The following is a 57,671-nucleotide window of genomic DNA, read 5'->3' as shown; positions in this document are numbered from 1 at the left end:
GATGAATTGCCATGATTGATAGTTTGCAAGAAATTCTCTACACGCTGCGCATGAATAAATTGCGCACTGGCCTTACCGCCTTTGGCGTGTTTTGGGGAATATTTATGTTGATGCTGCTGCTCGGTGCCGGGCGCGGTATGCAAAATGGTGTGTATGAAGATTTTGGTTCGGATGTATTGGATTTTATTGTTGCTTACACCGGCACTACATCCGTTGCTTACAAAGGGATGGGGTTGGGGCGGCAAATCCAGTTGACGCTGGATGATGTTGAGGCGATCAAACAACAGGTTCCGGGCGTGCGTTTTATCGCTGCCGAAAGCACCCGTGAAGGTGTGTCGCTTGTATACGGGCGTAAAAGTGCGAGCTTTTCAGTGTTGGGTGTGCCTGATGAATATTTTGATGTGAAAGAAAGTATTCCGTTTAACATCGGGCGCAAAATTAATCCGCTGGATGAACAAGAGCTGCGCAAAATTGCGGTGATTGGCACCGTTGTTGCCGAACGTTTATTCGGCAAAGACGTTGATCCGATCAATAAAGATATCCGTGTAAACGGCGTGATGATGAAAGTGGTCGGTGTATTTTACGACAAGGGAAGCCGCGGCCGCGATTCTGAACGCATTTATATTCCACAGCCGACTTTTCAAAAAATATTTGGTGAAAGTAACCGCATAGGCGCGATTTGGTTGCGCCCGGAATTAGGCATGGATGGTTTTGAGCTGGAGAAAAAAGTCATCGAATTATTGCAGCGTCGCCATTCGGTTTCGCCGGATGATAAACGCGCTATCCGCTCCTTCAACATGGCGGAGCCAGCGAAGATGGTAAATGGATTATTTTTTGGGATTAACGCGATTATCTGGTTTGTCGGTTTGGGAACGCTCATGGCCGGTATTGTGGGTGTGAGCAATATCATGATTATCACTGTGAAAGAACGCACGCGCGAAATTGGCATCCGTAAAGCGTTGGGCGCTACGCCATTCAGCATTGTGGGAACATTATTATTTGAATCGATTTTAGTCACCAGTATCGCCGGTTATGCGGGATTGGTGATGGGTGTCGGGTTGATCGAATTAATATCGTTTGCACTAAATTCGGTGGGTGCACAATTGCCGTTTTTCAAAAACCCGGAAATCAATTTTCAAGTAGCGGTAACGGCAATTATTTTACTGGTTGCGATTGGTGCCCTTGCAGGGCTAATGCCTGCGGTGCGCGCGGCGAAAATTATGCCCATCGAAGCGATGCGCGCGGAATAACAGGAGCCACTGATGATTATCGATACCGAAAAGTGGCACGAGATTTTTAAAACACTCGGCCAACATAAGCTGCGTACCGGCCTTACCGCCTTCGGTGTTTTCTGGGGCATTTTTATGCTCACCCTATTGCTCGGTGCGGGCAAGGGTTTGGAGAACGGAGTTAATGAAGGTTTTCCGCGTGTACCCAATATTGTGTGGGTGTGGGTGCAAGGCAATACGCAGCTGCCTTATCAAGGTATGCCGATTGGCAGGCAAATCCAGTTCAAACCGGAAGATGTTGCCGCCATCGAAAAAAATGTGCCCAGCGTTGGTTTTATCCGCGGACAAAACTCCGTGGGTATCTGGAGCGGAACGCCACCCTACACCGTACACAAAGATAAAAACGGAACCTTTTTTGTGGAAGGCATTCACGCAAAAATGGAAAACATCAATTCATTGCGCATGATCCTCGGGCGCAGCATTAATGAGTTTGATGATCGTGAAAAACGTAAAACGGTGATCATCGGAACCCGCGTACGCACGCAATTATTTGCAGAGGGTGAAGATCCGATTGGGGCAGACATCACCATTAACGGCATCAGTTTTAAAGTAGTTGGTGTGTTTGAATCTCTTGCCAATGGCAACCAGCAACAAGAAGAGGAAAAGATTTACATCCCTAACGACACGCTGCGTTATGCGTTTAATCAGGTGGGTTGGATTGGTAGTTTTGTTATCCAACCAAAACCCGGATTGCATGCGCGTGTTGCAGAAGAAGATGTAAAAAAATATCTCGCGGAACTTAAAAAAGTCGATCCAAATGATGTAGGTGTATTCGGTAGTTTCAATTTACAAAATGAATTCGACAAGATTGAAGGTTTGTTTACCGGCATCACCGTTTTCAGTTGGGTAGTTGCAATAGGCACCATCATGGCGGGCGCGATAGGTGTGGGCAATATTATGTTGATCGTAGTGAAGGAGCGCACACGTGAAATCGGTTTGCGTAAAGCGCTGGGCGCAACACCTAATTCGATCATCGGCATGATTGTGCAGGAATCTATTTTTATTACCACGGTTGCAGGGTATATGGGCTTGGTAGTAGGCGTGCTGATTTTAGAAGGTGTAGGGCAGTTATTAGAAGCGGGAGGCGGTAAAGCAGGATTTTTTGGCAAGCCGGAAGTGGATTTTGCAACCGCGTTTAGTGCATTGGTGGTGCTGGTTATTTCCGGACTGCTCGCATCAATGTTGCCTGCTGCAAAAGCCGCAAGTGTTAACCCGATAGTGGCATTACAAGATGAATAATTTTTACAAAACTAATTAAACGATCTAAATATTTTTTAGCAATAGTAAAGAAGGACACCATGAAAAAATTTATTGGCTATGCAGTTTTAGTATTGATCGCAGTTGTGTTTATTGGCACGGCGGTGTTCTTGTACAACAAATCCCAAGAGAAGCCGGTCACCTATACATCGGATGCGGTATTCAAAACCACCATTATCAAAAAGACCGTAGCGGTAGGTAAAGTAATTCCTCGCCGCGAAGTGGAAATTAAATCACAAGTCTCCGGTGTAGTAGAAAAACTCTATGTCATTGCCGGCCAGAACGTGAACAAAGGCGATATTATTGCCAAGATCACACTGGCACCCAACATGGTTATGCTCAACCAGGCCGAGTCGCAACTGGAAACCGCCAAAATCAATTTGCAAAATGCGACGATTGAATTTGATCGCCAGAAAAAACTGTTTGCCGATAAATTAATTTCTGCATCGGAATACAATAAATTTTTATTGAATTACGATCTGCAAAAAGAAGCCGTTACCTCAGCAGAAAATAATTTGTTGTTGATGAAATCCGGTGCCACCAAAAAATCGGACAAAGTCTCCAACATGATTCCGGCAACCGTCACCGGCATGATTCTGGATTTGCCCTACAAAGAAGGAGCATTCATTGTTGAAACCAGCTCGTTCGGTGCAGGTACTACTATTGCGACCCTGGCCGATATGAACGACATGATTTTTGAAGGCATGGTAGATGAATCCGAAGTTGGAAAAATCCGCGAAGGCATGGAGCTGGTTCTGGATGTAGGCGCACTGGAAGGCGAACCCTTTACCGCCACACTGGAATATATATCCCCTAAAGGTGTAACCGATCAAGGCACTATTAAATTCCAGATCCGCGCGGCAGTAAAACTGAGCGAAAAATTATTCCTGCGCTCCAACTACAGCGCTAATGCGGACATTGTATTGGACAAAAAAGAAAACGTAGTAGCGATCAATGAAGGTAACTTGATCGTAGAAGAAAAAGCACAATTTGTGGAAGTAGAAACCGGCCCACAAAAATACGAAAAACGCGAAGTCAAAACCGGCATTTCTGATGGCATCAATATCGAAATTTTGGAAGGCTTGAAAGAGGGCGATAAGATCAAACATCGTTAATATAGACAGTTGAAAATGGTTTGAAATAAAAAGAGCGGCTTGCGCCGCTCTTTTTTATGGACAAAAATTCTTGATAAGCAAAGATTATTTTTTGGTTGCAGAAATTTCCAGTGCCATCCAATAAATAGTGGTGGGTCCTTCAAAGCCGGAATCGGTTCCTAATAAAACCCACAGGTTTCCTTTGTCGTCGGTTACGGTGGTATAAGCACCTCGTTCAGTTGTCAGCGTTTTCTTTTGGTAAGTGTCTACAACATCAGTCGCGCTACATTCCTGGTGGTTGGCAAAATCGCCCGCGATAATCGCATCGCTGCCGCCAGCGGCTTGATTGCCTTTATCCCAATTCAATAATAGAAATCCGGCACCGTCATTGGCAGCTTTAGGTTCATTTTTGGTGGCACCGACTTTGATGTAAACACTATTGCCAGGAGAGCCGCCTATGCCAACGCAATTGTTTTGTGCGTTGGTGCCAAAGGTTACTTTAAAGCGCATGTCGTAACGGGTGTTAGGTTCAAGCCCTTCCACTTTCTTGGTGGCAAACATAAACAAATCATCGCTGTGATTATTGCCGGTAATTTTTAGCCCTTTACGCTTGGTATCCAGTGCCGCAGGTAAATTGCTGAAGCTGTGCCCTAATTCATAAAAGGTTTCTTCACCCGATGGGTAATCTGCAAAACCGACCTTCCAACCGGTAATCCCTTCATTAAAATCAATCTGCAACATTTTGGTATTGGGATCAGATTTTAAATCATCGCTGTCACTGCCACAGGCGCTGAGCAAACCAACAAGTGGCAGGATGAGCAGGGATTTTTTCAGTAAACCGGTATTGATAAATGCAGGTATTTGCATGTCGTACTCCAGATAGCATCGTCAGGGTTTGATGGATTGCACTGGATGGATTGTGTGCGTAAGCGCAACAGTAATCTGTGGGGGATATGTAGTGAGTCGTAAAAAAGTGTAACTGGTAAAGCACTATGGATATTTTTAACAATAATAATCTGGCAATTTCTATCAGTTTGGTAAAATAAAAACCCCCAGCTATTAAAAAATAGCTGGGGGTTTTTATTTATAGTGAACTATTTGTTATCTGCTTTTTTCCACGGACTGGCGATGACATTCGGGCCGTGTACATAGAACAATGCGTCGTCGTGCATGATGCCGCGGTCGTTGCCGTTCCACAGTGGATATTCATTAACACCAAAACTTTCACTAACCAGAGTGCCGACATAATCGAGCGATACTTTGCCATTAGCGAGGCCATTGATTTCAAATTGGTAAAGGCCTGTATCTACCCAGCGGCTGTAAGCATATTCGGGGCCTTTGACTTCTTCGTATTGGGTAATCGGTAAAGTGATGCGGGTTTGGTCAGCGCTTGCAGAGAGGAACGAGAGTGCGCGGTGATCGTAAAGTGCATCACTCCAACTGTAGCTGCTACCGAAAATATGTTTGCTGATTTCAGTCGGTGCTGCAGGGTTGCGGATATCGTAGAGCGATACTTTTACGCCGGTTGCAAAACCGTCATCGTTGGTTTCATTGCCGAGTGCGAAAACATAGTTGTCACCAATCGGATGCAAGTAGGTAGAGAAACCGGGAATTTCCAATTGCCCTGCGATTTTTGGATCAAGTGGATTGGCAAGATCCAATATGTAAAGTGGATCTTTGCGTTCAAAGGTTACAACAAACGCTTTGTCGCCATTAAAACGCACACCAAAAATATCTTCGCGTGGTTTACCGATAGTTTCAGGGTGGTTTTTATTGGGCAACTGCGCAACCACTTCCAATTCACTGCGACCGGATACTTTTTTCAATACGCTCAAGCGATGGTCAGGCTCACCGGTTTCGCCGTAATTGGTGGTGAGGATGCGCAAGTGATTGTTGTGTTCATCCATGCGGAACGAGGGTGCACTCCAACTCAACACACCTTCAACCGAACCGGTTGCGGAATAATCGACACCGCCATTGGTGAGTGCAAATTGATGGACTACCGTGAAGCTCTGCCAATTTTCCCATTTGCTGTAATCAGAGCCACCGAGATACAAGTTGTTGGTGGAACTGTAAATGCCTTCGGCGTTGCCGTTGACACACACAGATTCAACCAATTGTTGCGTTGCTAAATTAATCGCGGTGATGTTGATCAGTGTAAGGCTGCCATCAGTCTTTTCTGTAGTAGCTGGGATCATGCAGCCATTGGCGGTATTCAAGGGTTGCGGCGTGCCGTTGTTGATGGAATATTCCGGCAGTAATTTTTCAACACTGGTTTGCGCAATTAATTTTTCGTTGGCAATTTTTGCTTCTGCTGTGTCGGCAGCGTAATCAAGCGTTGCAATATGGGGTACAAAACTGCTGATCACATAGAGCGTGTTGCCAATTTTGCGCGTGCCAAGCAAATCACCATCAATTGCCAATGACCAGGTTTTTGTCGGTGTAGTCGGTGTGCGTACATCGTAAAGGGTGATGTCGATACCGTTGTCCATTTGGTAAGGCCAAATGGATGCAGTGCGCGCTTTGTCGGCATCATCAACTACTAAAGGTTTGCCGTCGGTGGAGACATCGTTGACGACTTTGTCGGTGAAAGCGATGAAATCCCAGGAGCGGCGAATAGTGGCAAGGCCGGTAGTGTATGGAGTAGTGCCCTGTGTGTTATCCACCAAATACATTTCAGAAACATTGCCCCAGTGTTCGGTATCGAGCGGGGTAACGCTGACTTCAGTTGCGCTTGCGCTCGCGGGGTTGGTAGCGATGATTTTTAAATTCGTGATTGGATCACCACTGGAGTAATCTACCGGTGTGGCGAGGTAAATATATTTGCCGTCGTATTTCACGCTGTCGGTTTCATCCACACCATCGACTTGCACATTGGTGCCGGAAAAATTGCCGCCGGATTTGCTATCGGCAGTGGTATTCACTACCGCGGTTTCGCGGATCATCATGCCGTAGCTTTGGTTATCGCGCAGGGAAACGCGCAAACCATTTTTAATCAGCTCTGCCAATTCACCGGAAGATGCCTGGCGCAACGTTCCCGGCTCAATGCTGCTGGCATTGAGTTTGGAGTAGTCGGTATTAGTAGGTTGTTCTTTCTGGATATTCGACTGCGAATTGTTGCCACCGCCACAGGCTGCCAGTGGCAGGCTGAGCAATAACAATTTGATCATGGGTTTCATACAGCAACTCCTTTAACTAACTTATTAGACTTATGATTTGTATGGGTAGGCTTGCGATTTTGTACGTGCTTAGCGCTTGCTGTTATCCTAAACACAGTCCTGTGGCAGAATCTGTAATGGATGCGCACCAAATTGTAATAATTTGTAACCTATCCAATAGTGAGTGGAGACATCTACAATTCATTACAACACTTGGGTGCGCGGTTGTTTATAAATAAGCTGTGTGTTCTCTTTGATGTTTTACTCTCCTTTTAGATAAATCTATTGTTGGCAACTCGTTGATATGACCCTGATCCGCCGCTTGCTTGCGCTGCTCGTGCCCGTAGTTTTCTCGCCCTTGCTGGCGAGCGCTACCTGTATGTCCGGCGAAGGCGATTGTGTTGAGGTAGGTAAGTGGGATCTCAGTCTGGGTATAGGCGCAGGTGTGCGTACCAATCCTGTGGAAGATGCAGCGGATATTCCGCTGGTGTTGATCCCGCAAGTGAATTACAACGGCGAACGGTTTTTTATCCAGAATCTGGATTTTGGGGTGATGCTATGGGAGAACGAGCATCAGCAACTGAATCTTTTGGCCACGCCCGGTTATGACCAGGTGTTTTTCCATCGCTGGAGCCCGAGCAATTTTTTTCTGGATTCCAATGCGCTGATTTCCTCAGGCAATAAAGGCGGCGACAGTGAAGAGCTGCCCACGATAAATCCTGGCGATAAAGAATTTGTCGGCCCGAATTTTAATGATTTACGCCAGCGTCAGTTGCGCAACCGTCGTATGGCTGGCTTGGCGGGATTTGAATACAGCATCAATCTCGGTGAGTTTGATATCCAGGCGCAGTACCTGAGTGATTTCACAGACATCCACGATGGTGATGAAGCGCGTATTTCGCTCGCCAAACATTGGGCGAGCGGCCGTCACCATGTGATTACCTCGGTGGGTGCCATCTGGCAAAGCGACGAGGTGATGAATTACTACTACGGCGTTACCTCTGCAGAGGCAGATGAGCGCGGTGTATATGAAGCCGATGCGGCCATCTCGACGATTGCACGGCTGGATTGGAATTACCAACTGACTGAACGCTGGGATTTGCGTTTATTGGCGAGTTATCGCCGTTTACCCAATGAAATCTCGGACAGTCCACTTATAAACGATAATAAAGTGATCACGGTTTTTGTTGGGGGGGTGTACCATTTCTGATGGGTACCTGCTGAACGCACGCGCGTCATTACCATTGGCTCCGCGTATTTCTCTGGTGACTTTATTTCTGATGGCCATGCCATTGGGAAGCCATGCGCTCGCCGACAATATTCCCGCCCATTATCCCCAAAGTGCCAGCAACTCATCATTACCGCTTATCCAATTTTCCATCAAGCCGCGCTTGTGCGTATTAAACGCAGGTGAAGAAGTTTGCCGCGATGAATTGGAAGTGAAGTGGCTATCGGAAGAAGCGCGTTCGCTCTGCTTATACCAATCCGATAAAACCGATGCCCTGCGCTGTTGGGAAAATGAAACCCATGGCGAATATCAATTTGAATTAGCGGCAAGTGCCAGTACCGATTTCCAGTTACGTGAAATCAACACCGGCACAGCCGTAAGCGATCAGCGTTTCCAAGTTGTCTACAATGACAAAAAATACCGCCGCGCGCGGCGTAATCCCTGGAGCTTTTTTTAACATGTCGCAAAACAATTTAATTTTATTGGTCGAGGATGACCGCCGTTTGGCGCAGTTGGTAAAAGATTTTTTGGAAGCCAACGATTTTCAAGTCGCGCTGGAAGAAAATGGCAGCCGGGTTATCCGCCAGGCACAAAATTTAAACCCGGCCTTGATTGTGTTGGATTTAATGTTGCCCGGTAAAGATGGTTTGACGCTGTGCAAAGAATTGCGCCCCAATTTTAAAGGGCCGATTTTAATGCTCACCGCGCGCGATTCGGATTTGGATCAGGTGCTGGGCTTGGAATACGGCGCAGATGATTACGTTATTAAACCGGCTGAGCCGCGCGTACTGCTTGCCCGTATCCGCGCGCTGATGCGCCGTTACTATCAAAACGATCCGCGTGAACAAGAAGCGCTGGTGTTTGGTGAGTTGTGCATCCAACCCGGCGCGCGCAAAGTATTGCTGGCCAATGAAGAAGTGATTTTATCCAGCCACGAATACGATTTGTTGTTGGCACTTGCAGCGCAAGCCGGGCAAATCCTCAGCCGCGAATTTTTGTTCAACCATATTTACAACCGCGAGTACGATGGTCTTGACCGTACCATCGATGTCCGTATTTCACAATTGCGCAAAAAATTAAACGATAATCCTGAAAATCCCACGCGCATTAAAACGATTTGGGGCAAGGGTTATTTGTTTATCGCCGATGCCTGGTAATTTTTTCTAGCCATGAACAAACCAGAATGCGGTTCAAGACACGCCGTAAACCCGTCCTTGGGGGCTTGTTATCGACATCCTGTCTCTGACAGTCATGAACCGCATTCTGGTTTATTCCTCCGGGCTTGTAGCGGTTTTTCATAATATGAACCGGGCATTTATCACGCTCTATTTTTTTATCGTAGCCTCGGTGTTATTGATCGGTTGGGGCTTGAACCAATTTTGGGAGAGCATTGCGCCCGAGCAGGAGCCCAGCGCGGAAATTTATGCGCTCTTCCAATTAATTGAACATGAATTAATAGAAGAGGCTTTACCGCAGCAACAATTACAACAACAGCCGCAACAAGAAAACTTTTTGTCAGCTAAAGCACAACAGCTCAGTGCGCAATTGCACATTGGGCTGGAAATATTAGCACTGGATGATTTGGCACAATCCGCTGCCATGCAAGAATTGCAAGCGGGAAAAATAATTGCTGCCACCAGCGACCAACAGATTATCTGGTACAAACGCCTCGCACAAACCGATCAGGTCATTATGCTCAGCACAGCGCAAACCAATGATCAGGAATCGCCTTTATATAATTTTTTATTGATCGGCTTTTATCTCGCCATCGCCTTGGTGATTTATTTATGGGTGTGGCCGCTTTCACGCGATAGCAAAAAGCTGGAAGTACAAACCCGTGCACTCGGCAAAGATGGTGTGCCGGACACCCTGAAAATTTCTCCCACTTCAACACTCTATCCACTCGCGCAAGCGTTCAACCATATGGCGCAGCGGCTGCGTGAATTAATTGCATCGCACCGCGAAATGACCAATGCGGTCTCTCACGAATTGCGCACGCCCTTGGCGCGCATGAAGTTTGCGCTGGCGATGGTCAATGAAGAACAACTCAGCGATAAAGACCGCCGCCAGTTGCGCAGTATTGAACAGGATATTGCCGAGATGGAAGCATTGATTAGTGCGTTGCTCAACTACGCGGGCTTTGAACAGAAATCCCAACAGTTGCAACAAACACGCGGCCATATGCGTGATTTGCTCGATGAACTCCAGCAGCGTTTTATCCGGCAATCATCCGGCCAACATTTACAATTGGAAGTGTGCGATCTCACTAATAACGCCGAATTTATCTGTGAATGGAAACTCATGGAAACGGTGCTGCAAAATTTTATCAACAACGCCGCACGCTACGCTAAATCGCGCATCCGTATCGAGCTGATGCAGACTGCAAGTGAATATATTATTGCGGTAGAAGATGACGGCTCCGGCATTCCGGCCGACAAACGCGAGCGCGTGTTTGATTCGTTTGTTCGCCTTTATCACGAACATGACGGCAGCGAAGAAGCCGCTAATCCTACAGGTTCCGCAACCGGCGGTTTTGGCTTGGGTCTCGCCATCGTCAAACGCATCATGCAATGGCACAACGGCCGCGCCGAATTTGTCGAACCGGAAATCTTGGGCGGCGCAAGGGCGCAGGTGCGTTGGCCGAAGTCTCCTTCTATGTAATTCCAACATTAGATCCTGGAATTACATAACAACAGTTTTTCAAAATCTATTAGTATGGAACAACAGAACCAATGCCATTCGTTTTGGCAATTTGGCTGCGAATTGAATTTAATAAATTAACAACACGGAGTCACCATGAAAAACTGCCCGCACTGCAACCAGCGCCCCATTTCGTTTGGCGCTTGGTGCAATGGTATTAATTCGCTGAGCTGCAATTGCGCATACTGTGGCGCAAAATTAAAAGCCAATGCTGTTACCTGGATTTGTATTGCGTTGACTGTGATCGCTATGGTTGCGGTTGTTGTAGCAGGCATAGTGATTTTTGGATTAAGTATTCGCACGGATCAATTGAAACTAATTCTGTTGGTGTCATTACCGGTTATCGCTGGTTGTTTTATCGGATATCACTTTGGCGGCTACAGCGCGACCGCTGCGCTGTTAACAAGAGCAGAGTTTGCGCGTTTATATGTTCAGTCATTACTTGCACGCTATCCGCAAGCAAAAATTCAAGTGAACGATGAGTTAGGCCTTGCCATTAATCTGGATGGATTTGAGGTCAATACGCATTTAGGTAATGCTTACAGCGCCTATAGTTCCGGCACGCGTTTGCTGGATGTTGTCGTGAATGAACAGCTCAATAGCTTTGAGGCAATTGTGCAGCCCGAAAAAAATAAAACCAAAGAACATATTTTTCCGGTGGTGCGCTCGGCTGAATTTATGGCAGCGAGTAAACAACAATTAATAGATGCCGGTTTTGCCCAGGGCGATTTGCCGTTTTGTTATGAACCTATCAACGATGATTTGTTTTTGCTGTACGTATTGGATAGCGAAACCGGCATGCAGTACTTAAATCACGATGGACTGAAAGAATTCGGTATCCAACGCGAGCAATTGGCGCAGATGGGATCTGAATATCTCAAAATGCATTTTGCGCATCACAATGCACACCTGCAGTCGATTGATACCCAACAGGGAAAATTATATCGCTTCCGTGTCGATGGAAATTACGATGCATCGGTGTTGGTTTTTCCAGAAAAAATTGCCGAGATTACCAACAGCATTGGTGACACACCGGTCTTTTTTATCCCCGCGCGTGACATGGTATTGATTGCCGGTAAACAGGATTCTGCTGCATTGGAAATAGCTGCGCATTTGGCGCAGAGTGGTTACAACGAGCTGGCGTATTCAATTAGTCCACATGGGTATGTGTTTGAAGACGGTGTATGCAAGCGTTATTGCTGATCGTAATTTCACGCGCTAAATACTTTGGTGGAGATGCCTTCACTTGCGCGTTCCAATTCGCGGGGGCGTTGTAACAAGCCTCGCAGGCGAGCTTTACCGGCTTGCTTGCTGCGGATTGTCGTTTTATTCCATTTTTGTTTAATAATTAATCGCATTCAGGGCTGGCGCTTTGCAAAACCTTGGGTATAGAATGCGATCACCTTCACAGAAAGGTAATAAGAGACGTCAAAAACCTGCTTTATCGTCATGCATCAATAAGTTTAATCACGCATGTTAGTCAGGTTGGCGGACTCAACAATAAGAGGCACAGCCTCACATTCCCCGGCAGTTGGTATTCCTCAGTAAGTATCAGTTTTAGTAAGTAATTGATAAGCGATTCAAGGCTTAGTAAGTCCCGTCAGGGGGTTATTCGGTATTGTTTTCGCTCGTGTTTTTTACAGCCTTGAGCTGTGGCCGTCAGTTGCGCATGACGCAGCGATGGACCTGATAATAAAACCTGACTTGGCAGTGATTTTCAGTAAACGGTTGATACCAGAGGCTATCGTCAGCCCCGCTGGTGGTAGTTATTGGCCCGAATTTGGCGTACGCCAGATCAAAAATAACAACAACTGTGAGTGCATCATGAAAATCCATCTGCTAGCCGCTGTTTTACTTTCTGCACTGCTGGGCGCCTGTGGAGGCGATTCCAAAAACGGAACCTCACCTGCCAGCTCAGCACCGGTGGGTACGCAAAAATCCAGTGCGCCGGTGCAAACCAGCTCTATCCAAACCGCCAGTAGCCAGGCGGCAACACCCGATCCGGTTCCCTCAGTCGGGGTGTTGGTCGATGCCTTTGTGGCAGGTATTGGCTACCGCACTGAATCGCGCACCGGGGTGACCAATGAGCGCGGCGAGTTTGATTACTTGCCCGGTGAGACGGTGACATTTTTTATTGGCGATCTGGTGTTCCCCAGTGCTCCGGCCAAAGGCATAGTGACCCCGCTGGATATGGCGCAGACACTGAATCCGGCAGCGCCCGTGGTGCTGAATATTGCGCGCCTGTTGCAATCGCTGGATACCGATGGCAATCCCAATAACGGTATTACTATCAGCCCGATTGCCAGCCAGTCAGCGGCACCGGTGGATTTCAATTTAAGCATCGCCCAGTTTGCTGCCCTGCCTGCGGTGACCAATTTGGTCGCCAATTCCGGCTCGGTGAATACCACGGTGGTATCGGTGCAGCAGGCACTTGCGCACCTGCGCGATACTCTGGAGTTTAATGGTGTTCCGGTCGATGAAAGTTCCAGTTCCAGCCTGAGCTCAGCGCCCCAGGTGCCAGCCAGCTCGGCGGTCGCGGAGTCCTCGGCGCAATCCAGTGAGCTTGTTGTACCTGTGCCGTCCAGTTCTTCCCTTGCCAGTGTTGTTCCTTCCAGTGTTGCGGCTTCCAGCATAGCGCCAGTGCCCAGTTCAGTGCCTGCTTCCAGCGTTGCGCCGTCGAGCACACCGGCTGTGCCTGCAAGCGCTTCATCAACCAGTTCGACTGCTTTATCGAGCAGTTCCAGCTCATCTGCGATTGGCGCTGCGCCGGATTTCAACACCGTTTACGGTTTTGCCTCACTCAATGGCGGCACCACCGGTGGTAGCGGCGCAGGTATGGTGGAGGTGGCGGTGTGTAACGGGGCGGATTTAACGGCGGCACTGACTAACCCTGCTTATGCTGATAAACCCCTGACCATCTATGTGGACGGGGTAATTACCTGGCACAACTCGGGCAATAAAGACATCAAACTCAACCGCCCCAATGTGTCGATTATCGGCCGTGGCGATAACGCCGAATTCTGGGGCACTGGTATCCATATCACCGCCAGCAACGTGATTGTGCGCAACTTGAAAATGTACAAGGTGCCGCAAACCCGCGGTCAGGGCGACATCATCACCATTGATGGCCGCAATGGCCCTGTGCGCAATGTGTGGATTGACCACAACGAGCTGTTCAATGATTTGAATGTTGCCGTACCCGACAGCATCACCGACCCGGTGTTGCGCGATGAGTACAAAAAAGACTATTACGATGAGCTGGTCAGCGGCCGCAGCGATGTGGCGGATATCACCATCTCTTACAACTACCTGCACGACAGCTGGAAAACCTCGCTCTGGGGTTCATCCGACGAGGACAATTTTGACCGCCGTATCACCTGGCACCACAACTATTGGTACCACGTGAACTCGCGCCTGCCGCTGTTCCGCTTCGGCAAGGGCCATATCTACAACAACTACTACCACAACGTGGACACCTCGGCGATCAACTCGCGTATGGGGGCGATTATCCGCGTTGAGCGCAACGTGTTTGAAAACACCAAAAACCCGGTGATGTCGCAAGACAGTATTGCGATCGGCTACTGGGAATTGATCGAAAACCAATTGCGCCAGCCGATTATCTGGGTCGATAAAGAGGGCGAGACCAATATCATCGCCGACGAACTGCTGGCCGATAACAGCTCCACCGGGACTCTGACGTTGCCCGAAGGTTACCTCTACGCGCCCAGCCTGATTCCGGTGGAAGATGTGCCTGCCCATGTGCAGCAATACGCGGGCGTGGGCAAGATCACCACGGCACCGGCTGAACTGGCCTGTACCCGCCCCGAGTGGGATATAGAACCGCCGCCACCACCAACCGATGAACCGCAAACGGCCGATCCTTCATCAGTCAGTTGGAATCTGTATGACGGCAGTAACAGCCCCTTTGATGCCAATGCCATCACCCTTGCCGACAGCAGCCAGGTACCTTTTGTGATTCAGGGCAGCGCGAGTGATTTCACCGCCACCGGCACCGGTGCGGTGTTGTTTGATTCCACCTCGCTCGGCACCAAAAACAACCGCGCCCGTATCAGTAATGTGGGCCGCAACGATGGCGTCTACCCCAAATATTTCACCCTGATTGCCGGTATCAAAGGCTTTAATCCACCCGCCAATGCGCGCGTGTTGGAGCTGGAAACCACCTTTGGTGGTACCGCAGACACCACCGCCAGCCGTTTGAAAGTGGTGTTGCGCGCCGATGGTGCCAGTAACTACGGCGTACAGTTTGAGGGTTCACCGGCACCGAATACTGCCTATGGTCTGGCGATGGACCAGTACCGCGTGTACCACTTCACTGTCGCGCTCTCCAGCCCGACCACCGGCTGGGCGCGCGCGTATTTGGATGGCTCCAGCACACCGGTGCTGAATCAGGAAGAGGTGCAGTTTGCCACCACCACAGCGACCAACAACTACCTGCAAATTGGCGATGGCGGCAGCAACAGCTACAAAGCCCTGATCGATTGGGTGGTCTGGACCGACAGCGGTGCTTACACTCCTGCGCAGTTGCAAGGCTTGTTGCCCGCCAATATCGGCTGTGTGAAAGGTTATGGCGCATCGGAAAACCTGGGCAATTGCGACTTCACCGGCATCGGCGTGAGCAGCAGCTCGTCCGATGCCAGCTCGGCAGCCAGTTCATCGGCGGGCAATTCATCGGTGGGAAGTGCAACATCCAATGCCGGTTCAGCGGGCAGCGCTTCATCGACCGATGTTGTGGTTGGCAGCTCAGCGGCCAGCACCAGCTCTGCCGCTACTTCTTCCAGCGCGGCAAGCAGCTCGGTCGCACCGGCGTTTGCCTGCGCATCCGAACCGGGTTTGTATTTCTGCGATGACTTTGCCAGCGGTTCCGGCAATTGGGATTTGCTGAACGACCCGGCATCTGCCGTGACCACGGTGCCTACCGGTGTGTTTGATGTGCTGAATGATGTGGGCGATAACAATGTGCTGCGCTATACCGCAGCCAGCCGCGGCGGTGTGCTTGCGCTGGTGAAACCGGCGGCGTTTACCGGTGTGAGCAGTGGCGACTATTACGTGGAGGCGCGTATCCGCCCGCGCAACAACGGTTCTACCGGCAACAAGCAGCTGTACATCATCGCCCGCGCGCAAGATGCCAGTAACTGGTACGGCGCTGGGTTTAACGTACAAAACGCCAATACCAGTACCCGCGTAGCCATCGGCAAAATGGTTGCCGGTGCATTCACCGACAATATCTTCGCCCGCTACAACACCCCGATTGACCAAGGCACGACTGGTGGTACCGACGGCACCTGGTACAAGGTTCGTCTGGAAATGAAAGGTTCAGACATCAAGGTGTATTACAACGACCTGTTGGTGATCAGCGGTACAGACGCGAGTTTTGCCAACGCCGGTATGATCGGTTTTTACACCACCAACAAATCCTTTGAGATCGACGATATCAAAGTCGGCAACGCCGATGACAAACCGCCGGTGCCATCGCAGCTGACCATTTCGCCTACCGCCAACTACAGCGCTGAAGTGGGCGATGCCGCGCGCGTGATCACCGTGACTGCCAAAAACCAGCAGAGCGCGGACGACACCTTTACCGTGGAATCCAGCAATCCGGCGGTGGTGAGCGTGAGTACCAACGGTTACGAGGTGAGTCTGAATCCGGTGGGTGAGGGCAGTGCCACTATCACTTTCACCAGCGGTTCCGACCCAACCCTGAGCCGCAGCCTGACGGCCACCATCGCACCGCAATTTGTGATGCCAACCGCCACCTACAACCTGACTGGCTTGGTGTCGCCCGTGGTAAATGAAACCAATGTCTACGCCGATACCAGCCTGAGCCTGACCTTTGATTCGCCACCCACCTTGGGTACGGCAGGTGCGATCCGCATCTTCAGAAGCAGCGATGATTCGGTGGTGGATACCATCAAGCTGGTCGATCACAAAGACAGCATTGGCTATGGCAGTTTCCGCACCCTGAATACCCGCCCGATCAGCATCTCGGGCAATACCGTGACCATCGCCCTGCAGAGCAAAAAGTTGGAGTACAACACCAGTTACTACGTGGCGGTGAGCGCTTCAGCCTTTACCGGCGCGACCTTGGCGAGTTTGCCGTTTGAGGGGATTGGCAAAAATGCTGGCTGGAGTTTTACCACCAAACCAGCTCCAGCCAGCAACCTGACCGCGTTGACGGTGGACGATACCGGCACTACGGCAGATTTCCGCACGGTGCAAGGCGCGCTCAATTATGTAATGCAGAACCTGAGCAAATCCGAGCCAGCGACGATTACCGTCAACAACGGCACCTACAACGAGCTGTTGTATCTGCGCAACAAAGACAACCTGACCATTGTGGGCGAGAGCCGCGAAGGCACGCTGATCCAGTACCAGAACTCGGAAGCGTTGAATACCGGTTCGTCTGGTCGCCCGGTATTTTTGGTGGAGTTGGCGGATATGCTGACGCTGGAAAACCTGACCTTGAAAAACACCACCATCAAGACCGCCAGCAACGGTCAGGCGGAGACGATTTACTTCAACTCCACGGGTCGCCTGGTGGCCAAAAATGCCAACTTCATCAGCGAGCAGGACACCTTGCAGCTCAAAGGCTACAGCTGGTTCTACCGCAGTCTGGTCGCCGGTAACGTGGATTTCATCTGGGGCAACAACAACGTGTCGCTATTCGAGGAAAGTGAAATTCGCTCGCTCGGCGACAGCAGCAACGCCAGCAATGGTGGCTATGTGGTACAGGCGCGCACCCTGACAGCGGCGGATAAAGGCTTTGTGTTCCTCAACTCCAACCTGACCCAGGGCATCGGCCAGACCGGTAACTCAATTCCTGCTGGTGCGACCTATCTGGCACGCACCGGTGGCGCAGGGGTGTTGGATAACGTGGTGTTTATCAACAGCCGCATGGACACCCACATCAACGCTGCGGGTTGGTACGGCACCAGCAACGTGACCGCGACCGCCAATACTGGCTGGCGCGAATTCGCGACTATGGACAGCAATGGCAACAGCATCAGCCTGGCAAGCCGTGTCGGCGGATACGAGTTGTCACTGGGCGAGGTGCAAAACAGCTACTGCAACCGCGCGCAGATTTTTGCGGCCTATAACTCCAGCGCCGGTTGGAACCCATTGCCGGAGGATACAACCGACTGTATCAATTTTGGCCATTCGAGCAGCTCGTCCAGCAGTTCTTCCAGCGCGGCATCAAGCGATGCATCCAGCAGCAGTTCAGCGGCAGCGAGCGAAAGCTCCGCCGCATCCAGTGATGAGTCAAGTAGCAGCTCGACTGCTTCAAGCGACGCTTCCAGTTCGTCATCGTCCAGTAGTTCAGCGAATGTGGGTACTGATGCAAACGCTACCTGGGCGAGCTTTGACTCGGCGGACTACATGAGCATTTTGAGTTTGGCTGCAGGAACAGCTAATAACCCTATTATACAATCTGCTACTCCTTACACTATTAATGGTCTGCGGTTCTTCCACAATGCGACAGGCACTTTGCGCCATCGCGGTGGCGCGAATCTGGAATGGAATTTTAATGGGACAGGCTTTGCTTCTGGTGATCCTGTAGCCGTAGTTGGAGCATCAGCAGATGCTATGCGAGCTTACATCGGTGTGCCTGTTGATGCCGGACGGGATGTAACACTGACAGTTGTACACCGCAATTCAACAACGGCAGGAAACCCACTCGGGTCAATTGTGTTTGTCGGTAGCGATGGAAATGTTCTTGCTAAATATGATGCCAAAGTAGGCACTGCTACCACTACCGTGTTTAACCTTCCGGCAGGACATACGCAAACAGAAGTGAAGATCCTTTTCTCGCGCGAGGGTGGTAATGCAGGCGGTATGCACCTGACCTCAATTACCAAGACCTATAACTGAGTAACGCCAGAACAAACGACCGGCACTGCCGGTCGTTTAATTGTTAGATTTTTAAAACCTGTTAGTGCAATTCCATAACAATAAAATTTCCAATCGACAATGCAATTCAGTTCATACCCCGATTGCCCTTACTTAAACGGCAAATAAACTTAATAAAATGGGGAATAACATGAGAACTTATTACTTTAATAAAAATAATCTTTTTAAAAAAATCAGCCTGACGTTTGCGCTTTTGTTGTGCCTGATCAATCCCGCTAAAGCCGCACTGATCAATACGGAATTTTCCGAATTAGTGGGCAATCAGGTCACTGTGGATATTACTCTCTCGCTGTCTGCGAGCGAGGTAATGAACGGATTATCGCTCTATTTTTCTGAATCGCTTTTTGCTGACCTGGCCATTATTACCAGCCCGGCAGAGTGGGACAGCATTGTTATCCAACCAGATGCGCTACTCGGCGCTGGCTTCTTCGACAGTTTTAATATTGACGGTTTAACGTCTGGTTTTGCGCGAATTTCTTTTACCTGGCTTGCAGCAGTTCCATTTGAATCGGCGTTACAGGTTTTGGATTACGAATTCTATAACGCGGATTATGAAATTATCGACTCAGGCGTTTCTAGCGCAGTAGTCTCATCTGTTTCTGAGCCTTCGTTATGGATGTTGATAGCAATTGGTTTGCTTGCAGTGGGCATGCGCAGACGCGCATGTAACACCCGTGCGGCTGTTCAATTTCGTCAATCGCATATTCACTAATAGGTGGCACTATGAAAAATCAATTTTTCTCACAGGCCACAAAACAACTTGCGGCCCTATGCGCGCTGGCATTTGCAGGCAACAGCCTGGCGCTGGATTTGAATGTGGTAGCGTTAAATAAATTAAGTGAAACCCGCATCGACCGCACTACATACGATTACGTGTTTTCCGTCACCGTTAAAAATGGTGAGCAGGCAATTACTAACGCCGCGCAAACTTTAACAGCGAGCGGTGCTGGCACCACGATTCTGGATGGCAATGTTGTTGTTGGCGATCTTGCCAGCGGTGAACAAATCACGCCGGCGGATACCATTAAAATTCGCCACAATCGCGCCACTGCATTTAATACCTCGGCATTGGTGTGGTCGGCGACTGGCACACCAGTTGTTGTTGCTGCTGCGAATCGTGAATTATTTAGCGAAACCTTTGATGTCGATAAAGCGACTTTATTCAGTGCGGCGTATAAATCTATTTCCAGCGATGCTTCCGCGCCCTTATTTTTTGTCACTGGCGGCAATAGCGGAATTACCATCGCCAACAATCAATTAACCCTGGCGGCGGCGCGTTTTACCATTGGTCATAAACCACCGCGTGCCAACACTACATCGGGCGATACTAGTGCCAATGGCGATTTTGATTTAAGCAAACCCTACCGCATTTCATTTCGTGTGGTTGCTGCCTCCGGTTCCGGTGCTGTGCAAGTGATGGTGGATAACAACACCACTAGCGCGGGCAATTCATTGCACGGCAGTGCGTCGCGTATTTTTAATGCGAGCGCAAATAGTTTAGTGGCGGGGCAAGTTATTGAATTGCAACCAACGCTAGGCACGGCGAATTCTTTTATTTCACTGCGCACCGAAAGTTCGGCCAGCGTTACTATCGATGACTTGGTCATTGAATATCTGGATGATGTTGTAGGTGGTTCGTCTTCATCAGTTGCATCGTCAGTCGCACCATCTTCTGTCGCTGCATCATCAGTTGCGCCTTCATCTGTCGCCGCTTCATCGACACCAGCATCCAGCAGTCAAGCAAGTGTTGTTATTTCCCCGAGCAGTTCCTCTGCTGCAGTTCAATCGTCCAGTAGTCTTGCTTCGTATAACGGCGCATTGCGCCCGGCAAAAATGGAAGGCTTTGCCGCATATGCCGGTGTGACCGGTGGCGCGGGCGGTGCACTGGTCACAGTGACAAGCGGCACTGAATTAAATGCTGCACTTTGCAGCCGCGCGACCATGAGTACACCGATTACGATTTTGGTAAACGGCACTATCAGCCACGCCAATACCACGGTGCAGGGTTGTAATACCCAGGCCGATGTCATCGAAATAAAACAGATGAGCAATGTGTCGATTATTGGTGTGGGCACCAATGCGTTGTTTGAAGAAATCGGCATTCATGTGCGCGATGCCTCCAATATCATTTTGCAAAACCTGCATATTCGCAATGTGAAAAAAAGTGGTTCACCGGTTTCTAACGGCGGTGATGCGATTGGTATGGAAACCAATGTGAACCGTGTGTGGATCGACCACAATTGGCTGGAAGCTTCCGGCGGTGAAAAAGACGGTTACGATTCGCTGCTGGATATGAAAGCCGGTGTTACCAACGTGACGGTTTCCTACAATTTATTTAACGATTCCAGCCGCGCCGGTTTGATCGGCTCCAGCGACAGCGACAATAAAAATACCAATATCACTTTCCATCACAACTGGTATAAAAATATTGAACAGCGCACGCCGCTGATTCGCCATGCACTGGTGCATATGTATAACAACTACTGGTCCAATGACCGTATGGATTATATGTTCCATGCAATTAACTCGCGCATGAATGCCCAGGCATTGGTGGAGAGCAATTATTTTTACAACGTGAATAATCCGCTAATTGCATCGGACGATTCCTCTGTGCCCGGTTGCTGGCAAACCAATAATGGCAACACAGTGCTGCCAGAAATTTATTACAGCCGCACAGTGGGCAATGGTGCACTGGTAATTCCGCAAGTGGTGGATGGCCAGTTGCAATCCACTTGCGCCGTCACTGTGCCTTACGTTGTAGAAATGGATGCAGCGAACGATGTCCCTGCGATTGTGATGGCGAATGTAGGCGTGGGTAAAATTTCTGGCGGCGGTGTTGTAGTTGCCAGTTCAGCGGCCAGTTCCAGTGTTGCATCTTCCGCAGCGCTCTCAAGTACGGGGCTCTCAAGTACGGCACCATCAAGTACAGCACCATCTAGTGTGGCTGCATCAAGCATTGCACCATCCAGCGTTGCAGCAAGCAGTGAAGCGGCGAGTTCAGAAGCAAGCAGCACATCAATAAGCAGCGATGCAAGTTCATCGGTTGCGCCGGTTGTAAGTGCATTGATTAATGAAGGCTTTGCGGTAGATAAAAACACGTTGTTTAGCGCGGCTTATCAATCCATTTCTACCGATGCTTCCGCGCCGCTGTATTTTATTACCGGTGGCGGCAGCGCAATCACCATCGCTAATAATCAACTCACCCTCGCGGGTGCGCGTTTTACTATCGGCAATCGTCCACCGCGCGCATCCACCACCGCGAGTGATACTAATGCGAATGGCGATTTTGATTTAACGCGCCCTTATCGCATTAGCTTCACGGTGATTGCTGCATCGGGTTCCGGAAAAATGCAGGTGTATGTGGATAACAACACCACCAGCCAAGGCAATTCTATTCACGGTGCTAATTCCAAAGTGTATGAGGTGGTGGCGAATAGTTTGACTGCAGGCCAGCAAGTGACCATCACTCCAGCAGTGGGCACGGGTAATTCATTTATTGCGCTGCGCACCGAAAGTTCAGCAAGTGTGACGATTGATAATTTAGTGCTGGAATATACCGATGGTGCAGGCGTTTCTTCTTCTGCGTCGTCATCCAGTGTTGCTGTTTCTTCAACACCATCGAGTGCAGTGGCATCGAGTGTTATTGCTTCCAGTGCTTCATCGATTGTCAGCACCTCAAGTGCAATTGCATCGAGTATCAGCAGCGCATCGTCCAGTGCGCCTTATATTCCTGACAATATAAACCTGAGCGCAGATTGTATTAGCATCGCCACTAACCCCAACGTAAATTGGCGCGATACTTCATTGCAAACCGATCAGGAAATTGTGGAGTGTTTGTCGCAGTCGCTCGGTAAAGCGGTGGGTTATGGTGAAAATGCCAAAGGTGGTTTTGATCCCAACGGCAACAGCAAACTGACTATCATCACCAAAAATTCAAGCGTGACTGTTGAGCAGCAATTAATAAATGCACTGACAGACAACGCGCACAACTGGATTGTGTTCGATAAAGTGGAATTTGCGCAGCCCAGTGAAATTGGTATGTACCGCCAGTATTGCAGCAACGCCACGGTGCAATCCCTGTTGGATGCGAGCGAAGCAGAATGTATTGATTACCATGCATGGTGTGCACGCAAAGGTTTCAATGATTTGGCAACCTGTCGCACCGAATTTTTCAACAAGGCGATGAACAAAAGCAGTATTCCAATCCGCATTCCGGCGATTGGTTCTAACAAAACCCTCGATGGTCGCGGCACTGAAGCCTATTTTATTTTCAGCGGTTTTGCGATTGGAAAAGATGCCGATGGTGTGCCCACCCAGACATCAGAAAATGTGATTCTCACCCATTTGAAATTCCAGGGCGCAGGCCACACCGAAGACCACTACGTTGATCCGGATATGATTCGCTCCACCGGCGCATCGCAGGATATTTGGATTCACAAAAATACGTTTGATACCACCGGCGATTCAGCATTCGATGTAAAAATCGGTGCAAATCACATCACCATGTCGTTCAACCGTTTGGTGAATGTGAAGCGCGCGGTGCTGCATGGTTCAAGCGACAGCCGCACCATCAATGCCAACATCACCACCACTATGCACCACAACGCATTTGTGACAACTGACGATAGCTACATGCTGCTCGGCAATACCTTGCGCCGTGTGCCTTTATTGCGCCGCGGTAAAACGCATATGTTCAATAATGTATTTGTGAATTATCGCAAAGAGATTTTGAGCTTGCGCGTGGGTGCCAGCGCCTTTCTGGAAGACAACGCTTTTGTAGTGAATTCCAGCTTGCAAGAAAAGAGTTCGGTGGAGGCATCACTGAGTGAAATTGCTAACAACTATTTCAAAGACATCAGCGGCGGTTTCTTCCGCAACGACCGCAACTTCCTCTGGTTTGGCAGCGGCAGTTGTGTGGTGAATGAAGCCACCAAAACCGCACTCACCGCCAGCAACGGCACAGTGGCGGATTTGTCGCAAAACTATAACGCGGCTTCACTCAATGCCATCAACGGCTGGCGCTTTGCCGCCGGTCAGGATCTGGTGGACTACGTGACCCTCACCGCCGGTAAACACGGTGATGCCCCGTTTAACTCGCCGCTGTCGCCAGACAGAACTTACATGGAGGCGCTAACGCCGGTGAGTTGCCAGTAACTCTGGTCTCTGTGAAACCCCCGGTCATACCAGTGATCGGGGGTTTTTGTTTCAGGATCAATCCGCCCGGGTAATTAACCTGATAGTTGACTCCGGTTAAGCAGGCGTAATGAAACGTGAAAAATTGGTCATTAACTGGCATCGCCCCGCCAAAATAGGTATAACAGACGCATGTTGACCTATTGTCTTGCCAACACATCGGGTAGTGATTACCTGAATCCTGATACCTTTTGGCTGCGCAGCCGTTCGCCGCTGTGCCAGCGCCATCCTTTTTTTACTGATCCTCCTGCATCGATTTAATTCCTGTCTGCGTTTATACCTATAGTCAGTGTTACTGCTGGCTGTTGCCTTGTGTCTGGCTCTGGTTAAGGAGCCGTTCGCGCACTACGAGGATGTTCGATGGAATTATTACTGATCATTTTACTGCCGCTGTTGGGCGCGTGTTTGCCGCCCCTGTGCGAGCGTTTTGGGCGCAATTTCTGTGCGGTATCGGCGCTGCTGGGGCCGCTGCTCGCCTTGGGGTTGCTGTTGGCTTATGTGCCAGCGCTGTTTGGCGGACAGCAATTTTTTGTGCAACTCAGCTGGATTCCGCAGTTGGGTTTGAGCCTCAGCTTGCGGTTGGATGGTCTGGGGCTGATGTTTGCGCTGCTGATTTTGGGCATTGGCCTGCTGGTGATTGTGTACGCCCGCTACTATCTGGCCGATAAGGATTCCCTCGGCCGCCTGTACGCTTTATTGCAGCTGTTTATGATGGCGATGCTGGGGATTGTGCTGTCCGATAACCTGCTGCTGTTGATTATCTTTTGGGAGTTGACCAGCCTCAGTTCGTTCCTGCTGATTGGCTATTGGTCGCACCGCAGCGATGCGCGCAAAGGGGCGCGTATGGCGCTGGCGATCACCGGGGCAGGGGGCTTGGCTTTACTGGCGGGTGCACTGGTACTTGGCGAAATTACTGGCTCCTACAGTCTGCAAGTGATCACTAACTCGGCGGAGCAGATCCAGGCTCATGCGCTTTATCCGGTCGCCTTGATCCTGATTTTGATTGGCGCGTTTACCAAATCGGCACAGTTTCCATTCCATTTCTGGCTGCCCCACGCCATGGCCGCGCCCACGCCGGTGTCGGCCTATTTGCACTCGGCGACTATGGTGAAGGCGGGGGTGTTTTTGCTGGCGCGTTTGTATCCGGCGCTGTCCGGATCGGACTTGTGGTTTTATCTGGTGACCTTCATTGGTCTGGCGACGCTGGTGTTCGGTGCCTATACCGCGCTGTTTAAACACGATCTCAAAGGCTTGCTGGCCTATTCCACCATCAGCCATTTGGGGCTGATCACCATGCTGTTCGGCTTCAGTTCTGAGCTGGCGACCATGGCCGCTCTGTTTCACATCATCAACCACGCGACCTTCAAGGCCTCGCTGTTTATGGCGGCGGGGATCATCGACCACGAAACCGGCACGCGCGATATGCGCAAAATCAACGGTATGTGGCAGTTCATGCCGATCACAGCAACGGTCGCCATGGTGTCCGCCTCGGCCATGGCCGGGGTGCCGCTGCTCAATGGTTTTTTGAGCAAAGAGATGTTCTTTGCCGAGACTCTGCAAGTGGAGTTGCTCGGCGGTTTTAGCTGGATCATCCCGCTGTTTGCGACCTTGGCCGGGATTTTTGCGGTGGCTTATTCCTACCGGTTTATCCACGATGTGTTTTTTAACGGTCACCCCATCGACCTGCCGATTTACCCGCCGCACGAGCCGCCGCGCTACATGATTTTGCCCATGGCGTTGCTCTGCGCCCTGTGTTTGCTGGTGGGCGTTTTGCCCAATGTCACCGTCGCGCCCTTTTTGGATGCGGCTAGCCTGGCGGTGTTGGGCGATTCGCTACCCGAGCATCACATCGCCCTGTGGCATGGATTAAACCTGCCGCTCCTGATGAGTCTTGTCGCGCTCTTGGGCGGCCTGTTGCTCTACAGCCAGCGCGGCGGCCTGTTTGCGTTTTACGAGCGCAAGTACCGGCTGGATGAAAAAGTCGAATTTGAAAAACGCATTCAGGCCATAGTGCGCTTTGCCCAACGGGTGACCGATGCCGCCGAAAACGGCTCGCTGCAGCGCTCGGTTGCGCTTTTGTTTGGCACTTTATTGGTAATGGGAGCGGTGGAGCTTTGGCCGCTGCTGTCCGGATCTGGTCAGGTGATGGGCGAGGTGGCACTCACACCCATCGACGGCGTCAGTCTGCTGCTGGCCGTGGTGATGATGATTGCCGCGCTGGTGACGGTGTTTATCCACCACAACCGTTTTGCAGCGCTGTTGGTGTTGGGCGTGGTGGGGCTGATGGTATCGCTCGCGTTTGTGCGTTTTTCCGCACCGGATCTGGCGCTCACCCAAATCTCGGTGGAAGTTGTCACCATCATTTTGTTGATGCTCGCGCTCTATTTCCTGCCGCAACTCACGCCGTTTGAATCCAGCGCGGGTAAGGTGGTGCGCGATATCGCCATTGCCGGTGGTGCGGGTGCGGGTGTTGGTCTGCTGACGCTGGCGATACTGACGCGCCCTTACGATACCGCCTTGGCCGAGTTCTTCCTCGCCAACAGTGTTAGCGGCGGCGGTGGCACCAATGTGGTCAATGTGATTCTGGTTGACTTCCGCGGCTTTGATACGCTCGGTGAAATCAGCGTATTGGCGATTGCCGGATTGGGCGTTTACCTGATGCTCGATGGCTTGCGCCTGCCGCTGCCCACTACCGATCTGGACGGGCGCGGCTGGGCGCGCGACCCCTATCCACCCATCCTCACGGTGCTCTCGCGGATTTTGCTGCCGCTCGCGCTCATGGTCTCGGTGTACATTTTCCTGCGCGGCCACAACCAGCCGGGCGGCGGGTTTATCGCCGGTTTGATCACCAGCGTCGCGCTGATTTTGCAGTATGTGTGCAGCGGCTCGGATTGGGTACGGCAGCGGCTGCCGGTGGATTACGGCCGGGTGAGTGTGGCGGGGGTGTTGATCGCCACCCTGACCGGCCTTGCCAGTTGGGCGTTTGGCTACCCCTTCCTGACGACGACTTTCAGCCATATCCACTGGCCCATCGTAGGTGAGTTCGAGCTCGCCTCCGCGATGATTTTTGATACCGGCGTGTTCCTCACGGTTGTCGGTGCCACCTTGTTGATGCTGGCGCAATTAGGGCGTTTGGCGCAGACCACCCACGGCGCTATGGCGTTGCACCCTAATCCTGATTCACCTGCACGGGAGGAGTTGAACTGATGGAAGCCTTGATTGCATTGGTGATTGCCGTATTGGTCGGCTGTGGTGTTTACCTGCTGCTGCGCGCGCGGACGTTTCCGGTCATCCTCGGGCTGACCTTGCTCTCTTACGCGGTCAACCTGTTTATTTTTGTGATGGGGCGACTGGCTAACAACGCCTCCAGCGTTATCGGTCAGGGTGATCGCTACGTCGATCCGCTCCCGCAGGCATTGGTACTGACCGCGATTGTGATTGGTTTTGCCATGACCGCCTTCCTGTTGGTACTCGCCCTGCGCGCGCGCGCGGAATTGGGTAACGACCATGTGGACGGCAGCGCCGCCATTGGCGAGAAACCGGTCAAACCGGTGCGCCCGCTAGAGGAGGACGAAGTGTGAGCCATTGGATTATTGCCCCCATCCTCCTGCCACTGCTGGCTGCAGTGGTGATGATTCTGCTCTCCGGCCGGCGCGCGCTTATCCGCGTGCTGAGTTTCCTGTCGGTTTCGGCGCTGCTGGCGATCAGTATTGTCTTGTTGCTGCACGCCAGCGATGGCCAGATCCGCCTCTATGCATTGGGCAACTGGCAGCCGCCGTTCGGGATTGTGCTGGTGCTGGATCGCCTGAGCGCCTTGATGTTGCTGGTCACCGCAGTGCTGGCATTTTTCAGTATCGCCTATGCAGTGCGCGGCAACGATGCACCCGGCGACAAACTCCACGCCATGGTGCAGTTCCTGCTGGTGGGGGTGAACGGCGCGTTCCTGACCGGCGACCTGTTCAACCTGTTTGTATTTTTTGAGGTGTTGCTGATCGCCTCTTACGGCTTGTTGCTTCACGGTCGCGGTGCCGAGCGCGCCCGTTCGGGGTTGCATTATGTGGTGCTCAATCTGTGTGGATCGGCGCTATTTTTGATCGCCGTATCGGCGCTTTACGGCCTGACCGGCTCGCTCAATATGGCGGATATGGCCGACAAAGTGCGCGCCATCAGCCCTGAGGATGCGCCCTTAGCCGCCACTGCCGGTGTGCTGCTACTGGTGGTGTTTGGTTTGAAGGCGGCCATAGCGCCGCTCTACTTCTGGCTGCCGCGCGCCTATGCCGCCGCCAGTGCCCCGGTGGCGGCGATGTTTGCGATTATGACCAAGGTAGGTGTTTACACCATTGTGCGTGTATATACGCAAATTTTCGGCAATGATGCAGGTAACGTCGCCAATCTGGCGCTGCCATGGCTGTGGCCGCTGGCGCTCATCACCTTGGTATTGGGTCTACTGGGTGCCTTGGCCGCGCGCGAGCTGCGGGTGCAAATCGCCTATCTCGTCATCGTCTCAGTCGGCACGCTGCTGGCCGGTGTTGCACTCAATACAGCGGCATCGCTCAGCGCGACTTTTTACTATTTGATCCACTCTACCTTGGTCTGCGGCGTGTTGTTTTTGCTGGCCGACCTGATCCTGCGCCAGCGCGGCGATTTGCTCGACCGCATCACCAAAGGCCCGCGCCTGCGCCAGTCGGGTCTGTTGGGTGCGCTGTTTTTTATCGCGGCGATCAGTGTGATCGGGCTGCCGCCGCTGAGCGGGTTTATCGGCAAGTTGCTGCTGCTGAATGCCGCTGGCGTGAACATGAACACACTGGTGTTGTGGGTGATTGTACTGGCGGGCAGCCTTGCCACCCTGATGGCGCTCAGCCGCAGCGGCTCTACAATTTTCTGGCGCACCGATACCCATATCGAGCAGTCACCCGCTGCCGACAAAGGCGCACTGCTGGCGGTGATCGGCCTGTTGCTGTGCATCCTGCTGATTACTCTCTTTGCCGGGCAGGTGCTCACCTACACCGAGGCGCTCGCCGAACAATTGCTGGCACCGCAAGCCTATAGCGAGGCAATGCAGCAATTCCAGATTCACCAACCCGCTGCTGCTGAGGGGAGCCACTAATGAATCCGCAAATTACCAATCCACCCAAGGCGCGGAGCTGGTTTCCACATCCGGCGCTGAGTGCTTTTATGCTGCTGCTCTGGCTGCTACTGGCCAATAGCCTCAGCGCTGGCCAACTGCTGCTGGGCGCTGTGCTGGCCTGGCTAATCCCCTGGTGTAGCCAAGGCTTTTGGCCGGAGGCATTGCGCATCCGCAAGCCGCTATTGCTGGTGAAATTTTTGTTGGTGGTCTTGTGGGATATTGTCATTGCCAATGTGATTCTGGCGGCGCGTATCCTCGGCCCCATGAATAAGCTGCAACCGGCGTTTATGCGCGTCCCGCTCGATATCGAACACGAATTCACCATCACCCTGTTTGCCAGTACCATCTCGCTCACCCCCGGCACCGTCTCGGCGGACCTGAACATGGAGGAGAAGTATTTGCTGGTGCACAGCCTGCATGTGACCGATATCGATGCCGCCATCGCCGAGATGAAACAGCGCTACGAAGCCCCGCTCAAGGAGGTATTTGAATGCTCACCACAGCCATAAGTATCGCGATGTTGCTGCTCAGTATCGCCATAGCGCTCAACCTCGGGCGGCTCATCATCGGCCCTTCACTGCCCGACCGCATACTCGCGCTGGACACCATGTACATCAACGCCATCGCATTGCTGGTGTTGTTCGGCATCTACCAAGGCAGCATGTTGTACTTTGAAGCAGCGCTCCTGATCGCCGTCATGGGTTTTGTCGGCACAGTCGCGCTCAGCAAATACCTGCTGCGTGGCGACATTATTGAATAGCGAACATTGCATAGGAGTAAGCCATGTCTACTGGGCTTGAAGTTTTAATTAGCGTCTGTCTTCTGATCGGCGCAACCTTTGCCCTTATCGGCTCCATCGGCCTGATGCGCCTGCCGGATTTTTACCTGCGCCTGCACGGCCCCGCCAAAGCCACCACCTTGGGCGTGGGTGGGATCATCATCGGCTCGGTGATTTTTTTCTCCACCCAAGGCGATGGCCTGAGCCTGCACGAACTGCTCATCGCCCTGTTTTTATTTATAACCGCCCCCGTCAGCGGCCACATAGTTGCCAAAGCGGCGCTGCATTTGAAGTTGGATGCGGTGGAGCGGACGCGGGGGAAACCCTGGAAGTAGTTATTGGGTAGGTTGGGCAGCTATGCCCAACAATCCGCGTTGCAAGAGTTGCTCGTAAGGCATACAATTATTTGCGACAAATTGTCGCGTATTGCGATTAGTTATCTCAGTTTATTATCCAACAGGTGAAGCATGGCCATCAGTGTACGTTTGGATGAAACCTTCGTGGAGGAGGTGCAAATCCATGCCGAAGCGGCAAAACGCTCGGTGCCCAAACAAATCGAGCATTGGGCGGAAATTGGCAAAATCGTGGAAGACAACCCCGAGCTGACCTACGCCTTCATCAAGGAAGTTCTGCTGGCAACGGCAGAAATCAATGCAGGAAAAGCGACCAAATATGTCAGACGCAGCAAATCCTCAACTTGAGATTTACGAATCCCCCACATTTAAAAAAGCCTTCAAACGTTTGAGCGAAACTCATAAAGACTTGGTCGATGACGAGATAGGCAAAATCGAACAAAACCCGGAACTGGGCGAGCGTAAAAAAGGCGACCTTGCCCATCTGTGGGTACACAAATTCAAACTGGATGGCAGAGAAACCCTGCTCGGCTATTCCTGGCAAGCACAGCGTCTTACGCTATACCTGCTCAATCTTGGGCCGCACGAAAATTTCTATCAAGATTCCAAAAACCGCCGCGCTGCGGATTTGAAGTTGATGGAGTAGTAGATTGCCTTGCACTTGGTCAAAAGTACTTTCAACAGGATTCTTCAGTCATGAACACCCACGAAAAACTCAACTACGTTGAATTCGCTGCGCGCGATTTAGTGGCAACCAAAACTTTTTTCTCCGCTGTATTCGGTTGGGAGTTTGTCGATTACGGCCCTGAATATACGGCGTTTTCCAATCAGGGATTGGATGGCGGCTTTTTTAAAGCCGAGCTGTGTAGCAGCACTGCAAATGGTGCCGCGTTGTTAGTCTTCTACAGTGCAGATATTCAATCCACGCTGCAAAAAGTGATTGCTAACGGTGGAGTAATTGTAACGCCGCTATTCGATTTCCCCGGCGGTTGCCGGTTTCATTTTACTGAACCAAGCGGCAACGAATTTGCAGTCTGGTCAGAGCAAAAAACTACCAACTAAGCGATGCACCGTTTCACGTGGAAAATAAAATGAACACTCCTTTATATGGCTTTTCCGATACCTCCTTTAAAACTGCTGGCGGCGAAGCCGGTATTCGCCAATTGGTGGATGACTTTTATCGTTTTATGGATGAGTTGCCCGAGGCGGCGACTATTCGTGCGATGCACAAAACAGATTTAACCGAATCGCGCGATAAGCTCACGCGCTTTTTATGCGGCTGGATGGGAGGGCCATCGCTCTATGCGGAAAAATACGGCAGCATCAATATCCCGCGCGATCATTCCCATCTGCCAATAGGTACGGCTGAGCGCGATGCCTGGTTGTTATGTATGGAGCGCGCGATTGCGCTACAAAATTATCCGCAGGATTTTGCCAGCTATTTACTCGCCCAATTGCGCATTCCCGCCGAGCGTATTTTTACCGTGAGTAAAAAACCTTAAAAAAATGTTGGAAGTCATCGAAGAAAAAATGAATTAATAGCAACTCGATCAAGAGAAGGAACTAGAACATGCAAAAAAATAATTATTTAATCATCGCCGCAATGTGTAGCGCAGTGGCAGCCTTACTCCATTTGGGTTGTATAATTTTCGGCGGTGACTGGTATCGTTTTTTCGGCGCAGGTGAACAGATGGCACAAATGGCAGAAGCGGGGCATATTTATCCGACCATCGTTACCTCAGTTATCGTTGTGGTGCTTGCCCTTTGGTCACTCTATGCGTTGTCGGGTGCAGGTGTCATTATGAGGCTTCCATTATTGCGCGTGGGTTTGTGCGTTATTGCAGCCATCTATTTGTTACGCGGCATCGTATTTATACCCCTGGTGTCCATGTTCCCGGAAAACAGCACTACCTTTTGGCTGGTCAGTTCAGCAATTTGTTTGGTGTTTGGCTTGATGTACGCATTGGGGATTAAGCAATCCTGGGTGTATTTGGGCAACTTAAAACTGATGAAATAATTTGATCCACAATGAATGAGGAGATCTTCAAATGAAAAACCCGATCCGCACATTACTGTTAGTGACTTCTTTGCTTTCACCATTATCTGCATTCGCAGAGCCTGCAAAATTTGTATTGACCAGCACCGATATTGCCGCTGGCAAGCACATGAAAAAAGCGCAGGAATTTAACGGTTTTGGTTGCACCGGCGATGACCTTTCGCCACAACTGTCATGGTCGGGTGCACCTGCAGGTACAGTCGCTTATGCAATTACCGCTTACGATCCGGATGCGCCCACTGGCAGCGGCTGGTGGCATTGGCAACTGGTAAATATTCCAGCGGATGTGACTAGCCTTGCAACCGGTGCAGGTAAATCAGATCAATCTGCAGCACCAAAAGGCAGCCAACATATTGAAAATGATTATGGCGTAACGGGCTTCGGCGGTGCATGTCCTCCGCAAGGCCACGGTGACCACCGCTATCAATTTACTGTGTATGCACTTTCTAAAAAATTGGAATTACCTGCAAATACATCAGGCGCACTCACCGGTTATATGATCAATGCCAACTCGCTGGGTTCTGCATCGATTGAGGCGTTGTACAAACGCGATTAAGCGCAGACATTTGCAGAAATAAAGTAAAGCGAGCAGCACTATTTGTTGAATACAAATAGTGCTGCTCTTTTTTATTAACCTGGAAGATTATTTAACTTGTATAAAAAAGATATCTTTATCAGTCTGGTCTGCTTTCTTTGATTATTACCGCACTTATTTTTCAAATTACGTTAAAGACTCATCGTCATATTTCTTAATAAAAGGCTTGGCTATGTCTTATCAACTGTTGCAACAACACTTTTTAAAAATTTCCCATTTGCAGCATGCACAGGCGATCTGTTCATGGGATCAGGCGGCGATGATGCCGGAAGGTGGAAATGCTGCGCGCAGTGCGGCCATGGCAGAGTTATCAGTATTGATTCATCAGCAAACTACCGCATCACATTTGGGTGAATGGTTAAGTGCTGCTGCACAAGAGCCTTTATCTGCTAATGAGCAGGCGAGTCTTGCGGCGATGAAACGCCGTTGGAAACAGGCAACGCAATTGCCGCAGGATTTAGTACAGGCACAATCGTTGGCAAATTCTGCCTGTGAACATGCATGGCGCGAGCAGCGCAATAATAATGATTGGAATGGTTTTAAACCCAATTTGAAAAAAGTGGTTGAGCTGGTGCGTGAAGAAGCGCGCATTCGCGTTGCTGATGCAGGGTTGCGCCCTTATGATGCGATGTTGGAATTGTATGAACCGGGTGTAACCAGTGCGCAGTTGGATGCATTGTTTGCCGATGTAAAAACCTGGTTGCCGGAATTTATCCAGCGTGCGGATGATATTCAATCACAGAAAAAAGTAATTGTACCTGAAGGTCCGTTTGCAATTGAGCAACAAAAAGAGCTTGGCCTTGCGGCAATGAAATTGCTCGGTTTTGATTTTACCCACGGGCGTTTGGATGTGAGTACCCATCCATTTTGTGGCGGTGTTCCAACGGATGTGCGCATTACCACGCGTTACGATGAAAGCGATTTTATGAAAGCGCTGCTCGGTGTTATCCACGAAACTGGCCACGCGCGCTATGAACAAAATTTGCCGAAAGCTTGGGCAGGTTTACCGGTGGGCGAGGCGCGCTCAATGGGTGTGCATGAATCGCAAAGTTTATTTTTTGAAATGCAATTGGCGCGCTCACCGGAATTTACGCAGCTGTTAGCGCCGCTTGCGCGCCGCATCTTTCAACGGGAACAAGATCCTGCGTTTACCAATGAAAATTTATATTGTTTTAATACGCGCATGAAGCGCGGTTACATCCGTGTGGATGCCGACGAACTGACCTATCCCGCCCATGTTATTTTGCGCTACGAAATCGAACGCGCGTTAGTGGAAGGCGATATCGAAGTAGACGATATTCCCGCGCTCTGGAATGAAAAAATGCAGGCCTATTTAGGGCTATCGACCGAAAATGGCTCTGATCAAAACAACTACCGCAATGGCTGTATGCAGGATATTCACTGGCCATGTGGAGCTTTTGGTTATTTTCCTTCATACACGCTGGGTGCTATGTATGCCGCACAAGAATTTGCGGCGGCGCAGCGCAGTATTCCACAGCTCTCTGAAAAAATTGCGCAAGGCGATTTAGCGCCGTTATTTAATTGGTTGCAAACCCACATCTGGAACCAAGGTAGTTTGTTGTCTACCAATGATTTAATTGCGATGGCTACCGGTGAGTCATTAAATGCGCGCTATTTCAAAGCGCATTTGCAGCGCCGTTATTTAAACGAAGCCTGATGCAGGGTGATATCAAAAGAGTGAAGGTTGTAAATAATATGTACGTTGGATTTGATTACGGCACATCAAACTGTGCCATGTCTTGTATCAATCAAGGTAAAGCGGAACTAATACCCCTGTATGGCGCTGAAGCGTTTGTACCTTCCACGCTCTACGCATTGGAGCGCGCATTTATTGCCGAACTGATTGCACAGCAATTGCAAGATCCGGTTGAGCGACAAGCCTACACACAAGTGCGCTCTGGCACATTGGCGCAGTCGCGTGCGGGGAAATTGGAGCACGATATTGCGCAAGTGAGCGATGGTGTGTTTTACGGAACAGAAGCAATTGCGCATTATATTGCTGACCCTGCGGAAGGTTATTTTATTAAATCGCCCAAATCCTTTTTAGGTGCGAGCGGCTTGCGCCCGCAAATGGTCGGTTTTTTTGAAGACCTGGTGGCCGCGATGATGCTTAACGTAAAACAGCGCGCCGAACATTTTTTACAGCGGGAAGTAACCCAAGTGGTTATTGGAAGGCCGGTCAACTTTCAGGGCATTAACGCGCAGGAATCCAACCAACAAGCACAGGCTATTCTCACCGCCGCCGCAAAGCGAATTGGTTTTCGCCAGATTGAATTTTTATTTGAACCACTCGCGGCGGGCTTTGATTTTGAAACCCGCTTGCAGGAAAACAAAAAAGTATTGGTCGTAGACGTAGGTGGTGGCACGACGGATTGTTCAATCGTACTCATGGGCCCGTCGCATCGCGATCAATTACAACGCGAGCAGGATTTTCTTGCACACACCGGTGAACGTATTGGCGGAAATGACTTTGATATTTTACTTGCGCAAAAAGCATTAATGCCCGCGTTTGGGATGTTATCACCACTGAAAACTAATCTGCCTATGCCGCTCATGCCATTTGTAAATGCCATGGCGATCAACGATATAGGCGCACAAACTGATTTCTACGATGCAACAACTGGATTCTTGCTGGAAAAATTACAACGCGAAACCACAGAGCCGGAATTATTAAAACGCTTTATTCACATGCGCGATAACAAACAAAATTTTGAAGTGGTACGCGAGGCGGAGTTGGGAAAAATCGCGTTATCCTCAGCAGAAACCTATCGCTTCCCTCTGGATTTTATTGAGCGCGATTTAGCCCCGGAAACCAGCGCCGACTATTATGCGCAAACCGTAACCGTGCTGTTGCAAAAAATCGCCAACCTTATCAGCGAAGCAACACAACAAGCGGGCACTAAACCCGATGTTGTATACATCACCGGCGGCAGCGCCAAATCACCGTTGATTCGCAAGCTCGTACATGAATTACTCGGTAACGACATTGCCATCATCGATGGCGACCACTTCGGCAGCGTCGCCGCGGGTTTGGGGGTATGGGCGGGGCGGGTGTTTGGGTAGTTGTTGTTAAACAGCCACAATCCAATTCTCGCTTCGCAATCCATCAATACGCTCAAACTCGCGCAAATTATTGGTCACTAATATCAAGCCCTGACTACGTGCATGGCCGGCGATGTGCATATCGTTTACGCCGATGGGTGTGCCTTTTTTGTTCGAGGCGTGCGCGGATTTCGCCATAGTGAGCGGCGGTTGATAGCGGATATAGCTTTGAGAGTGAACCAATTCTAATAAGAAACAAATATGTTGCTTTTAAAAAATATAGAAACTAAAGTATTGCTATATGCAATTTAAGCAACGTAAATGTGTCCTATAAATGAGCAAAATCCTTGAACAAATAAAGCAGCGGAGGCAGCAGCTTGGGCTAACCCAGGCGGAAATGATGTTGCGCATTGGAATGTCGCGCCAGCAATACCAGCGGCTGGAATCCAAAGGGAACCCTCGTTTGGATAATCTGGAGCTGCTCGCCAAAGGCTTGAAAATGGAAGTGATGTTAATCCCCCAAGAGCAGCTATCGGCAGTAAAAGCTCTGCTTGAGGGGGGGCCTTCTGCAACTGAAAGAACTGTTTCAGAGGAAGCGAATATGACGGTGGATAACCCCTGGGATGACTTATTGGCGGATGACGAATGAGCAGTAACGATGAAGTACGTGTGCTGCAATTGAGCTTGCATGATGTGCCAGTCGGCTACCTCGCGGGCTTTCGCAGTGGGCGGAACCTGTTCAGGTTCGATGCCAATTTCAAAGCGAACCTTGATCGCCCGACGTTAAGCCTGATCACCCATCCCGCATTTCCTAACGTCGATAAGGTGCTGGATAAATCCTGGCTCACAAACCAGCGCTTACACCCGATTTTCTCTAATCTGTTGCCTGAGGGCGTTTTGCGCGAATTGTTGGCACAGGGGCTGAAAACCCATATTGATCATGAGTTTGAGTTGCTTGCCCATCTGGGGCACGACCTTCCCGGCGCTTTGGTCGCTTCTCCGGTGGAGCCAGACAATATCCCTGCCGGTATTTTCAGTGACTATAAAAATGCCAAACCCGTTAGTGCGATCAACACTAGCGGTGCGCAGCATTTTTCACTTGCCGGTGTGCAAATGAAATTTTCCATGAAAGAAAAAGAGGGGCGCTACCAGTTGGCGACTCGTGGTGATCTGGGCGATTGGATTATCAAAACCCCTTCAACCAAGCATCCTTTTGTTCCGTTAAATGAATACAGCGCGATGCGTTTGGCTGAACTTGTGGGCATTAGCATTCCAGAAATTAAATTGGTGCCTTTGAGCCAGTTGGATAAATTGCCGCACATTAATTTACCCAATGAAGACTATGCATTTGCCATTCGCCGGTTTGATCGTCATGCGGACGGGTGTGTGCATATGGAAGACTTCGCGCAGGTATTGGTGAAATACCCTCATGAAAAATACAGTGCAGCCAATTACGAGCAGATTGGAAAAATTATTTATCGCTACAGTGGTGATGCGCTTGCTAACGCGCAGCAATTTGCACGGCGCTTATTGGTCAACATCCTGCTTGCCAATGGCGATGCGCATTTAAAAAACTGGAGCCTTTTTTATCCCGACAAAATAACACCAGAACTTTCTCCCGCCTATGATCTGGTGACGACAAATGTTTATATTGAAAACGAAACCCAATTTGCCCTGAATCTCGGCGGTACCAAAGAATGGTACAAAGTGACCTACACGCATTTTCAACACTGGGCAGAAAAAGCCGATATTCCCTGGCGCGCGATCAAGCCCCATTTGGATGATGTGATGGCCAGTGCGCGTGAACTCTGGCCGGATGCGTTAAAAGGGTTGCCAATGATCCCCACACATAAAACAAAATTATTGGCGCATTGGAAAAATTTGCAAAAAGATTTTCGTATTATTATTTGAGTGTTTATTTAACTCCATACCCACTCAACCCCCCAATCGCCTCCAGCGCCAATTGCGCGGTATCGCGGCCTTTTAAATTCATCGCGACGGGAATTTTTTTACCGCTGTGAGTGAGGGCGATAATTTTGCACATCTCCAGGTAACCCTTTGCGCTTTGGCCGCGTGAGCTGACATCGATGTAGAGTTTTTGGATGTCGGCGCGCGGGATTTGGTCGCGGCCAATGGGCATTCCCAGCCAGTAGCGTTCGCTGATCAGACCGTTGTGATCGAGTTGTACATGCAAGCTGGTGAATAGCCATTTGAGGCAGATAAAGGTGATGAGCCCGCCGATTAACGTAAATGCCCAGACGATGACGGCGGGGGCGTCGGATTCAAAATGCATCAACACACCTGCGCCAGCAAAAAATAATCCGCACACCAAACCTACAAGGTTATTACCGGCTCCGTGCAGCATGGGGTAGTGCATGCGCACGCCCCCGGGAATTTGTTGGATATTAGCGACGGCCTCGATGCTGGCTTCGCGTTCGTCGTTCAATTGTGGATGGGATCTACTCAGCGGTAATGCAGCACGGGATTTTTCACCAGTGGCAAAAACAGGAATTTCAAATTGGCGATGCAAATCCACGCCGGGTAAATCGGCGTTTAATTCCAACCTCCAGAAGCGATAGTCATCGGAATAGGTTTCTGAAACCGGTAGATTGGCGGGCACATCAAAACAAATATCCAGCGAGGTGCCGCCACCCGGCGCGGGCTTACTTTGGGCGAGACCGTTGCTCTGCCAGACAATCGATTCATGGCTAGTGCGGTTTTTGCCACTTCCGGTCACGTAGCGGCGCACACACTGCAGATTGACGGGGAAACGCTGTTGCGGATTGTAGGTGATGGGAATATTGAGCGTACCGCCGACTTGTCCGCCAATACTGCCGGGGTAGGGATCAAGTTGCAGGCGCAATTGCCCGAAGCGTCGCCAACTGAGGGTGGAATTGATCGCCCAGTAGAGAAGGTAAATCCCTGCCAGCGGAAATATTAACGCGATCAAAATCAGCTTGTTGCCTCCGGCCCATTCATCGGGAACGGCCAGCGTGGCAGGCAGTGAAATCAGGTTCCAGATCAGTGCAAAAAACCAGATTACCCAGAGGCTGCTTTTGGAATTGCAGGTGACTTCAGGGCTTGCCCATTCTTGCTGCGCAAGCCAGGGTTTGCTGCTGCTGTCGGGGTGGTCGGTTGCGCCGACTTTGGCTTTGAGGGTGAAGATCATCAAGCCTATACCCACGCCGCCAAACACCAGCACAAAGATCATCTTGAAACCGAGCAGGCTCCAGCGCAGGTCGCGGTTGAGCACGGCATCGCCCGGGTCGTTGGGATTAACCCACGCCGGCACCGGTTGCCCCATGCGGTGCGCCAATTCCAATTGCCGTGCGAGGTCTGACTGGAAATCGCCGATGTTGTCGCTGCCGCCCATAATCGCTACCCGCTCGCTGGTGTAATCCTGCATTTGGTAGCGATAGGTGTAGCGCGCGTAGGCTCTGTAGGTGTCGCTGTCATCGCCCCGGCTGGTGTGTAAACCTGCGTCCAGCAAGCGCGCCTCGACTTGCGGCCAGCTTTTCATCTGCTGCCATTCATACAGGTTGGGAATCACCCCAAACAGCAGAAAGCCGATGCCAACGCCCGCAAACGGCAGTGCGAACAACAGCATAAACAAACGGCCTTTGAGTGATTCTTTCATGTTCTTGTTGATCCTTTTTATTAACGTAAGAGCAGTTAACGTGTGAGCGCAGCTCTTGCGTCATGAGCTATCACAATTTGCGATTCGAAATTACAAGCGCACTATTTAAGTGGCGATAAAGAAATTTTTAGCAAATCAAAATTAATAAAAAAGCCCCGGTGCAGTTCAACAGTTTAGTTGCGCACCGGGGCTTTTTTATTTTTTGTGCAATGGTCGAAGGCGCTGTGCTTTTCCAGCCTATGAACAACAACGGATTATTTTTTTATTCGCCCGCCGCTGGCTGCGCAAGAACACGCACGCCATCTTTCCGTGCTGGTGGCATTTTGGCAATTTCGCCTTCAATCCAATTTTTAACATCTACGGTTAATTGCTTGCGGTCTTTGCCTTCGGTTTCAAATGGCTCGCTAATCACTACACGAATAGTGCCGGGGTATTTAATAAAATGTTTGTGCGGCCAACATTCCCCGGCGTTGTGCGCGACGGCAATGATCGGCACACCAGCGCTGATGGCAATATCGGCGCCGCTGCGCGCGTAGTTACCGATTTGGCCCACGGGGGTGCGGGTGCCTTCGGGGAAGACCAATAAATTATTGCCTTGCTGCAAACGGCGCAGGCCGATACGTTTAATGTCTTTTAATGCCTGCATTGGGTTGCTGCGGTCGATAGCGATAGGGCGCAAACTTGCCAAACCCCAACCAAAAAAAGGAATACGAAATAATTCTTTTTTAAGGATGGTGCTCACCGGGCCAAAATAGTATTGCAGGAACATTGTCTCCCAGGTGCTTTGGTGTTTGGCCATCACAACGCAGGGAAATTTATCCGCATGTTTGTTGCCGGTAATTTCAAAACGCACGCCGCAGCACACGCGAATCCAAAACATCACAAAACGGTTCCACAAAGTCACTATGCGCCAGCGCCAGGCGTAGGGAAAAATTGGCCAAATAATCACGCCAATAAAACCAATCAGTACGCTGCTAACGTTGTAACCAATAGTAAAAAGTAAACTGCGAAGTTTAAGCACGTTAATTCCTGTTAGGGGTTTTGGGTTAGGGTGTCAGCAAGAATAAAATCGGTTGCTGCACTCAGGTTATCAAATACCATTACGTGTTCTTGGGTGATTAGCGGGCTGTCAGTTTGCAAACTCACATCGGCTAATTGCGCCAGGGTTGTTTCGCCCTTGCCGGTTTTTACCAGCACAGGTTTGCAGCCTTTTTGTACGCCGGCTTGTAAATCGCGCAGGCTGTCGCCAATAAAATAACTGGATTCCACCGAGGTATTAAATTCGGCTTCAATGGCATCCAACATGCCCGGTTTGGGTTTGCGGCATTTGCAGCTGTCATCCGGGTGATGGGGGCAATAAAAAATCCCGCCCAATTCGCCGCCTTGTTCTTCCACCAGTGCGGTTAATTTTTCGTGCATGGCTTCCAGGTCTTCCAGCTCAAATTTACCCTTGGCCAAACCCGCCTGGTTGGTGGCAACCACCACTGTAAAACCCGCTTTGCTTAAGCGCGCAATAGCCTCAATGCTGCCATCAATCGGTTGATACTCGTCCGCCGATTTTACGTAGTCGTCGCGGTCGTGATTAATTACACCGTCGCGGTCGAGAATGATTAGTTTCATGGTGTTTCCAATTTAAATCCCCTCGGCTGCGCCGACCCCCTTTTGCAAAGGGGGTTTACTCCCTCCCTTTGCAAAAGGGAGGGTTGGGAGGGATTTGTTTTTGAATTAATTTTTCGCCGGAACCAAATAAGAAATATCCGCCACTTCCAAAAACAAACCGCGCAGTTTGGATAACAACGCCAAGCGATTTTGTTGCAGCGCGGCGTCATCACACATCACCATTACGCTGTCAAAAAACGCATCCACAGTGGGTTGTAAATCGGCGAGTGCGGCGAGGGCTTTGGTGTATTCACGCGCGGCAAACAAAGGTGCAACTACCGTTTCTTTGGCGGTGATCGCAGCAGCCAGATTTTTCTCGGCCTCTTCTTGCAACAATGCTGAATTCACGTCGGTGTTCACCGCTGCATTTTGTTTGGCAAGAATATTGGATACACGCTTGTTAGCTGCAGCGAGTGCCTGTGCTTGCGGTAATTTGCTGAATTCATTTACGGCTAGTACGCGCTGATTAATATCCAGCGGTTGCGATAATTGTTTTGCAGTGACCGATTGGAAAACCTCGGCAGGAATTTGCGCATCTTCAAACATGGCGCGGAAACGGTCGAGCATATAGCCAAGCACCTGCTCTACCAATTCATCGCCAACGGTTAAATTTTTATGCTGCGCTTTGGCGAAGGTTAATAATTCGCGCAAATCGAGGCTGAGATTTTTTTCCACCAGCAAACGCAGCACGGCGATGCTTGCACGGCGCAAGGCAAAAGGATCTTTTGAACCGGTTGGCTGTTGGCCGATACCAAAAATACCGCTGATGGTATCCAAGCGATCCGCCAGCGCGATAATGGTGCCAGTGATCGTTTGCGGCAATTGGTCGCCCGCAAAACGCGGCATATATTGCTCGTTCATCGCCGCGGCGACTTCGGCATTTTCGCCGTCGTTCAGTGCGTAGTAATAACCGGCGATGCCTTGCATATCGTCAAACTCGCCTACCATATTGGTGACCAAGTCAGACTTGCACAATTGCGCGGCGCGCTCGGCGGATGCAGCGTCAGCATTTAATTTGCCAGCGATTAGTTTTGCGAGGCCAGCAACACGTTCGGTTTTATCAAAGATGGTGCCGAGCTGCGCTTGGAACACAATCGTTTTTAAACGCTCGCGCAATGAAGCCAGCGTGGTTTTTTTATCGGTTTCAAAAAAGAAAGCGGCGTCAGACAAACGCGGGCGAATCACACGCTCGTTGCCATTGATAATTTGCGCGGCGTCTTTGCTTTCAATATTCGCTACGGTGATGAAGTTGTTTTTCAACTTACCGTTGGCATCCACCACGTGGAAATATTTTTGGTGCTCTTTCATGGAGGCAACCAAGGCTTCCGCAGGCACCGAGAGGAAACGCTCTTCAAATTTACCCGTAAGTGCGACTGGCCATTCAACCAAAGCGGTTACTTCGTCCAGAAGATCAGCATCAATCACGGCAACGCCGCCAACTTTTTTCGCTTCAGCTTCGACTTGTGCGTTGATAGTCGCGCTGCGTTCAGCAAAATCCGCCACTACATAACCGGTATTTTTTAAGACACTGGCGTAATCGCTGGCTTTGGCTAGTTCGATGTTGTTGTTGTAATGGAAGCGATGGCCGCGTGTGGTGCGACCAGCGGTTAAACCGAGTACAGACGCATTCACTACATCGCTGCCAAACAGCATGACTAACCAGTGCACCGGGCGTACAAATTCTTCGCGGGTTGAACCCCACTTCATACGTTTGGCGATAGGTAATTTTGCCAGCGCATCGCTTACGATTTTTTCCAACAGCGCGGTGGTTTTTTGACCTTGCTGTGAAATACGTGCAACCAGTTTTTCGGCTTTGCCATCGCTCTCTGCTTTTAATTCACTCGGTGCAATGCCATTTTTTTCAGCAAAGGCGAGAGCAGCTTTGGTGGGTTCGCCATCTTTAAAGGCAATCGCTGCTGGTGGCCCCCAGACAACCAATTCTTTGGATGGTGTTTCGCTCGCGAGGTTTTCTACCAACACAGCCAAACGGCGCGGTGCGGCATAGGCTTTTACGGAAGCAAAGGATAATTCCAGCGCGGTTAAATCTGTTTGAATGCTTTCCACAAACGCATTCATTAAATTTTTTAAATTTTTGGGTGGTAACTCTTCCGTTCCCAACTCAACCAGAAAATCAGCAGACATTATTTATTCTCCTCAGCAGAGCTAGCGGCAAGCATTTCAGCTCTTAAAGCTTCAGGCGCTAATGGGAAGCCGAGGGCTTTGCGGCTATCGTAATAGGCTTGGGCAACGGCGCGCGATAGTGTGCGCACGCGCAAAATAAAACGCTGACGCTCGGTCACAGAAATCGCGTGGCGCGCATCCAGCAAGTTAAAGGCGTGTGAGGCCTTCATCACCATTTCATAGGCGGGCAGCGGCAGATTTTTTTCCATCAAACGCTGGCTTTCTTTTTCGTAGAAATCGAAATTGCTGAACAAGAATGCGGTATCGGCTTCTTCAAAGTTGTAGGTGGATTGCTCCACTTCGTTTTGGTGGAACACATCGCCGTAGGTAACCTTGTCGCCGTTGGGGTTGATCGTCCACACCAGATCAAAAATCGAATCCACGCCCTGCAAGTACATAGCGATACGCTCGATACCGTAGGTGATTTCGCCAGTGACTGGGAAGCACTCAAGGCCGCCAACTTGTTGGAAGTAAGTGAACTGGGTGACTTCCATACCGTTCAACCAGACTTCCCAACCCAGGCCCCAGGCGCCGAGGGTGGGCGATTCCCAGTTGTCTTCCACAAAGCGGATGTCATGCACGTTGGTGTCGATTCCCATTTCGCGCAGCGAGCCTAAATACAAATCCTGAATGTTGGCGGGCGAGGGTTTCATCGCCACCTGGAATTGATAGTAGTGCTGCAGGCGGTTGGGGTTTTCACCGTAGCGGCCGTCTTTCGGGCGGCGGCAGGGCTGGACGTAGGCGGTGTTCCAGGTCTCCGGGCCTATCGCGCGCAGGAAGGTGGCGGGGTGAAAGGTGCCGGCGCCGACTTCAAGGTCGAGCGGTTGCAGAATTACGCAGCCTTGGCGCGCCCAATAATCTTGCAGGGCGAGGATCAGCCCCTGGAAAGTGCTTACGTCATAGCGTTTGTCAGACATGGCAGACTCAGTTAAGAAAAGTGATCGAAGAAGTAACAAAATGGCGGCGATTATAGCCGTCAACGCTGCGCAATGGCAGGGTTCGGCCAAGATTGCCTCCAACCCAGTGAAGCTATGGTGATTAAACGAAAAATTTACGTGTTTGAGGTTGCGCGTAAATCAGTCGTAAACCGCGAGTAAACCGGCCGTAAACAAGCAGTAAATCAGGCGTAAAAGCCGGTTTTGATGGGTTTTAATCCGCCCGTGTCGAGCCTATGTTGATCTTACAGAGTGAGCGAAGAGATCGCGTTAGATTTTCCGATGGTGCACGTCATCTCTTCTCCCTGGATCATAATCATTGTCATGGGGTTTGTTATGAAGAATTTGAGTGTATTTTCGCTAGCCGCTAACGATCATCTGGTTCAACCGGAAGAATTTACCGATGTGGATGCACATACATCAGCATTAGCCATTTTTACCGATTTCCGCAGCCATAAGCCCCACATGCTGGACAGCCGTCTGGAAGCATCTGAAGCTCTGGAGGTGATGTTGGCAGAAGATGTGAAAACCAAGCTGGTGGTTGATGATAATAAAGAGTTTATCGGGGTGATCAGCCAGGATGATCTGGCAGACCACAACCTCTTGCTCAGACAAATGGCATTGCATGTCAAACGCGATGAGTTGCTGGTACGCGATTTGATGCATGCGCGCGCCAACATCCGCGCCATTGACTATAGCCAGTTGCAGCAAGCGACGGTTGCCGATGTGGTATCCACCATGAAGAAGAGCCATCAGGAGTACCTGTTGGTGGTAGATAAAGATGCACACCATATTCGCGGGATTGTGTCATCGCGCGAGATTGCGCGCCGTTTGCACACACCGGTGGAAATCGAAAAAGAGCTTACCTTTATCGATATTTTCACTGCTGTAAAAGTACATTAAGTTGAAAGTTCATTAAGTTATCTGTTGTTCTGTTCCGCCCTGTTGTTCGATTGTTCACTTTGTTGTCTCTGTTAGTTTGTAGTTTTAGTGTGTTCCGTTCCAACCCTTGTTGATCTGTTTTACTTCCACACTCCTTCGGCACCTCAGGGTGCCTTTTTTTGACTCCTGCATGTCAACGCTATCCCAGCCAATATCCCAGCCAAAAACGGCTGTCCCAACGCCTGCAAAGGTGTAAGTGTGCGTTGGGATTGGACAAATTTGAGGTGTGGATGTTACCGGGAGTAACTTTTATATCTATTTGATTTTATTGACTTATTGTTTTCAATTGATGATTTGGACGAAGATTTTGATGCCACGTTACAGGGCGTTTTAAACTGGGACGACACTTCCCCGAAAGAAGGAGGATTCTGTTGACTCGGGTCATCATAAGTGAGCTGTTTTTTGATAACAGTGAATAACAATAAGCCGTGCAGTGTATCGGCAAGCTCACAGGGCGGATGTCTCCTCAAACAATAATGACTTAGCCCCAGAGGTGCATATGAAATCCATTGTATCGGCCGCTGCATTGGTGTTGTTGGCAACACAAGTATCGGCGCAAACCAATCCACCACCCAGTACTACACCTACTATCAGCCCGGTCGCTGTCGGCAGCGGTAGCTACCTGACCGGATGGGATAGCCGTATTGATGCCGCTATCCCGGACAACCGCGATGTGCAGACTACCAAGCACATTACCTCCAACCTCGCCAACCAACCCATGCCGACCAACTCCTGGTGGAGTTCGATCCTGTGGGCGGGTGTAAACGACCCATGGCAGGATTGGGGCACACGCGGCAGCCATAACGTCAGCTATGCGCATCCGTTTGCCATCAAGCCGGAAATTAACGGTGTGCGCTTGTACTCGCCGCGTTTTGAAGATTTCTGGGCGATCGATTACGCCTTTGTCGGCACCATGCCCGCACCGGCGACCCAATGGGTAAATGGTGTTGAGCAGCCCATGCACGATACCGTGTACTTCAAAGAGCTGGATTTTGTGCTGGGCAACACCGCCGCGAGCGGCAACTTCACTGCCAAAGTGCATGACTACAGCGACTGGTTTGTCACCACCCGTATGGAAGCTGGCGCAGGCGTTATGGATGTAACCTTCGGTCACGGCTCGCCTTATGTATTCGCCAACTACACCAACGGTAATCCAACCATCCGCTTTGCGACCCATGCAACCGCGCCTGTCGCCGCCAAAACCCCTGAAGTTTGGTCAGGTAACAGCAGTTCGGCAGTGATCGGTTTCTCGGTACAAGGCCGCGACTATGCCGCGTTTGCACCGGCGGGCACTACCTGGACTGGCTTGGGCACATCGGCCTTTACTGCCAACTTACCCAGTGGCAAAAAGTACTTCTCGGTCGCAGCACTGCCTAATCGTGCCGCCTTGCCGCTGATGAGCAAGTACGCCTACAACCATGTGACCGGTTCGCAAGTGAGCTGGAACTATCGCGCCAGCGACAGCACCCTGCTGAGCACTTACGCCGTGACGACCAACAATTACAGCGAAAGTACCGGCACCGGTACGCTGATGGGCTTGTATCCACACCAATGGCGTCAGCTGTCATCGGGTGCCAGCCTGACCGGCGATAGCTACTTCACTCCACGCGGTTCGATGAAACTGGCCGAAGGCAATGGTTTTACCACCGCGACCAAGTTCAAGGGCGTGATTCCCGCGATGCCAGCGCTGACCGATACCGCCGACAAAACCCGCCTGTCTGGTTTGATCGACAATGTCCGCAGCGAAACCTTTACCCATCGCGATACTTACTACACCGGTAAACGCTTGGGCAAAGTGGCCACACTGATTCCACTGGCACAGCAAGTGGGCAATACCGCTGCTGAAACCCAATTCAGAAACGAATTGAAATGGCGCTTGGAAGGCTGGTTGAAGGCCGATGTGATTGATGATCTGGAGCCATCACCTTTCGCCAAAAACCTGTTCTACTACAACAGCAACTGGGGCACCATGCTGGGTATTGATGGCAGCTTCGGCAGCCTGAAAGAACTGAACGATCACCACTTCCATTACGGTTATTTCGTCCGCGCGGCGGCCGAGGTTGCCCGCACTGACAAAAACTGGGCACAACCGCAGCAATTTGGCGGCATGATCGAGTTATTGATGCGCGACTATGGCAACTGGGAGCGCCCACGCAACGCTGCCACCAGCACCACTGGCAAAATGTTCCCGTTCCTGCGCAACTTCGATATTTACGCCGGTCACTCCTGGGCATCAGGCCATGCGCGCTTTGGTGCAGGTAACAACAACGAGTCTTCATCCGAGGCGATGAACGCCTGGACTGCGATGATTCTTTGGGGTGAAGAGACAGGCAACACCGCCGTACGCGATGCCGGTATCTTCCTCTACACCACCGAAATGACCGCCATCCAGGAATACTGGAACAACGTGCATGGCACTAACTACCACCCCACCTACACCAAACCAATGGCTTCACTGGTCTGGGGCGGCAAGACCGACTATGCCACCTGGTTCAGCGGTTTGCCGGAAGCCATGCACGGCATCATCCTGTTGCCGATCCAATCCGGTTCGCTCTACCTCGGCCAATACCCTGAGTATGCGAAAACCAACTTCGACTTTATGGCCAACGGCCGCACCATGTTCTCCATGTGGGATGCGATCTTCTATGCCTATCAAGCGGTCTATGATCCGGTAGCAGCGTTGACTAACTTCAATGCCAACGAAGGCCGTATGCGCGGTTCGGTGTCTGGCCCTGCATCTTTCACCGAAGAAGGTAACTCGCTCGCGAACACCTTTGCCTGGATCAAAACCTTCCATCGTTTTGGCCGTATCGACAATGATGTTGTCGCCACCAACCACGCTACCTTTGCCGTCTTCCGCAAAGGCACTGACCGCACCTATGTGGTGTACAACCCCAGCGCGATCAATGCCAAAAACGTGACCTTTAACGATGGCACCAGCGTGATGGTCAGCCCCGGTGAACTCAAGGTGTACACCAATGTGGCTACGCCGGTGTCGTCCAGCAGCGTGCCCAGTAGTGTGAGCAGTGTCGTGTCCAGCAGCCGTTCATCGGTATCCACCAGCTCGGTTAGCACGTCCATTTGCAGCACATCTGCAAACAGCTTGTCATCGAGCAGTGTGTCATCCAGCCGCTCGTCTTCATCTGTATCCAGCGTGTCATCGTCTGCGGCGGTAACCACTGGCGTAGTGAAAATGACCGCATTGGCCAATGGCGGCATGCAGTTCAGCATCCGTTTGCCCGAGCGCAAGCAGCAAGTACATTTGTTTGCCCGTCGCAACGGTGGTCAGGACTTTGTGGTGATTGACCTGCAAGCACAGGCTGGTGGCGAAGTGAATAATGGCGATGGTACCTACACCTATCAGGCTACCCGCAGCGGTGTGTATGCCGGTGGCGATCTGGTTGAGGCTCGCTTCTACACCTTTACTCCGGCCAGCGGCCAGGTGTTTTATCCAGGCCCTATCGAAAACAGCTGGACTTCTGTGACCTATGGCGTGGCTTCATCGTCTTCTGTGCCATCCAGCGTCTCCAGCTCTTCGGTACCATCGAGCGTATCAAGCTCGTCAGTACCTTCGAGTGTGTCCAGTTCGTCAGTGCCATCCAGTGTGTCCAGCTCATCGGTATCATCCAGCAGCTCGTCAGCAGCCAATAATGGTTACAGCGCGACTGCCGTTATGCCGAACGGCGCGCCAGTGGCTTACACCACCACCGCGACTTACAGCAACGGTGGGGTGAAAATCACGTTCACCACCAGCGAAAGCTTGAACTGGGCATGGGTATTTACTCCCGGTTGGAACAACATGACGCGCGTACAAGGCAACAGCTTTGAAGTCACGATTCCAAATGTGACTCCCGGTACCGCGATCAGTTATTACTTCACTGTCAGCACCGCAACACGCGGTGAGGCCAATAACAACAACCAACAGCACCAGTGGACAGTGACACCCTGATAAACCCTATAAACAACGTGATGAGTGACCCTTGAAAGAGGGACTGTGCGCTGGCTGGAGGGGCAGCGCCATTGCAACCGGCACCTGCAAAGGTGCCGGTTTTTTTTCGTTTACACGCCCACCGCGCGATACTGCGCCCCATCATTTTCCGGTAAGCTGCGCGCCACTGAGAACAAGGTACGGGTACCGGCTCCATGAAAGACCATCTTGCTCCCCTGATCTTCAAATTGCTCGCGCTCTTGCCGCTGGGATTGTTGCGCGCGCTGGGTAGCCTTATAGGCAGAGCGATGTGGTGGAGCAATAGCCGTGCGGCCAAAGTAACGCGCGAAAATATCGAATTGTGCTTTCCCGATTTATCGCCCGCAGCGCAAACAGCACTCGCGCGCCAAAGCCTGCAAGAAACTGCCAAAACGGCGATGGAAGCGGCTGCTATCTGGCGTCAGCCCTGGTCATGGTTGCAAGGCAAGATTGTCACGATGGAAGGCGATGAGATCCTGCGCGCCAAGCTTGCCGAGGGGAAGGGCGTACTGGTGCTTGCACCGCATCACGGCAATTGGGAAGTGGTTGCGCCTTATCTGGCGAGTGTGGCCAATCTCACGGCGATGTACCAACCGCTCGACAACCCGAAAATGGATGAGTTGGTATTGGCCGGGCGCAGCAAGCTCAACATCACCATGGCACCGACCAATCGCAAGGGTGTGATGATGTTGTTCAGGGCATTACAGGGCGGGACCATCGTGGGCATATTGCCCGACCAGGTGCCCGCGCGCGATGCAGGTATTGAAATCGCCCCGTTTATGGGGCAACCCGCCTTGACCATGACATTGGTGCAAGGTTTGGTGCAGCGCACCGGTTGTGCGGTGTGCTCATGCTACGCCGAGCGCGTGGCGGGGGGATTTAAAATCGTGGTGATGGAAGCAGATGCGGCCATTTACAGCGAGGATTTGCACACCTCGGTGGCCGGGTTGAACGAGAGTGTCGCGGCTTGTGTGCGCCGCGCGCCTGCGCAATACCAATGGGAATACAAACGCTTCCGCCGTCTACCGCCGGAATATCCCAAGCGTTATCAATTTAAATGAGGCATTAAACGGATCGAATTTATTCGTCACATGGATGTGTTAGTAAATATCAGCGGCTACAATTAACGCACTGTTTTTTTTATAACTCTTTTCCTGAAACGTCCGGTTGTTGTGATGAATAAAAAATCTGTTTTGATAACGCACCGCCCGCTGCGCAATGTAGTGTTGGCCACTTTTGCGCTTGTGACTCTGGGTGCATGTACCCAACAAAAAGCCCAGCAGCATCTGCAGACAGAGTTGAATGCAGCCAAGGCTTGTCTCGCCAAACAGGAAATGCAGGCGCAGCAAGTGAGCGGCCAGCAAGTGGAAATCCTGCGCCAATTGCAAGCAGTGCAGCAGCAATTAGCGGTACAGCAACAAACCATAGAAGCAAAACCGCAAGTGGTTGAACGCGTGATTGAGCAAAAATGCCCGCCGGTTGCTGCTACCAAAAAGAGCCCTGCAAAAGAGCAACCCATGACTGACAAACAAATCGTCGGTCTGCGCGAACAGGCATTGATCGCCGGTTTGAATATGGTGATGCAAGCCCGCATCAGCACCAATGTGGCCAATTCGGTGATCGATGCGCGCAATATCCAGATGTTTGAACGCAACGGTGAAGAGTGGGTGCGCTTTACGCTCTACAATCCCGATACCAAAGAACCCCATGTGCTGGAACGCAAGCGCTTGCGCTTCCAAACCGTACAAACTGCCAGTGCAACACCTGACCGCCGCCCGGTGGTGGAGATCCGCTTTACCATCGGCAAACTCTCCCAGAAAGGGGAATTTATACTGGCCGATCGCAGCAGCTCGGAATACCCCATCCTGATTGGCCGCAACCTGCTACGCGATGTCATGCTGGTCGATGTGAGTGGTAACAATCTCGCGCCTCTGCAACGCCCCGACGAAAATGCACCAGCCAAAAACTAACACCCATTTTTCATTCGTGCCGGTACACACTACCGGCACTGCTTGATTGCTTAAGGACTTTCTCTAGGAACTTCCCATGAAAAAACCTTCCCGCGCTCCCTTTTACACCGTTATCGGCCTGCTGGTTTTGGTGGGGCTGGGTACGGCCTGGATGCGCCACAACCAAATGGAAATCCCGTTCACTCCCGGTGTGCAAAAACCGGTGTGGTTGATTGAAGCACGTATCGATTTTGATGCTACCGGCGAGCCGGTTACTGCCCGTTTGGGATTGCCGGACGAGCCGCCCGGCTATCGCAGCTTTAGCGAGCAGGCCGCTGCGCCCGGTTATGGTTACTCGGTCGTCAGTGAAAATGGTGTGCGCCGCGGTGAGTGGTCCAAGCGCGAGGCGGTAGGCCCGCAGACGATTTACTACAAAACCCAATTTATCGAAGTTGAGCAAACTGCGCCCAGTACGCCATTACAGGAACCACAAGCGGTTCATGTCGATTGGGATGGCTCCTCGCAAGAGACTGCGGCCCAGCAAGTACTGGATACCGCTTGGGCGAAATCCAGCAGCCCGCAAAGCTTGGCGCGCGAGCTGATCAAACTGCTCAATAGCGATACGCTTGACCAAAATTCGGCGCTGCTGTTATCGGCACAGACGGACAAATCCGCGTTGCTGGAAAAATTGATTAACCAAGCCGGTATTGCGGCGCGTCCGGCGCTGGGTTTGTATCTGGAAGATGCCCGCCGTCACCAAAGCCTGACCCGCCTGGTACAAGTGTATGACGGTGAAAGTTGGGTGCTGTTTAACCCCTACACCGGCGAGCAGGGCGTACCCGAGAATTTGCTGCTGTGGCATACCGGCGGCGAATCGATTCTGGATGTGGCGGGCGGCAACCGCTCGCGCGTGAGCTTCTCGATGATCCACCAAACCGTACCGGCGCTGGATCTGATCAAAGCCCAATATAAAGACAGTGTATTCAGCGTGCTTAGCATCCAACATCTGCCCATCGAAGAGCAGAGTATGTTCAAGCTGTTGCTGTTGTTGCCGATAGGCGCATTGGTGGTGGTGTTTATGCGCATCATCATCGGCCTGAAAACCTCCGGTACCTTCATGCCGATTCTGATTGCGATGGCGTTCCTACAGACCTCGCTGGTGTTGGGGGTGGTGAGTTTTGTGAGTGTTGTCGCCATGGGATTGGTGCTGCGCACCTACTTGTCGCGGTTAAACCTGCTGCTGATATCGCGGATTGCCACACTGGTGGTGCTGGTAATTTTCATCATCTCTGCGCTCAGCCTCATCGGCTACCAGATGGGCTTCAACACCGGTATGACCATTACCTTCTTCCCGATGATCATCATCGCCTGGACAATTGAGCGTATGTCCATCCTGTGGGAAGAAGAAGGTCCCAAAGAGGTTATGGTGCAAGGTGGCGGCAGCCTGCTAGTGGCGGTGCTGGCTTATGCCTTGATGCAGCTGTCGCTGGTTGGCCATCTGACCTTCAACTTCCCCGAACTGAATCTGGTCGCACTGGCGCTGATTATGTTGATGGGTCAATACACCGGTTACAAATTGTCCGAGTTGCGCCGCTTCCGCGCCATGGTGGATAACGCCAGCGGCCCCAAACTGGCCGATCTTCCGAAAACGGATGCCCCCAAAAATGACGCCAACAAAGGAGCCGATGCATGAGTGCACCATCGGCTCCTGTAGCACCTGCGGGCATCAAACGCTGGTGGAATTCCTGGGTCAGCCCCTGGCGTTTAAAGCGCATGGGCATCCTCGGGATGAACTGCCGCAACCACGACTTTATTGCTGCCTACAATCCGCGCAGCTTGTTCCCGCTGGTGGATAACAAACTCAAAACCAAACTGCTGGCGGAAGAGTATGAAGTCGCGACCCCGAAATTGTTTTTCGTGGTCAATGCCCAGCACGAGATCGCACACATCGAAGAAAAACTCATGGCGCTGGAAGCCTTTGCGGTCAAACCCGCCAAGGGTTCAGGCGGCAAGGGGATATTGGTGATCATCGGCCGCCGTGGCGACAAGTTCATCAAATCCTCCGGTGCGGAAATCACCATCGAAGACATTAAACGCCACATGACCAACGCCCTCGCGGGCTTGTATTCACTCGGCGGTAAGCCGGATGTGGTGATCGTGGAAGACCTGATCCAGTTCGACGACTACTTCAAGGATTACTCCTACGAAGGCGTTCCGGATATCCGCATCATCATCTTCAAAGGCTACCCGGTAATGGCGATGTTGCGCCTCGCGACCCACAAGTCTGACGGCAAAGCCAACCTGCATCAGGGTGCGGTAGGGGTAGGGCTGGATATCGCCACCGGCCGTGCACTCAAAGCCGTACAGCATTCCAAGCCGGTTACGCACCATCCGGACACCAAACGCGCGCTCAATGAAATCCAGATCGCCGACTGGCGCAACTGGTTGCTGCTGGCGTCCAAGTGTTATGAAATGACCGGCCTTGGTTATATCGGTACCGATCTGGTATTGGATAAAGTGCGCGGTGCGCAATTGTTGGAACTTAACGCGCGCCCCGGACTCGCAATTCAGGTGGCAAATGGCCGCGGCTTGCTGCCCCGTTTGCGCCATATTGAATCGCTCAAAGAGCGCATGCACCGCACTGCTGAACAGCGTGTGGATTATGCAATGAAAACCTTTACCGCAGATGGTTTGTAATCTGTTGTATTTATCAAACCGTATTTATTAAGCAGCGGCGAATATCGCCCTAACCTGAACGGAGTAATGCTATGTCGACATCAGCTATGATTGGTCCCGGCCTGTTGATGGGCTCTTTTGCACTTTTTATTTTGACGGGCTTCGCGCTATCGATTCTTGAAAAGCGTTTGGAATCCAAACGCGAGCACTAAAAAAACCGGGCAAAAAGCCCGGTTTTTTTTTGCAGTTATTCGCGTATTTTTTTATCTATCGTTTTATCTTGAATTTTATCGGTCATCTTACCGGTCACTGCCCACACAATACATGCACCCCAGGCGATAAACGAAAACCCGGCGGGAATATTGGCGAGCACAATCAATTTTAAATATTTGCGATTAAAAAACAGCGCCAGAATGCTGGGAATAAACCAGATTACCAAGGTCAGTGGAAGTACCCATAACCAGACCGTAATGGGTGCCTGCGCGAACTGCTGGAAAAACGTCAATAACATATCCATAAAACACTCCTTAATTAAATTCCGCCAAACAGATTGCGCAACACTTGCACTTGCCTGCGGCTGACCTCAACCGACTGGCCATCCTGCAAAACCGCTAACATGCTGCCCGGTGTCAAACCCGCTTCCAATTCTTTGATGGCACTTACGCGCACAATATCGGCGCGGCTGGTGCGGAAAAATTGTTGCGGGTCCAAGCGCTGTTCAATTTTGGAAAGTGAGCTGTGCAAAAAACTTTTGCCATACTGCGTATAAACCGCGCTGTGGTTGCCAACGCTTTCAAAACGGTTGATCTCACTCAAGCGCACAATGCGGTTGCACTCGCCAAACTTTAATAATAATCCGTGCGATTCGGGCAAATAATTGGCGGCATCTTGCTGCACCGGTTTATTGGCAAGGCGCTGTAAGGTTTTGCTCAAGCGGTCCGGGTCAATTGGTTTGACCAAATAATCCAGTGCATTTAATTCAAACGCATCCAGTGCGTAGGAATCAAACGCGGTGCAAAATACAAATTGCAATTGCGGGTTTAATTGTGCGGCTAATTCCAAGCCTGTCATACCAGGCATTTGGATATCGAGAAACACCAATTCAATTGGCAACTCCGCCAATAACTGTTTGGCTTCATCGCTACTTGCCGCTTCAGCACAAATATCAATGTGTGGATGCGCGGCCAGTAAACGTTTTAATTCGGCGCGCGCCAAACGCTCGTCATCAACGATTAATGTCTTGATCATCACCCGGCTCCATTACCAATTCCATCGCCATTTCTATCGTCACTTCAAAACGCCCCGGACTTTTGCGGTAGGACAATTTATGCAACGGCGATAACAAGTGCAGCCGCTGTTGCAAGTTTGCTAATCCGGTTTGGGTACCTTGCGCACTCGTTTCGCCCTCCAGTGTATTGTTGACGCACAACTGCCAACGCTTTTTATCCAACTGGCGGCTGATAATTTCAACAACGCCGTGCTTTTGGCTAGGGTTAATGCCGTGTTTGATGGCATTTTCCACCAGCGTCAATAAGGTTAATGTAGGTAATTGCTGTTGCCAGAGTGAATCATCCAATTCCAGCTCCAGATGTAAACGTTGTTCCAGCCGCACTTGTTCAATTTCCAGATAACGCCGCGCAATCTGCCACTCATCTTCCAGTGTAGAAACCGGTTTTAAATGCGTTTGCAAATGCACGCGGAACAATTCAGATAATTGTGTGAGTGTGTGCGCCGCTTTATGTTGGTCTTCAAAGATCAGCGCGCGAATACTATTCAGCGCATTAAATAAAAAATGGGGATTTAATTGGTTGGTGAGTTGTTGCATTTGCGCTTCACGCATTTGCCGCTGGATCTGTTTTTTGCTGACCAATGTATGCCAAAACAAATAGGCGAGTGACCAAATGCAATACATTAATGTCATGTTGATCGCACCCATCAGTATCAGGGTAGGTGCGGTCAAATTCATGATCATATCTTTTTGCGGATCATCTGGATGCTGGATATTGATATTGCTGAAATCAAAATTACCAAAGGGAGAAAGCTGGGCCAATTGCATCACCAGCATAATCATCACTAGCCCAAGCACAAAGGCAAAACATAAAAACTGTAGCAGGTTCCAACCAAAGCGATTTTGTGGCAGCAGATACAGTTTGAGATAAGGGCGAAGAAAAAAGTGGCAGGAAATAAAAAATATGCCCGCTTCAACGCACGCGCGGAAAATTAATGCAGGTAACATCTGGTTGGATTCACTGCGGAACATGGATTGCATCATCACCAGAAAGCTTAAAAAATACAGCGCTGTGACAATGCTCATTACCCAGCGATAGCTGCGGCTGCAATTGAAACTGATATCCCAATAGGGCTTTAAGGTTTGCATAATATTGCTCACGCTAACTCCGTGAAGTAATCGTAAATGTTATTAATAGCGAGGCGCACTTTACTCATAGCGAAGCGCATCAATAGGATCGAGGTTAGCGGCTTTTGCCGCAGGTGCGATACCAAATACCAAACCGACCAATGCGGAAAAACCAAACGATAAAGCAACTGCCCAAAGAGGAACATGCGCCGGTGGAAAATTGGGGATCATGGCTGCTATGCCTGCACCGGCAGCATAACCCATCAGCAAGCCCACTAATCCACCTAACAAACACAGCAGCAGTGATTCCAATAAAAATTGCAGCAGTATCACATGGCGTTTTGCACCGATTGCTTTGCAAATACCAATTTCGCGCGTACGCTCGGTGACCGACACTAACATAATATTCATAATGCCAATGCCGCCGACCAACAGTGAAATACTGACGATGCCACCCATCACCAGCGTGACTGCTGAGGTAATTTGCGAGATAGAATCTTTTAATTGTTGTGCCGACTGGATTTTAAAATCGTCATCGTCGCCTTCAATGCGGTGGCTTTTGCGCAACAGTTGGCGAATGTGCTCACTCACATCAGGCAGTTCATCCAACTGTTGCACCGTAAGTTGGATCTGTATATCCAATTCCGCCGCGTTGCCATTCAAGCGCTGCATACTATTGTAGGGCAGCAGCACTATATCATCCTGCTGTAAGCCGAGCATTTCACCTTTGGCTTCAGCCAAACCAATGACCTTGAACCATTCATTATTGATTTCAATATATTCGCCAACCGGATTTTCCGGCAGCGATAAATTGTCGCGCACCGTTACACCAATCACGCACACACGGCGGCGGCTCTGGTTATCGCTCGCCGATAAAAACCGGCCATGTTCAATAAATAATTGGTTTACATTGCGATAGCTTTCGCTGGTGCCAATCACACGTCCGTAGGTTGAACGTGCGCCATAATGAACCTGGCTGGTAAAGCGCGATGCGAGAATAGGCGTAATCGATTGAATACCATTGACGCGCGCGCTGATCAATTGTAAATCGCGGTCGGTAATGCGCCCGAAGCGGCCGCGCAACTGATCATCAAATGACGTGTACGAATACACCGATAAACTGTTTGCACCCAAGCCTTCAAATTGCTGGTTAATGTTAAAACTCAAACCTTGCACAATGGAAACCGTCGCAATGACGGATGCGACACCAATAATAATACCGAGTGTGGTAAGCAGGCTGCGCAACCCGTGGGCTTTAATAGAGATGAGCGCAGCGCGCAGGCATTCAATAAAGGTAAACACAAAGGCTCCCTATTAATTCCAATAGTGTTCGGCAATTTTTCCATCGTGCATGCGCACCACGCGTTGGCAGTGGCGGGCAATATCCGGCTCGTGTGTCACCATCACAATGGTATTGCCTTCGCGCTGCAATTCGTCAAACAATTGCATGATGTCGCGCGTGGTGGCGGAATCCAGATTGCCGGTTGGCTCATCGGCTAATAACAGCGATGGCTGTGTCACCAACGCACGTGCAATGGCTACGCGCTGGCG

General features: G+C 50.7%; 47 protein-coding genes (1 of these 47 running past the window's edge). 34 read left to right on the top strand and 13 right to left on the bottom strand.

Going from position 1 to position 57,671, the window contains the following annotated elements; genetic code table 11:
* The first annotated feature begins 11 nt into the window (after positions 1-11).
* From B2739_RS06665 to B2739_RS06655, 3 genes are read left to right on the top strand one after another with little or no spacing between them, the layout of a single operon-like run.
* Entirely contained in the window at positions 12-1,250 is a 1,239-nt protein-coding gene (locus B2739_RS06665) for an ABC transporter permease (RefSeq protein ID WP_331345078.1), read from the top strand.
* A 12-nt stretch (positions 1,251-1,262) separates the two neighbouring features.
* The gene (locus B2739_RS06660) at positions 1,263-2,528 is read left to right on the top strand and encodes an ABC transporter permease (protein WP_331345077.1); all 1,266 of its coding nucleotides are present in this window, start codon (positions 1,263-1,265) and stop codon (positions 2,526-2,528) included.
* A gap of 59 nt (positions 2,529-2,587) precedes the next feature.
* Positions 2,588-3,661, top strand: coding sequence for an efflux RND transporter periplasmic adaptor subunit (locus B2739_RS06655; RefSeq protein WP_331345076.1), 1,074 nt, complete (start codon positions 2,588-2,590; stop codon positions 3,659-3,661).
* An 84-nt stretch (positions 3,662-3,745) separates the two neighbouring features.
* Here the strand turns inward: B2739_RS06655 and B2739_RS06650 are convergent, their stop codons facing one another.
* Positions 3,746-4,507: a hypothetical protein gene (locus B2739_RS06650; protein ID WP_331345075.1), complete on the bottom strand. Its 762-nt coding sequence runs from the start codon at positions 4,505-4,507 to the stop codon at positions 3,746-3,748.
* Between the two features lie 227 nt (positions 4,508-4,734).
* Positions 4,735-6,819, bottom strand: coding sequence for a beta-propeller domain-containing protein (locus B2739_RS06645; protein ID WP_331345074.1), 2,085 nt, complete (start codon positions 6,817-6,819; stop codon positions 4,735-4,737).
* A 283-nt stretch (positions 6,820-7,102) separates the two neighbouring features.
* On the opposite strand from B2739_RS06645, the gene B2739_RS06640 reads away from it, so the two are divergent.
* The 23 genes from B2739_RS06640 to yegD all read left to right on the top strand — a co-directional run bounded on the left by B2739_RS06640 (position 7,103) and on the right by yegD (position 35,839).
* A complete protein-coding gene (locus B2739_RS06640) occupies positions 7,103-8,008 on the top strand; it encodes a MipA/OmpV family protein (protein WP_331345073.1) in 906 nt (301 codons plus the stop codon).
* Between the two features lie 55 nt (positions 8,009-8,063).
* Positions 8,064-8,483: a DUF3019 domain-containing protein gene (locus B2739_RS06635; RefSeq protein WP_331345072.1), complete on the top strand. Its 420-nt coding sequence runs from the start codon at positions 8,064-8,066 to the stop codon at positions 8,481-8,483.
* Between the two features lies 1 nt (position 8,484).
* On the top strand, positions 8,485-9,183 hold the full coding sequence (locus B2739_RS06630; RefSeq protein ID WP_331345071.1) for a winged helix-turn-helix domain-containing protein: 699 nt from the start codon (positions 8,485-8,487) through the stop codon (positions 9,181-9,183).
* A 145-nt stretch (positions 9,184-9,328) separates the two neighbouring features.
* Positions 9,329-10,687, top strand: a complete 1,359-nt coding sequence (locus B2739_RS06625) for an ATP-binding protein (RefSeq protein ID WP_331345070.1) — start codon at positions 9,329-9,331, stop codon at positions 10,685-10,687.
* Positions 10,688-10,822: 135 nt separating this feature from the next.
* A complete protein-coding gene (locus B2739_RS06620) occupies positions 10,823-11,929 on the top strand; it encodes a DUF1444 family protein (protein WP_331345069.1) in 1,107 nt (368 codons plus the stop codon).
* 477 nt (positions 11,930-12,406) lie between these two features.
* Positions 12,407-18,613 carry a pectinesterase family protein gene (locus tag B2739_RS06615; RefSeq protein WP_331345068.1) on the top strand — a complete coding sequence of 2,069 codons (6,207 nt, stop codon included), beginning with the start codon at positions 12,407-12,409 and terminating at the stop codon, positions 18,611-18,613.
* 169 nt (positions 18,614-18,782) lie between these two features.
* Positions 18,783-19,364, top strand: a complete 582-nt coding sequence (locus tag B2739_RS06610) for a hypothetical protein (RefSeq protein ID WP_331345067.1) — start codon at positions 18,783-18,785, stop codon at positions 19,362-19,364.
* Positions 19,365-19,375: 11 nt separating this feature from the next.
* Complete coding sequence (locus B2739_RS06605) at positions 19,376-23,806, top strand: pectate trisaccharide-lyase (protein WP_331345066.1); 4,431 nt, start codon at positions 19,376-19,378, stop codon at positions 23,804-23,806.
* 171 nt (positions 23,807-23,977) lie between these two features.
* Positions 23,978-24,106, top strand: a complete 129-nt coding sequence (locus B2739_RS06600; protein ID WP_331345065.1) for a hypothetical protein — start codon at positions 23,978-23,980, stop codon at positions 24,104-24,106.
* A 99-nt stretch (positions 24,107-24,205) separates the two neighbouring features.
* Positions 24,206-27,052 (top strand): monovalent cation/H+ antiporter subunit A, encoded by a 2,847-nt coding sequence (locus B2739_RS06595; RefSeq protein WP_331345064.1) that lies wholly within the window; start codon positions 24,206-24,208, stop codon positions 27,050-27,052.
* Positions 27,052-27,426 (top strand): Na+/H+ antiporter subunit C, encoded by a 375-nt coding sequence (locus B2739_RS06590; RefSeq protein WP_049631377.1) that lies wholly within the window; start codon positions 27,052-27,054, stop codon positions 27,424-27,426. Before B2739_RS06595 ends, B2739_RS06590 begins: the two co-directional genes overlap by 1 nt.
* A complete protein-coding gene (locus B2739_RS06585; protein ID WP_331345063.1) occupies positions 27,423-28,952 on the top strand; it encodes a monovalent cation/H+ antiporter subunit D in 1,530 nt (509 codons plus the stop codon). The genes B2739_RS06590 and B2739_RS06585 overlap by 4 nt, the downstream gene beginning before the upstream one ends.
* On the top strand, positions 28,952-29,482 hold the full coding sequence (locus tag B2739_RS06580) for a Na+/H+ antiporter subunit E (protein ID WP_331345062.1): 531 nt from the start codon (positions 28,952-28,954) through the stop codon (positions 29,480-29,482). The genes B2739_RS06585 and B2739_RS06580 overlap by 1 nt, the downstream gene beginning before the upstream one ends.
* On the top strand, positions 29,464-29,733 hold the full coding sequence (locus tag B2739_RS06575) for a K+/H+ antiporter subunit F (RefSeq protein WP_331345061.1): 270 nt from the start codon (positions 29,464-29,466) through the stop codon (positions 29,731-29,733). The genes B2739_RS06580 and B2739_RS06575 overlap by 19 nt, the downstream gene beginning before the upstream one ends.
* Before the next feature lie 23 nt (positions 29,734-29,756).
* A complete protein-coding gene (locus B2739_RS06570; RefSeq protein WP_331345060.1) occupies positions 29,757-30,086 on the top strand; it encodes a Na+/H+ antiporter subunit G in 330 nt (109 codons plus the stop codon).
* A 132-nt stretch (positions 30,087-30,218) separates the two neighbouring features.
* Positions 30,219-30,452, top strand: a complete 234-nt coding sequence (locus tag B2739_RS06565; protein ID WP_331345059.1) for a TA system antitoxin ParD family protein — start codon at positions 30,219-30,221, stop codon at positions 30,450-30,452.
* On the top strand, positions 30,424-30,750 hold the full coding sequence (locus B2739_RS06560) for a type II toxin-antitoxin system RelE/ParE family toxin (protein WP_331345058.1): 327 nt from the start codon (positions 30,424-30,426) through the stop codon (positions 30,748-30,750). The genes B2739_RS06565 and B2739_RS06560 overlap by 29 nt, the downstream gene beginning before the upstream one ends.
* A 50-nt stretch (positions 30,751-30,800) precedes the next feature.
* Positions 30,801-31,166: a VOC family protein gene (locus B2739_RS06555; protein ID WP_331345057.1), complete on the top strand. Its 366-nt coding sequence runs from the start codon at positions 30,801-30,803 to the stop codon at positions 31,164-31,166.
* A 29-nt stretch (positions 31,167-31,195) separates the two neighbouring features.
* Positions 31,196-31,606 (top strand): group II truncated hemoglobin, encoded by a 411-nt coding sequence (locus B2739_RS06550; protein ID WP_331345056.1) that lies wholly within the window; start codon positions 31,196-31,198, stop codon positions 31,604-31,606.
* Between the two features lie 68 nt (positions 31,607-31,674).
* A complete protein-coding gene (locus B2739_RS06545) occupies positions 31,675-32,121 on the top strand; it encodes a hypothetical protein (RefSeq protein ID WP_331345055.1) in 447 nt (148 codons plus the stop codon).
* A gap of 31 nt (positions 32,122-32,152) precedes the next feature.
* Entirely contained in the window at positions 32,153-32,716 is a 564-nt protein-coding gene (locus tag B2739_RS06540) for a YbhB/YbcL family Raf kinase inhibitor-like protein (protein ID WP_331345054.1), read from the top strand.
* Positions 32,717-32,927: 211 nt separating this feature from the next.
* Positions 32,928-34,433, top strand: coding sequence for a carboxypeptidase M32 (locus tag B2739_RS06535; protein ID WP_331345053.1), 1,506 nt, complete (start codon positions 32,928-32,930; stop codon positions 34,431-34,433).
* Between the two features lie 20 nt (positions 34,434-34,453).
* Positions 34,454-35,839: a molecular chaperone gene (yegD, locus tag B2739_RS06530; protein WP_331345052.1), complete on the top strand. Its 1,386-nt coding sequence runs from the start codon at positions 34,454-34,456 to the stop codon at positions 35,837-35,839.
* 6 nt (positions 35,840-35,845) lie between these two features.
* Here the strand turns inward: yegD and B2739_RS06525 are convergent, their stop codons facing one another.
* Positions 35,846-36,016, bottom strand: a complete 171-nt coding sequence (locus B2739_RS06525; protein ID WP_349681267.1) for a PIN domain-containing protein — start codon at positions 36,014-36,016, stop codon at positions 35,846-35,848.
* 136 nt (positions 36,017-36,152) lie between these two features.
* On the opposite strand from B2739_RS06525, the gene B2739_RS06520 reads away from it, so the two are divergent.
* Both B2739_RS06520 and B2739_RS06515 read left to right on the top strand, forming a co-directional pair.
* Complete coding sequence (locus B2739_RS06520) at positions 36,153-36,467, top strand: helix-turn-helix transcriptional regulator (protein ID WP_331345051.1); 315 nt, start codon at positions 36,153-36,155, stop codon at positions 36,465-36,467.
* Positions 36,464-37,729: a type II toxin-antitoxin system HipA family toxin gene (locus B2739_RS06515; RefSeq protein WP_331345050.1), complete on the top strand. Its 1,266-nt coding sequence runs from the start codon at positions 36,464-36,466 to the stop codon at positions 37,727-37,729. Before B2739_RS06520 ends, B2739_RS06515 begins: the two co-directional genes overlap by 4 nt.
* Positions 37,730-37,733: 4 nt before the next feature.
* Here the strand turns inward: B2739_RS06515 and B2739_RS06510 are convergent, their stop codons facing one another.
* The 5 genes from B2739_RS06510 to glyQ form a co-directional block, all read right to left on the bottom strand.
* Positions 37,734-39,455: a DUF3592 domain-containing protein gene (locus B2739_RS06510; protein ID WP_331345049.1), complete on the bottom strand. Its 1,722-nt coding sequence runs from the start codon at positions 39,453-39,455 to the stop codon at positions 37,734-37,736.
* Between the two features lie 262 nt (positions 39,456-39,717).
* Entirely contained in the window at positions 39,718-40,476 is a 759-nt protein-coding gene (locus tag B2739_RS06505) for a lysophospholipid acyltransferase family protein (RefSeq protein WP_331345048.1), read from the bottom strand.
* A gap of 11 nt (positions 40,477-40,487) precedes the next feature.
* Positions 40,488-41,075, bottom strand: coding sequence for a D-glycero-beta-D-manno-heptose 1,7-bisphosphate 7-phosphatase (gmhB, locus tag B2739_RS06500; protein WP_331345047.1), 588 nt, complete (start codon positions 41,073-41,075; stop codon positions 40,488-40,490).
* Between the two features lie 105 nt (positions 41,076-41,180).
* Positions 41,181-43,256 (bottom strand): glycine--tRNA ligase subunit beta, encoded by a 2,076-nt coding sequence (gene glyS, locus B2739_RS06495; protein ID WP_331345046.1) that lies wholly within the window; start codon positions 43,254-43,256, stop codon positions 41,181-41,183.
* Positions 43,256-44,212 (bottom strand): glycine--tRNA ligase subunit alpha, encoded by a 957-nt coding sequence (gene glyQ, locus B2739_RS06490; RefSeq protein WP_331345045.1) that lies wholly within the window; start codon positions 44,210-44,212, stop codon positions 43,256-43,258. The genes glyS and glyQ overlap by 1 nt, the downstream gene beginning before the upstream one ends.
* Positions 44,213-44,566: 354 nt before the next feature.
* Between glyQ and B2739_RS06485 the strand changes: the two genes are divergently transcribed.
* The 6 genes from B2739_RS06485 (at position 44,567) to B2739_RS06460 (ending at position 53,785) form a co-directional block, all read left to right on the top strand.
* The gene (locus B2739_RS06485; RefSeq protein WP_331345044.1) at positions 44,567-45,133 is read left to right on the top strand and encodes a CBS domain-containing protein; all 567 of its coding nucleotides are present in this window, start codon (positions 44,567-44,569) and stop codon (positions 45,131-45,133) included.
* Between the two features lie 538 nt (positions 45,134-45,671).
* The gene (locus tag B2739_RS06480) at positions 45,672-49,121 is read left to right on the top strand and encodes a glycosyl hydrolase (protein WP_331345043.1); all 3,450 of its coding nucleotides are present in this window, start codon (positions 45,672-45,674) and stop codon (positions 49,119-49,121) included.
* 194 nt (positions 49,122-49,315) lie between these two features.
* Positions 49,316-50,200, top strand: a complete 885-nt coding sequence (locus tag B2739_RS06475) for a lysophospholipid acyltransferase family protein (RefSeq protein WP_331345042.1) — start codon at positions 49,316-49,318, stop codon at positions 50,198-50,200.
* Between the two features lie 114 nt (positions 50,201-50,314).
* Positions 50,315-51,109 (top strand): ATP-dependent zinc protease, encoded by a 795-nt coding sequence (locus B2739_RS06470; protein WP_331345041.1) that lies wholly within the window; start codon positions 50,315-50,317, stop codon positions 51,107-51,109.
* Between the two features lie 76 nt (positions 51,110-51,185).
* Positions 51,186-52,781, top strand: a complete 1,596-nt coding sequence (locus B2739_RS06465; RefSeq protein WP_331345040.1) for an inactive transglutaminase family protein — start codon at positions 51,186-51,188, stop codon at positions 52,779-52,781.
* Positions 52,778-53,785, top strand: a complete 1,008-nt coding sequence (locus B2739_RS06460; RefSeq protein ID WP_331345039.1) for an alpha-L-glutamate ligase-like protein — start codon at positions 52,778-52,780, stop codon at positions 53,783-53,785. Before B2739_RS06465 ends, B2739_RS06460 begins: the two co-directional genes overlap by 4 nt.
* A 226-nt stretch (positions 53,786-54,011) precedes the next feature.
* Here the strand turns inward: B2739_RS06460 and B2739_RS06455 are convergent, their stop codons facing one another.
* The 5 genes in view from B2739_RS06455 to B2739_RS06435 are tightly spaced (at most 48 nt apart) and all read right to left on the bottom strand, a layout consistent with a single transcriptional unit that may run on beyond the window.
* Positions 54,012-54,281: a superinfection immunity protein gene (locus B2739_RS06455; protein WP_331345038.1), complete on the bottom strand. Its 270-nt coding sequence runs from the start codon at positions 54,279-54,281 to the stop codon at positions 54,012-54,014.
* 14 nt (positions 54,282-54,295) lie between these two features.
* Positions 54,296-55,012, bottom strand: coding sequence for a LytR/AlgR family response regulator transcription factor (locus B2739_RS06450; protein ID WP_331345037.1), 717 nt, complete (start codon positions 55,010-55,012; stop codon positions 54,296-54,298).
* Positions 54,990-56,153: a sensor histidine kinase gene (locus B2739_RS06445; protein WP_331345036.1), complete on the bottom strand. Its 1,164-nt coding sequence runs from the start codon at positions 56,151-56,153 to the stop codon at positions 54,990-54,992. The genes B2739_RS06450 and B2739_RS06445 overlap by 23 nt, the downstream gene beginning before the upstream one ends.
* A 48-nt stretch (positions 56,154-56,201) precedes the next feature.
* The gene (locus tag B2739_RS06440; RefSeq protein ID WP_331345035.1) at positions 56,202-57,422 is read right to left on the bottom strand and encodes an ABC transporter permease; all 1,221 of its coding nucleotides are present in this window, start codon (positions 57,420-57,422) and stop codon (positions 56,202-56,204) included.
* Positions 57,423-57,434: 12 nt separating this feature from the next.
* A protein-coding gene (locus tag B2739_RS06435; protein WP_331345034.1) for an ABC transporter ATP-binding protein crosses the window boundary here: on the bottom strand, positions 57,435-57,671 show its end. Its footprint extends 447 nt past the window's final position; only the last 237 of its 684 coding nucleotides appear in the window; the start codon falls outside the window, past its right edge; its stop codon occupies positions 57,435-57,437.

Source organism: Cellvibrio sp. UBA7661 (assembly GCA_002483365.1).
GTDB lineage: Bacteria > Pseudomonadota > Gammaproteobacteria > Pseudomonadales > Cellvibrionaceae > Cellvibrio.
Note: the sequence above shows the minus strand (reverse complement) of the source record. Positions and strands in the feature narration are given on the sequence as shown.

Excerpts from the sequence above, each read along its gene's own strand:
- B2739_RS06665 (WP_331345078.1), top strand. The coding sequence starts at position 12 with ATGATTGATAGTTTGCAAGAAATTCTCTACACGCTGCGCATGAATAAA.
- B2739_RS06660 (WP_331345077.1), top strand. The coding sequence starts at position 1,263 with ATGATTATCGATACCGAAAAGTGGCACGAGATTTTTAAAACACTCGGC.
- B2739_RS06655 (WP_331345076.1), top strand. The coding sequence starts at position 2,588 with ATGAAAAAATTTATTGGCTATGCAGTTTTAGTATTGATCGCAGTTGTG.
- B2739_RS06650 (WP_331345075.1), bottom strand. The coding sequence starts at position 4,507 with ATGCAAATACCTGCATTTATCAATACCGGTTTACTGAAAAAATCCCTG.
- B2739_RS06645 (WP_331345074.1), bottom strand. The coding sequence starts at position 6,819 with ATGAAACCCATGATCAAATTGTTATTGCTCAGCCTGCCACTGGCAGCC.
- B2739_RS06640 (WP_331345073.1), top strand. The coding sequence starts at position 7,103 with ATGACCCTGATCCGCCGCTTGCTTGCGCTGCTCGTGCCCGTAGTTTTC.
- B2739_RS06630 (WP_331345071.1), top strand. The coding sequence starts at position 8,485 with ATGTCGCAAAACAATTTAATTTTATTGGTCGAGGATGACCGCCGTTTG.
- B2739_RS06625 (WP_331345070.1), top strand. The coding sequence starts at position 9,329 with ATGAACCGGGCATTTATCACGCTCTATTTTTTTATCGTAGCCTCGGTG.
- B2739_RS06620 (WP_331345069.1), top strand. The coding sequence starts at position 10,823 with ATGAAAAACTGCCCGCACTGCAACCAGCGCCCCATTTCGTTTGGCGCT.
- B2739_RS06615 (WP_331345068.1), top strand. The coding sequence starts at position 12,407 with ATGGACCTGATAATAAAACCTGACTTGGCAGTGATTTTCAGTAAACGG.
- B2739_RS06610 (WP_331345067.1), top strand. The coding sequence starts at position 18,783 with ATGAGAACTTATTACTTTAATAAAAATAATCTTTTTAAAAAAATCAGC.
- B2739_RS06605 (WP_331345066.1), top strand. The coding sequence starts at position 19,376 with ATGAAAAATCAATTTTTCTCACAGGCCACAAAACAACTTGCGGCCCTA.
- B2739_RS06600 (WP_331345065.1), top strand. The coding sequence starts at position 23,978 with ATGTTGACCTATTGTCTTGCCAACACATCGGGTAGTGATTACCTGAAT.
- B2739_RS06595 (WP_331345064.1), top strand. The coding sequence starts at position 24,206 with ATGGAATTATTACTGATCATTTTACTGCCGCTGTTGGGCGCGTGTTTG.
- B2739_RS06590 (WP_049631377.1), top strand. The coding sequence starts at position 27,052 with ATGGAAGCCTTGATTGCATTGGTGATTGCCGTATTGGTCGGCTGTGGT.
- B2739_RS06580 (WP_331345062.1), top strand. The coding sequence starts at position 28,952 with ATGAATCCGCAAATTACCAATCCACCCAAGGCGCGGAGCTGGTTTCCA.
- B2739_RS06575 (WP_331345061.1), top strand. The coding sequence starts at position 29,464 with ATGCTCACCACAGCCATAAGTATCGCGATGTTGCTGCTCAGTATCGCC.
- B2739_RS06570 (WP_331345060.1), top strand. The coding sequence starts at position 29,757 with ATGTCTACTGGGCTTGAAGTTTTAATTAGCGTCTGTCTTCTGATCGGC.
- B2739_RS06565 (WP_331345059.1), top strand. The coding sequence starts at position 30,219 with ATGGCCATCAGTGTACGTTTGGATGAAACCTTCGTGGAGGAGGTGCAA.
- B2739_RS06560 (WP_331345058.1), top strand. The coding sequence starts at position 30,424 with ATGTCAGACGCAGCAAATCCTCAACTTGAGATTTACGAATCCCCCACA.
- B2739_RS06555 (WP_331345057.1), top strand. The coding sequence starts at position 30,801 with ATGAACACCCACGAAAAACTCAACTACGTTGAATTCGCTGCGCGCGAT.
- B2739_RS06550 (WP_331345056.1), top strand. The coding sequence starts at position 31,196 with ATGAACACTCCTTTATATGGCTTTTCCGATACCTCCTTTAAAACTGCT.
- B2739_RS06545 (WP_331345055.1), top strand. The coding sequence starts at position 31,675 with ATGCAAAAAAATAATTATTTAATCATCGCCGCAATGTGTAGCGCAGTG.
- B2739_RS06540 (WP_331345054.1), top strand. The coding sequence starts at position 32,153 with ATGAAAAACCCGATCCGCACATTACTGTTAGTGACTTCTTTGCTTTCA.
- B2739_RS06535 (WP_331345053.1), top strand. The coding sequence starts at position 32,928 with ATGTCTTATCAACTGTTGCAACAACACTTTTTAAAAATTTCCCATTTG.
- B2739_RS06525 (WP_349681267.1), bottom strand. The coding sequence starts at position 36,016 with ATGGCGAAATCCGCGCACGCCTCGAACAAAAAAGGCACACCCATCGGC.
- B2739_RS06520 (WP_331345051.1), top strand. The coding sequence starts at position 36,153 with ATGAGCAAAATCCTTGAACAAATAAAGCAGCGGAGGCAGCAGCTTGGG.
- B2739_RS06515 (WP_331345050.1), top strand. The coding sequence starts at position 36,464 with ATGAGCAGTAACGATGAAGTACGTGTGCTGCAATTGAGCTTGCATGAT.
- B2739_RS06510 (WP_331345049.1), bottom strand. The coding sequence starts at position 39,455 with ATGAAAGAATCACTCAAAGGCCGTTTGTTTATGCTGTTGTTCGCACTG.
- gmhB (WP_331345047.1), bottom strand. The coding sequence starts at position 41,075 with ATGAAACTAATCATTCTCGACCGCGACGGTGTAATTAATCACGACCGC.
- glyS (WP_331345046.1), bottom strand. The coding sequence starts at position 43,256 with ATGTCTGCTGATTTTCTGGTTGAGTTGGGAACGGAAGAGTTACCACCC.
- glyQ (WP_331345045.1), bottom strand. The coding sequence starts at position 44,212 with ATGTCTGACAAACGCTATGACGTAAGCACTTTCCAGGGGCTGATCCTC.
- B2739_RS06485 (WP_331345044.1), top strand. The coding sequence starts at position 44,567 with ATGAAGAATTTGAGTGTATTTTCGCTAGCCGCTAACGATCATCTGGTT.
- B2739_RS06480 (WP_331345043.1), top strand. The coding sequence starts at position 45,672 with ATGAAATCCATTGTATCGGCCGCTGCATTGGTGTTGTTGGCAACACAA.
- B2739_RS06475 (WP_331345042.1), top strand. The coding sequence starts at position 49,316 with ATGAAAGACCATCTTGCTCCCCTGATCTTCAAATTGCTCGCGCTCTTG.
- B2739_RS06470 (WP_331345041.1), top strand. The coding sequence starts at position 50,315 with ATGAATAAAAAATCTGTTTTGATAACGCACCGCCCGCTGCGCAATGTA.
- B2739_RS06465 (WP_331345040.1), top strand. The coding sequence starts at position 51,186 with ATGAAAAAACCTTCCCGCGCTCCCTTTTACACCGTTATCGGCCTGCTG.
- B2739_RS06460 (WP_331345039.1), top strand. The coding sequence starts at position 52,778 with ATGAGTGCACCATCGGCTCCTGTAGCACCTGCGGGCATCAAACGCTGG.
- B2739_RS06455 (WP_331345038.1), bottom strand. The coding sequence starts at position 54,281 with ATGGATATGTTATTGACGTTTTTCCAGCAGTTCGCGCAGGCACCCATT.
- B2739_RS06450 (WP_331345037.1), bottom strand. The coding sequence starts at position 55,012 with ATGATCAAGACATTAATCGTTGATGACGAGCGTTTGGCGCGCGCCGAA.